This window comes from Guptibacillus spartinae, from assembly GCF_028610625.1.
Lineage (GTDB): Bacteria > Bacillota > Bacilli > Bacillales > Guptibacillaceae > Guptibacillus > Guptibacillus spartinae.
On the sequence record NZ_JAQQWU010000004.1, the window covers coordinates 113276 to 168997 of the forward strand.

General features: G+C 42.8%; 67 protein-coding genes (1 of these 67 running past the window's edge). 57 read left to right on the forward strand and 10 right to left on the reverse strand.

Going from position 1 to position 55722, the window contains the following annotated elements:
- Positions 1-415, forward strand: partial view of a CTP synthase gene (pyrG, locus tag PQ511_RS09560; RefSeq protein WP_273851672.1) — the 3' end only. Its footprint begins 1196 nt before the window's first position; only the last 415 of its 1611 coding nucleotides appear in the window; its start codon lies off the left edge, out of view; the stop codon is at positions 413-415.
- A 49-nt stretch (positions 416-464) separates the two neighbouring features.
- Here the strand turns inward: pyrG and PQ511_RS09565 are convergent, their stop codons facing one another.
- Complete coding sequence (locus PQ511_RS09565) at positions 465-995, reverse strand: DUF2529 family protein (RefSeq protein ID WP_273851673.1); 531 nt, start codon at positions 993-995, stop codon at positions 465-467.
- A 237-nt stretch (positions 996-1232) separates the two neighbouring features.
- Between PQ511_RS09565 and PQ511_RS09570 the strand changes: the two genes are divergently transcribed.
- The 9 genes from PQ511_RS09570 to PQ511_RS09610 all read left to right on the forward strand — a co-directional run bounded on the left by PQ511_RS09570 (position 1233) and on the right by PQ511_RS09610 (position 9530).
- Entirely contained in the window at positions 1233-1601 is a 369-nt protein-coding gene (locus tag PQ511_RS09570; protein ID WP_224590888.1) for a response regulator, read from the forward strand.
- Between the two features lie 291 nt (positions 1602-1892).
- Entirely contained in the window at positions 1893-2756 is an 864-nt protein-coding gene (gene fba, locus PQ511_RS09575; RefSeq protein ID WP_224590886.1) for a class II fructose-1,6-bisphosphate aldolase, read from the forward strand.
- A gap of 184 nt (positions 2757-2940) precedes the next feature.
- The gene (gene fsa / locus PQ511_RS09580) at positions 2941-3594 is read left to right on the forward strand and encodes a fructose-6-phosphate aldolase (RefSeq protein WP_273851674.1); all 654 of its coding nucleotides are present in this window, start codon (positions 2941-2943) and stop codon (positions 3592-3594) included.
- A gap of 108 nt (positions 3595-3702) precedes the next feature.
- A complete protein-coding gene (murA, locus tag PQ511_RS09585; RefSeq protein WP_273851675.1) occupies positions 3703-4992 on the forward strand; it encodes a UDP-N-acetylglucosamine 1-carboxyvinyltransferase in 1290 nt (429 codons plus the stop codon).
- 94 nt (positions 4993-5086) lie between these two features.
- Complete coding sequence (gene glpX, locus PQ511_RS09590) at positions 5087-6052, forward strand: class II fructose-bisphosphatase (RefSeq protein ID WP_273851676.1); 966 nt, start codon at positions 5087-5089, stop codon at positions 6050-6052.
- A gap of 463 nt (positions 6053-6515) precedes the next feature.
- Positions 6516-7781: a transcription termination factor Rho gene (gene rho / locus PQ511_RS09595; RefSeq protein ID WP_159786363.1), complete on the forward strand. Its 1266-nt coding sequence runs from the start codon at positions 6516-6518 to the stop codon at positions 7779-7781.
- Positions 7782-7933: 152 nt separating this feature from the next.
- Positions 7934-8140, forward strand: a complete 207-nt coding sequence (rpmE, locus tag PQ511_RS09600; RefSeq protein ID WP_098445408.1) for a 50S ribosomal protein L31 — start codon at positions 7934-7936, stop codon at positions 8138-8140.
- A 271-nt stretch (positions 8141-8411) separates the two neighbouring features.
- A complete protein-coding gene (locus PQ511_RS09605; RefSeq protein ID WP_273851677.1) occupies positions 8412-9029 on the forward strand; it encodes a thymidine kinase in 618 nt (205 codons plus the stop codon).
- A 126-nt stretch (positions 9030-9155) separates the two neighbouring features.
- Positions 9156-9530 carry a hypothetical protein gene (locus PQ511_RS09610; protein ID WP_273851678.1) on the forward strand — a complete coding sequence of 125 codons (375 nt, stop codon included), beginning with the start codon at positions 9156-9158 and terminating at the stop codon, positions 9528-9530.
- Between the two features lie 31 nt (positions 9531-9561).
- Here PQ511_RS09610 and PQ511_RS09615 read toward each other — a convergent pair whose 3' ends face one another.
- Entirely contained in the window at positions 9562-10896 is a 1335-nt protein-coding gene (locus PQ511_RS09615) for a CoA-disulfide reductase (protein ID WP_273851679.1), read from the reverse strand.
- Positions 10897-11035: 139 nt separating this feature from the next.
- Between PQ511_RS09615 and prfA the strand changes: the two genes are divergently transcribed.
- From prfA to PQ511_RS09640, 5 genes are all read left to right on the forward strand, one after another.
- Positions 11036-12106: a peptide chain release factor 1 gene (gene prfA, locus PQ511_RS09620; RefSeq protein WP_224881496.1), complete on the forward strand. Its 1071-nt coding sequence runs from the start codon at positions 11036-11038 to the stop codon at positions 12104-12106.
- Between the two features lie 7 nt (positions 12107-12113).
- The gene (gene prmC / locus PQ511_RS09625) at positions 12114-12959 is read left to right on the forward strand and encodes a peptide chain release factor N(5)-glutamine methyltransferase (protein ID WP_273851819.1); all 846 of its coding nucleotides are present in this window, start codon (positions 12114-12116) and stop codon (positions 12957-12959) included.
- A 93-nt stretch (positions 12960-13052) separates the two neighbouring features.
- Positions 13053-13661 (forward strand): stage II sporulation protein R, encoded by a 609-nt coding sequence (gene spoIIR / locus PQ511_RS09630; RefSeq protein WP_420541679.1) that lies wholly within the window; start codon positions 13053-13055, stop codon positions 13659-13661.
- Positions 13662-13737: 76 nt separating this feature from the next.
- Positions 13738-14169 (forward strand): GNAT family N-acetyltransferase, encoded by a 432-nt coding sequence (locus PQ511_RS09635; protein WP_273851680.1) that lies wholly within the window; start codon positions 13738-13740, stop codon positions 14167-14169.
- 188 nt (positions 14170-14357) lie between these two features.
- Positions 14358-15398, forward strand: a complete 1041-nt coding sequence (locus PQ511_RS09640) for an L-threonylcarbamoyladenylate synthase (RefSeq protein ID WP_273851820.1) — start codon at positions 14358-14360, stop codon at positions 15396-15398.
- A 33-nt stretch (positions 15399-15431) separates the two neighbouring features.
- Here PQ511_RS09640 and PQ511_RS09645 read toward each other — a convergent pair whose 3' ends face one another.
- The gene (locus PQ511_RS09645) at positions 15432-15692 is read right to left on the reverse strand and encodes a DUF2533 family protein (protein ID WP_273851681.1); all 261 of its coding nucleotides are present in this window, start codon (positions 15690-15692) and stop codon (positions 15432-15434) included.
- Between the two features lie 143 nt (positions 15693-15835).
- On the opposite strand from PQ511_RS09645, the gene PQ511_RS09650 reads away from it, so the two are divergent.
- A complete protein-coding gene (locus PQ511_RS09650) occupies positions 15836-16393 on the forward strand; it encodes a manganese efflux pump MntP (protein WP_273851682.1) in 558 nt (185 codons plus the stop codon).
- Between the two features lie 159 nt (positions 16394-16552).
- On the opposite strand, the gene hflC is transcribed toward PQ511_RS09650, so the two are convergent.
- Both hflC and hflK read right to left on the reverse strand, forming a co-directional pair.
- The gene (gene hflC / locus PQ511_RS09655) at positions 16553-17482 is read right to left on the reverse strand and encodes a protease modulator HflC (RefSeq protein ID WP_420541680.1); all 930 of its coding nucleotides are present in this window, start codon (positions 17480-17482) and stop codon (positions 16553-16555) included.
- A complete protein-coding gene (hflK, locus tag PQ511_RS09660; protein ID WP_273851683.1) occupies positions 17475-18440 on the reverse strand; it encodes an FtsH protease activity modulator HflK in 966 nt (321 codons plus the stop codon). Before hflK ends, hflC begins: the two co-directional genes overlap by 8 nt.
- 150 nt (positions 18441-18590) lie before the next feature.
- On the opposite strand from hflK, the gene PQ511_RS09665 reads away from it, so the two are divergent.
- The 15 genes from PQ511_RS09665 (at position 18591) to PQ511_RS09735 (ending at position 30087) form a co-directional block, all read left to right on the forward strand.
- On the forward strand, positions 18591-19226 hold the full coding sequence (locus PQ511_RS09665; RefSeq protein WP_273851684.1) for a low molecular weight protein arginine phosphatase: 636 nt from the start codon (positions 18591-18593) through the stop codon (positions 19224-19226).
- Between the two features lie 2 nt (positions 19227-19228).
- A complete protein-coding gene (rpiB, locus tag PQ511_RS09670; protein WP_273851685.1) occupies positions 19229-19672 on the forward strand; it encodes a ribose 5-phosphate isomerase B in 444 nt (147 codons plus the stop codon).
- Positions 19673-19685: 13 nt separating this feature from the next.
- A complete protein-coding gene (locus PQ511_RS09675) occupies positions 19686-20258 on the forward strand; it encodes a TIGR01440 family protein (protein ID WP_420541681.1) in 573 nt (190 codons plus the stop codon).
- 137 nt (positions 20259-20395) lie between these two features.
- Positions 20396-21643, forward strand: coding sequence for a serine hydroxymethyltransferase (gene glyA, locus PQ511_RS09680; RefSeq protein ID WP_273851686.1), 1248 nt, complete (start codon positions 20396-20398; stop codon positions 21641-21643).
- A 184-nt stretch (positions 21644-21827) separates the two neighbouring features.
- The gene (gene upp, locus PQ511_RS09685; protein WP_159786319.1) at positions 21828-22457 is read left to right on the forward strand and encodes a uracil phosphoribosyltransferase; all 630 of its coding nucleotides are present in this window, start codon (positions 21828-21830) and stop codon (positions 22455-22457) included.
- Positions 22458-22756: 299 nt separating this feature from the next.
- The gene (locus tag PQ511_RS09690) at positions 22757-22987 is read left to right on the forward strand and encodes an AtpZ/AtpI family protein (RefSeq protein ID WP_224590850.1); all 231 of its coding nucleotides are present in this window, start codon (positions 22757-22759) and stop codon (positions 22985-22987) included.
- Positions 22988-23356, forward strand: coding sequence for an ATP synthase subunit I (locus PQ511_RS09695; RefSeq protein ID WP_226654539.1), 369 nt, complete (start codon positions 22988-22990; stop codon positions 23354-23356).
- 19 nt (positions 23357-23375) lie between these two features.
- Positions 23376-24086 carry a F0F1 ATP synthase subunit A gene (atpB, locus tag PQ511_RS09700; protein WP_273851687.1) on the forward strand — a complete coding sequence of 237 codons (711 nt, stop codon included), beginning with the start codon at positions 23376-23378 and terminating at the stop codon, positions 24084-24086.
- A gap of 65 nt (positions 24087-24151) precedes the next feature.
- The gene (gene atpE / locus PQ511_RS09705; RefSeq protein ID WP_121681967.1) at positions 24152-24364 is read left to right on the forward strand and encodes a F0F1 ATP synthase subunit C; all 213 of its coding nucleotides are present in this window, start codon (positions 24152-24154) and stop codon (positions 24362-24364) included.
- Positions 24365-24470: 106 nt separating this feature from the next.
- Positions 24471-24980, forward strand: coding sequence for a F0F1 ATP synthase subunit B (gene atpF, locus PQ511_RS09710; RefSeq protein ID WP_273851688.1), 510 nt, complete (start codon positions 24471-24473; stop codon positions 24978-24980).
- A complete protein-coding gene (locus PQ511_RS09715) occupies positions 24977-25531 on the forward strand; it encodes a F0F1 ATP synthase subunit delta (RefSeq protein ID WP_273851689.1) in 555 nt (184 codons plus the stop codon). The genes atpF and PQ511_RS09715 overlap by 4 nt, the downstream gene beginning before the upstream one ends.
- Positions 25532-25550: 19 nt before the next feature.
- Positions 25551-27059 carry a F0F1 ATP synthase subunit alpha gene (atpA, locus tag PQ511_RS09720; protein WP_273851690.1) on the forward strand — a complete coding sequence of 503 codons (1509 nt, stop codon included), beginning with the start codon at positions 25551-25553 and terminating at the stop codon, positions 27057-27059.
- Positions 27060-27108: 49 nt separating this feature from the next.
- A complete protein-coding gene (locus PQ511_RS09725) occupies positions 27109-27972 on the forward strand; it encodes a F0F1 ATP synthase subunit gamma (RefSeq protein ID WP_226654541.1) in 864 nt (287 codons plus the stop codon).
- Positions 27973-28056: 84 nt separating this feature from the next.
- The gene (gene atpD, locus PQ511_RS09730) at positions 28057-29466 is read left to right on the forward strand and encodes a F0F1 ATP synthase subunit beta (RefSeq protein ID WP_159786297.1); all 1410 of its coding nucleotides are present in this window, start codon (positions 28057-28059) and stop codon (positions 29464-29466) included.
- A 219-nt stretch (positions 29467-29685) separates the two neighbouring features.
- Positions 29686-30087: a F0F1 ATP synthase subunit epsilon gene (locus PQ511_RS09735; RefSeq protein ID WP_224590835.1), complete on the forward strand. Its 402-nt coding sequence runs from the start codon at positions 29686-29688 to the stop codon at positions 30085-30087.
- 38 nt (positions 30088-30125) lie between these two features.
- Here the strand turns inward: PQ511_RS09735 and PQ511_RS09740 are convergent, their stop codons facing one another.
- Complete coding sequence (locus PQ511_RS09740) at positions 30126-30692, reverse strand: DUF1697 domain-containing protein (protein ID WP_273851691.1); 567 nt, start codon at positions 30690-30692, stop codon at positions 30126-30128.
- 24 nt (positions 30693-30716) lie between these two features.
- Complete coding sequence (locus tag PQ511_RS09745) at positions 30717-31220, reverse strand: YbgA family protein (protein ID WP_273851692.1); 504 nt, start codon at positions 31218-31220, stop codon at positions 30717-30719.
- A gap of 120 nt (positions 31221-31340) precedes the next feature.
- Here PQ511_RS09745 and PQ511_RS09750 point away from each other — a divergent pair, with 120 nt between their 5' ends.
- The 15 genes from PQ511_RS09750 to spoIID all read left to right on the forward strand — a co-directional run bounded on the left by PQ511_RS09750 (position 31341) and on the right by spoIID (position 45685).
- On the forward strand, positions 31341-31718 hold the full coding sequence (locus PQ511_RS09750; protein WP_273851693.1) for an NADH-quinone oxidoreductase subunit A: 378 nt from the start codon (positions 31341-31343) through the stop codon (positions 31716-31718).
- The gene (locus tag PQ511_RS09755) at positions 31709-32227 is read left to right on the forward strand and encodes a NuoB/complex I 20 kDa subunit family protein (protein WP_273851694.1); all 519 of its coding nucleotides are present in this window, start codon (positions 31709-31711) and stop codon (positions 32225-32227) included. Before PQ511_RS09750 ends, PQ511_RS09755 begins: the two co-directional genes overlap by 10 nt.
- On the forward strand, positions 32224-33342 hold the full coding sequence (locus PQ511_RS09760; RefSeq protein ID WP_273851695.1) for an NADH-quinone oxidoreductase subunit C: 1119 nt from the start codon (positions 32224-32226) through the stop codon (positions 33340-33342). Before PQ511_RS09755 ends, PQ511_RS09760 begins: the two co-directional genes overlap by 4 nt.
- 2 nt (positions 33343-33344) lie before the next feature.
- Entirely contained in the window at positions 33345-34442 is a 1098-nt protein-coding gene (locus PQ511_RS09765) for an NADH-quinone oxidoreductase subunit D (RefSeq protein ID WP_273851697.1), read from the forward strand.
- On the forward strand, positions 34442-35449 hold the full coding sequence (gene nuoH / locus PQ511_RS09770; RefSeq protein ID WP_273851698.1) for an NADH-quinone oxidoreductase subunit NuoH: 1008 nt from the start codon (positions 34442-34444) through the stop codon (positions 35447-35449). Before PQ511_RS09765 ends, nuoH begins: the two co-directional genes overlap by 1 nt.
- 22 nt (positions 35450-35471) lie before the next feature.
- The gene (gene nuoI / locus PQ511_RS09775; protein ID WP_224590818.1) at positions 35472-35891 is read left to right on the forward strand and encodes an NADH-quinone oxidoreductase subunit NuoI; all 420 of its coding nucleotides are present in this window, start codon (positions 35472-35474) and stop codon (positions 35889-35891) included.
- Entirely contained in the window at positions 35888-36394 is a 507-nt protein-coding gene (locus PQ511_RS09780) for an NADH-quinone oxidoreductase subunit J (protein ID WP_273851699.1), read from the forward strand. Before nuoI ends, PQ511_RS09780 begins: the two co-directional genes overlap by 4 nt.
- Positions 36391-36705 (forward strand): NADH-quinone oxidoreductase subunit NuoK, encoded by a 315-nt coding sequence (gene nuoK, locus PQ511_RS09785; RefSeq protein ID WP_273851701.1) that lies wholly within the window; start codon positions 36391-36393, stop codon positions 36703-36705. The genes PQ511_RS09780 and nuoK overlap by 4 nt, the downstream gene beginning before the upstream one ends.
- Before the next feature lie 16 nt (positions 36706-36721).
- Positions 36722-38560, forward strand: coding sequence for an NADH-quinone oxidoreductase subunit L (gene nuoL, locus PQ511_RS09790; RefSeq protein ID WP_273851702.1), 1839 nt, complete (start codon positions 36722-36724; stop codon positions 38558-38560).
- Positions 38560-40053, forward strand: a complete 1494-nt coding sequence (locus PQ511_RS09795) for a complex I subunit 4 family protein (protein WP_273851703.1) — start codon at positions 38560-38562, stop codon at positions 40051-40053. Before nuoL ends, PQ511_RS09795 begins: the two co-directional genes overlap by 1 nt.
- A gap of 3 nt (positions 40054-40056) precedes the next feature.
- Positions 40057-41583 carry an NADH-quinone oxidoreductase subunit NuoN gene (gene nuoN / locus PQ511_RS09800; protein WP_273851704.1) on the forward strand — a complete coding sequence of 509 codons (1527 nt, stop codon included), beginning with the start codon at positions 40057-40059 and terminating at the stop codon, positions 41581-41583.
- 204 nt (positions 41584-41787) lie between these two features.
- On the forward strand, positions 41788-42021 hold the full coding sequence (locus PQ511_RS09805) for a DUF1146 family protein (RefSeq protein ID WP_098445370.1): 234 nt from the start codon (positions 41788-41790) through the stop codon (positions 42019-42021).
- A gap of 374 nt (positions 42022-42395) precedes the next feature.
- The gene (locus PQ511_RS09810; protein WP_273851705.1) at positions 42396-43142 is read left to right on the forward strand and encodes a YwmB family TATA-box binding protein; all 747 of its coding nucleotides are present in this window, start codon (positions 42396-42398) and stop codon (positions 43140-43142) included.
- 29 nt (positions 43143-43171) lie between these two features.
- A complete protein-coding gene (gene murA, locus PQ511_RS09815; RefSeq protein ID WP_273851706.1) occupies positions 43172-44500 on the forward strand; it encodes a UDP-N-acetylglucosamine 1-carboxyvinyltransferase in 1329 nt (442 codons plus the stop codon).
- 177 nt (positions 44501-44677) lie between these two features.
- Positions 44678-45685: a stage II sporulation protein D gene (gene spoIID / locus PQ511_RS09820; protein WP_273851707.1), complete on the forward strand. Its 1008-nt coding sequence runs from the start codon at positions 44678-44680 to the stop codon at positions 45683-45685.
- Between the two features lie 106 nt (positions 45686-45791).
- Here the strand turns inward: spoIID and PQ511_RS09825 are convergent, their stop codons facing one another.
- Positions 45792-47282, reverse strand: a complete 1491-nt coding sequence (locus tag PQ511_RS09825; protein WP_273851708.1) for a glycosyltransferase — start codon at positions 47280-47282, stop codon at positions 45792-45794.
- Between the two features lie 326 nt (positions 47283-47608).
- Between PQ511_RS09825 and spoIIQ the strand changes: the two genes are divergently transcribed.
- The 8 genes from spoIIQ to PQ511_RS09865 all read left to right on the forward strand — a co-directional run bounded on the left by spoIIQ (position 47609) and on the right by PQ511_RS09865 (position 53859).
- Entirely contained in the window at positions 47609-48520 is a 912-nt protein-coding gene (gene spoIIQ / locus PQ511_RS09830; protein WP_273851709.1) for a stage II sporulation protein SpoIIQ, read from the forward strand.
- Between the two features lie 447 nt (positions 48521-48967).
- A complete protein-coding gene (locus PQ511_RS09835; protein ID WP_273851710.1) occupies positions 48968-49267 on the forward strand; it encodes a DUF4212 domain-containing protein in 300 nt (99 codons plus the stop codon).
- Between the two features lie 12 nt (positions 49268-49279).
- Positions 49280-50941, forward strand: a complete 1662-nt coding sequence (locus PQ511_RS09840; RefSeq protein ID WP_273851711.1) for a sodium:solute symporter family protein — start codon at positions 49280-49282, stop codon at positions 50939-50941.
- Between the two features lie 334 nt (positions 50942-51275).
- Positions 51276-51548, forward strand: coding sequence for a sporulation transcriptional regulator SpoIIID (spoIIID, locus tag PQ511_RS09845; RefSeq protein ID WP_048311390.1), 273 nt, complete (start codon positions 51276-51278; stop codon positions 51546-51548).
- Between the two features lie 139 nt (positions 51549-51687).
- Positions 51688-52689, forward strand: a complete 1002-nt coding sequence (locus tag PQ511_RS09850; protein ID WP_098445362.1) for a rod shape-determining protein — start codon at positions 51688-51690, stop codon at positions 52687-52689.
- Between the two features lie 36 nt (positions 52690-52725).
- Positions 52726-53010: a DNA-directed RNA polymerase subunit beta gene (locus PQ511_RS09855; protein ID WP_273851712.1), complete on the forward strand. Its 285-nt coding sequence runs from the start codon at positions 52726-52728 to the stop codon at positions 53008-53010.
- 18 nt (positions 53011-53028) lie between these two features.
- Positions 53029-53451: a 3-hydroxyacyl-ACP dehydratase FabZ gene (gene fabZ, locus PQ511_RS09860; protein WP_273851713.1), complete on the forward strand. Its 423-nt coding sequence runs from the start codon at positions 53029-53031 to the stop codon at positions 53449-53451.
- A gap of 231 nt (positions 53452-53682) precedes the next feature.
- The gene (locus PQ511_RS09865) at positions 53683-53859 is read left to right on the forward strand and encodes a hypothetical protein (RefSeq protein WP_273851714.1); all 177 of its coding nucleotides are present in this window, start codon (positions 53683-53685) and stop codon (positions 53857-53859) included.
- 38 nt (positions 53860-53897) lie between these two features.
- Here the strand turns inward: PQ511_RS09865 and PQ511_RS09870 are convergent, their stop codons facing one another.
- Entirely contained in the window at positions 53898-54233 is a 336-nt protein-coding gene (locus PQ511_RS09870; protein WP_273851715.1) for a helix-turn-helix domain-containing protein, read from the reverse strand.
- A gap of 306 nt (positions 54234-54539) precedes the next feature.
- Between PQ511_RS09870 and PQ511_RS09875 the strand changes: the two genes are divergently transcribed.
- The 3 genes from PQ511_RS09875 to PQ511_RS09885 are packed head-to-tail and all read left to right on the forward strand — an operon-like array spanning position 54540 to position 55254.
- The gene (locus PQ511_RS09875) at positions 54540-54662 is read left to right on the forward strand and encodes an anti-repressor SinI family protein (protein ID WP_224590779.1); all 123 of its coding nucleotides are present in this window, start codon (positions 54540-54542) and stop codon (positions 54660-54662) included.
- 12 nt (positions 54663-54674) lie between these two features.
- Positions 54675-54938 carry a hypothetical protein gene (locus PQ511_RS09880; protein WP_273851716.1) on the forward strand — a complete coding sequence of 88 codons (264 nt, stop codon included), beginning with the start codon at positions 54675-54677 and terminating at the stop codon, positions 54936-54938.
- Positions 54939-54948: 10 nt separating this feature from the next.
- On the forward strand, positions 54949-55254 hold the full coding sequence (locus PQ511_RS09885; RefSeq protein ID WP_273851717.1) for a DUF5658 family protein: 306 nt from the start codon (positions 54949-54951) through the stop codon (positions 55252-55254).
- A 38-nt stretch (positions 55255-55292) separates the two neighbouring features.
- Here the strand turns inward: PQ511_RS09885 and PQ511_RS09890 are convergent, their stop codons facing one another.
- On the reverse strand, positions 55293-55628 hold the full coding sequence (locus PQ511_RS09890) for a helix-turn-helix domain-containing protein (RefSeq protein ID WP_273851718.1): 336 nt from the start codon (positions 55626-55628) through the stop codon (positions 55293-55295).
- Positions 55629-55722 lie beyond the last annotated feature (94 nt).

Sequence of the window (55722 nt, forward strand, 5' to 3'; positions counted from 1 at the left end):
GCTTAACCTTGAAGGTGCGCATTCAGCTGAAATTAAGCCAACAACGAAATACCCTGTCATTGACCTACTTCCTGAACAGAAGGACGTGGAAGATCTTGGTGGCACGCTTCGTCTTGGTCTTTACCCTTGTAAACTGACAGAAGGAACAAAAGCTTATGCGGCTTATAACGATGAAGTTGTCTATGAGCGTCATCGTCACCGTTATGAATTCAGTAACCAGTACCGTGCGGAAATGGAAGAAGCAGGCTTTATCTTCTCTGGTACAAGCCCTGATGGTCGACTTGTTGAAGTCGTTGAAGTAAAGGATCATCCATGGTTTGTGGCATCACAATTCCATCCTGAATTCACTTCTCGCCCAACGCGTCCACAGCCGTTATTTAAAGAATTTATCGGCGCTTCTATGGCTAATAGCTAATTTAAAAAGACATCCTTTTCTGTGGAAAAGGATGTCTTTTTGTCTGGGTTTAAAATTCGTATCCATGCTCTTCTAATATTTCGCGAGTTGTTAAATAGAGAGCGTGATAGACGTATAACGAAGTGAGAAGAGAAGGGTAGCCAATGCGTTCTCCATCATCGTTTGGAACGAGCCCCGTCGTTAGCCCGGTATTAATATGAAAATCTGATGTTTGTTCAAGGAGAGGGTCTGCTTCTTTTCGCGTAGCAGAAATACCAACCACTTTCGCCCCAGCTGCTTTAAACGTTTTTGCATGTTCGGCTGCTGCTCTGTCTTCGCTTAGCCTTGAAAATAACAGTACACAATCATTTTCTGTTAAATCGGCAGGATCATGGAGGATTGCGCTTGAAGGTAGCTTTTCAGAGCCATAGACAGCTTCAAGAGCCGCTCCTTGAAGTTCGTTCTCTCCATAAAAATAAACAGTCCCTCCCCCTGTAATAACTTGAGCGAACAAACGTGAACTATCTTCAATCACCATCTCATGATGATCTTGAATTCCCTTGAACTTGCCCATCAGCTGCGTGGTAAAAATTTTAAGCATTTGATCACGTCCTTTCATTTATTTTAAATCTTTAAGGTTGAAATGTTGTCTAAAGTTGGGTATAGATAGATGAATCTTCAAGATCGACATTATCATCACATGTGCACAATGGCGTTCCTATTATAACGAAACTGGCTAACACTTGCGAATATCAGTCCTCAATGTATAATCAGGAAGGGATTCGCGATCTTTAAGCGAACTTAAACATAAGACTAACGGAAAAGTAGGTGCTCACATATGAATGAAAAAATCTTAATCGTAGACGATCAATACGGCATTCGTATCCTTCTAAATGAAATCTTCCAAAAAGAAGGGTATCAAACGTTCCAAGCAGCAAACGGCGTTCAAGCACTTTCTATCGTAAAAAGTGAGGATCCCGACTTAGTTATTCTCGATATGAAAATTCCCGGAATGGATGGCCTTGAAATCCTAAAGCGAATTAAAAAAATGGAAGCAAGAGCACTTGTCATTATTATGACGGCTTACGGTGAATTGGACATGATTCATGAAGCAATGGACCTTGGAGCTGTGACTCATTTTGCGAAGCCTTTTGACATTGATGAGATTCGAGCAGCGGTCAAAAAAGAATTAGCATCGCTTACATAAACAAAGGTAACGCTTACATGAATAAATCCTATTAAATCAAGCTTTTTCCCCTTCTTTTATAGAAGTGATATGCTATAATAGAACCGTGTTTTTGGAGAAATTGTAGAGGAATTCAATTCAGATCAGCAGAAAATTCTTAGGCAGTGGCATACATAAAAACTTCGTGTTTGTGCCATCTTGAAGAAGACAGTTTTTTCTGGATGCATCTGCATGCTTCAATAACAGGTATTCGTTATTAAGATGTTCCAGGTCAGACCTGGCAATTTTAAATTAGATTGAGGAGGATTTATCATGCCTTTAGTTTCTATGAAAGAAATGCTCGAAAAAGGTAAAGCAGAAGGCTACGCAGTTGGCCAATTTAACCTTAACAACCTTGAGTTTACTCAAGCAATCCTACAAGCTGCACAAGAAGAACAATCACCAGTAATCCTTGGTGTTTCTGAAGGTGCTGCTCGTTACATGGGCGGATTCAAAACAATCGTTAAGCTTGTTGAAGCTCTTATGGAAGAGTACAAGGTTACAGTACCAGTTGCGATTCACCTTGACCACGGCTCTAGCTTCGAGAAGTGTATGCAAGCAATCAACGCTGGATTCACTTCAGTTATGATTGATGGTTCTCACTACCCACTAGACGAAAACATCGCTCTTACTACAAAAGTAGTAGAAGCTGCACACGCAGTTGGTGTTTCTGTTGAAGCTGAGCTTGGACGCATTGGCGGACAAGAAGACGATCTAATCGTTGACGATGCTGAAGCGGCATACGCGATTCCTGAAGAGTGTGAGCGCCTGATCAACGAAACTGGTGTAGATTGCTTCGCTCCTGCACTTGGTTCTGTACACGGCCCTTACAAAGGCGAGCCTAACCTAGGATTCGACCGAATGGAAACAATCAGCAAAATGACTGGTGTTCCTCTAGTACTTCACGGTGGTACTGGTATTCCAACTGCTGACGTTAAAAAAGCGATCAAATTTGGACATGCTAAAATCAACGTGAACACTGAGAGCCAACTTTCTTCTGCTAAAGCAGTTCGTTCTGTACTTGAAGAAAAGCCAGATCTATACGATCCTCGTAAATACATGGGACCTGCACGCGATGCAATTAAAGAAACAGTAATTGGCAAAATGCGTGAATTTGGTTCTTCAAACAAAGCATAATCTTCTTAAAGATTGGATAATCAGAAACCGCTCAACCTGAGCGGTTTCTGATTTCCATTTTTACTATCCCCCAACCGCTACAACTATTTTTTTCATTTATTTACAATCAAATCAGCTAACGTAATCAAAATATGTTAAACTTTTTCTCGTAACCGCTTTCTAAATTCAAAGGAGGACGAACATAATGAAAATTTTCATAGATTCCGCTAACTTAAATGACATCAAAGAAGCACACGATATGGGCATCGTTTCTGGAGTAACGACAAATCCATCCCTTGTGATGAAAGAAAACGTTGATTTTCATGATCGTCTTCGTGAAATTACTAGCCTAGTATCCGGATCAGTTAGTGCTGAAGTAGTATCAACAACTGCTGAGGAAATGATTGAAGAAGGAAAACAGCTTGCTGAAATCGCTCCGAACATTACGGTAAAAGTTCCGATGAACCGTGAAGGCATGAAAGCTGTAAAAGCATTCTCTGAAGCTGGTATTAAAACAAACGTAACGCTTGTGTTCTCTGCAAATCAAGCATTGCTTGCAGCTCGTGCTGGCGCATCTTATGTATCACCATTCCTTGGGCGTCTTGATGATATCGGTCAGAACGGTCTTGATCTTATTTCTGAAATCTCTGAGCTATTCGCAGTCCATGGGATTGAAACTGAAATTATTGCAGCATCAATCCGTCACCCAATGCACGTAACGGAAGCGGCGCTTCGTGGTGCTGATATTGGCACAATGCCACTTAAGGTTGTTCTACAAATGCTCGAGCATCCTCTAACAGATAAAGGAATCGATCAATTCCTTGCAGACTGGGAAGAAGCGAAGAAAGCAAATAAATAGTCATACAAAATTGGCATGAACTTCCTGTTTTTGCCCATACTATTCTTATAATGTGTCAAGACAGAATGAGAAACATGAATACGATGCGGACGAAGAAGGGAGACCGTTATGGAAAAGTTGATGATCGCTGGAGGCCACCGCTTAAGTGGAACCGTTCAGGTGAGCGGTGCCAAGAATAGTGCGGTTGCATTAATCCCGGCGGCTATTCTAGCAGATTCCACTGTCACTATTGATCACTTGCCAAACATTTCTGACGTTGGAATTCTCCGTGATTTGCTTGAAGAAATCGGGGGACAAGCTGAGCTAAATGGAAATACATTAACTGTAAATCCACAGGATATGATTGCCATGCCGCTTCCGAATGGCAAAGTAAAGAAGCTTCGGGCTTCCTACTACTTAATGGGTGCAATGTTAGGTCGTTTTAACAAGGCGGTTATTGGACTACCAGGCGGGTGCAATCTTGGACCACGTCCGATTGATCAGCATATTAAAGGTTTTGAAGCGCTTGGCGCAAAAGTAACCAATGAACAGGGTGCGATTTACCTTCGGGCAGATGAACTGAAAGGCGCACGCATTTATCTTGATGTAGTGAGCGTTGGGGCGACGATTAACATTATGCTTGCAGCGGTTCGTGCGAAAGGCCGTACCGTTATTGAAAATGCAGCCAAAGAACCTGAGATTATTGATGTTGCCACACTTTTATCAAGTATGGGCGCCAAGATTAAAGGGGCTGGAACCGATGTTATTCGAATTGATGGGGTGGACGAGCTTACAGGGTGTTACCATTCCATCATTCCTGATCGCATTGAAGCAGGAACGTACATGATTATGGCAGCTGCAATGGGTGATGAAGTTGTGATTGATAACGTCATTTCTCAACACCTTGAATCGCTTATCGCGAAACTTCGTGAGATGGGTGTGCAAGTTGAGACGAATGAAGATCAAGTTTACATTCGTTCTCCGCGTGAAGGCTGGAAAGGCGTTGATCTTAAAACGCTCGTCTATCCAGGTTTTCCAACCGATCTTCAGCAGCCATTTACATCGCTTTTAACAAACGCTGAAGGAAGCAGTATTGTAACGGATACCATTTATGGTGCGAGATTCAAACATATTGATGAGCTTCGTCGAATGGGTGCAAACGTCAAGGTTGAAGGACGATCTGCGATTATTAACGGTGCCGTTAAGCTCCAGGGAGCAAAGGTGCGCGCTTCGGATCTAAGAGCCGGTGCAGCCCTTGTCGTCGCTGGTCTAATGGCTGAAGGGATAACAGAAGTCTCAGGCCTTGAACACATTGATCGCGGCTATGAGCGACTCGTAGAGAAGCTCAGTAACCTTGGAGCACGGGTTTGGCGTGAGAAATTGGATCAAGAAGAACTAAAGGAAGTTGAAAGTTCGTAATGTAAAAAGCAGAAGGCGGTGAAAACCGCCGTTCTGTTAGCTAACTTTTGAAAGCGTTTTACTTAAGTTGTGTACCCCGGGGGAGGAAAGCATAATGGAAAGAAGTTTAACGATGGAACTTGTGAGAGTAACGGAAGCTGCGGCTCTAGCTTCAGCACGTTGGATGGGCAGAGGCAAGAAAGAAGAAGCAGATGACGCAGCCACAACGGCGATGCGAGATGTGTTTGACACCGTACCGATGAAGGGAACGGTGGTTATTGGGGAAGGCGAGATGGATGAAGCGCCAATGCTTTATATTGGTGAAAAGCTGGGGACCGGATATGGTCCGCGCGTAGACGTTGCCGTCGATCCGTTGGAAGGAACGAATATTGTAGCAGCGGGAACTTGGAATGCACTTGCCGTATTAGCCGTTGCAGATCATGGGAATCTGCTTCATGCCCCTGATATGTATATGGACAAAATTGCTGTTGGGCCGAAAGCGGTTGGCAAAATCGATATTAACGCCTCTGTACTTGATAATCTGAAGGCCGTTGCTGAAGCGAAAGGCAAAGAAATTGAAGATTGCGTGGCGGTCATATTGGATCGGGAACGTCACGAAAAGATTATAGAAGAAGTGCGCTCTGCAGGTGCAAGAATTAAACTGATTACGGATGGGGATGTGGCAGCGGCAATTAACACAGCTTTCGATGACACTGGCGTTGATATTTTATTTGGATCCGGTGGTGCTCCTGAAGGTGTGCTTGCAGCCGTTGCGTTGAAATGTCTCGGTGGAGAAATCCAGGGAAAACTTCTTCCTCAAAACGAAGAAGAGTTAAAGCGATGTAACGAAATGGGTATTGAAGATGTTTCGCGCGTCCTTTATATGGAAGACCTCGTAAAAGGGGAAGATGCCATTTTTGCAGCAACCGGTGTCACTGATGGCGAACTGCTAAAGGGAGTCAGATTCCAGGGGACCTCTGGGACAACCCAATCGGTTGTTATGCGAGCAAAGTCTGGAACCGTTCGCTTTATCGACGGGAAACACAGCTTGAAAAAGAAACCTGACCTCGTGATCCGATAGAAAATGTTCACAAAAGGGACCTTATTCTTCCCCGCATCCTTCATTTCATGTTGAATATTTTTTAGGAATCTGGTAAAACTATAAGGTGCTGTATTATTTCCTATTACTATTCGCTCAACGTCGTTGAGTAGAAAAGTTGATTTTTGGCTCAAATGTCGTCATTCGCTTAGTGGACGCTCGTTCCGCTTGTTGATAATGACGAAAATGAGCCAAAAATCATGAAAGAAACGTATATAAGAGTAACGATTGTTAAGCAACACCTTCGTTGTGCACTTCCTCTACTCTCACTTAAGAGATGCCTGAATGGATCACATACTAGCCTCTCACAGGATCTCAACAAACTCTTTCTCTCTTTCTTTTTTCTAAAACGGGTGACCTACATCCTGTTTATATGAATCTTCTTGCACTTATTTCATATCCAGTCGGGGAAAACCCATAATCATTTAAAAAGTGTGGTGTCAACATGGCAGTAAATATATCAGAATTAGAACAAATGACATTAAAAGAGCTTTATGAACAGGCAAGGCTGTACAAAGTCTCTTATTATAGTAAGTTAAACAAACGAGAGCTTGTTTTTGCCATTCTAAAAGCACAGGCAGAGCAATCGGGGCTTCTTTTTATGGAAGGAATCCTTGAAATTATTTCATCGGAAGGATTTGGCTTCCTTCGACCGATTAACTACTCGCCAAGCGCAGAGGACATTTATATTTCGGCCTCTCAAATTCGCAGATTTGATTTACGTAACGGAGATCGCGTTTCAGGTAAAGTGCGTCCTCCAAAAGAAAATGAACGTTACTATGGTCTCTTACACGTAGCTGCAGTAAACGGTGAAGATCCTGATTCTTCAAAAGAACGTGTTCATTTCCCTGCATTAACACCGCTATATCCTGAGAAGCGAATGAATTTCGAGAACAAATCAGGCAACCTTTCTACTCGAATTATCGATATGATTTCACCGGTTGGGTTTGGTCAACGTGGACTGATCGTAGCACCGCCAAAAGCCGGGAAAACAATGCTTTTGAAGGAAATTGCCAATAGCATTACAACAAACCATCCTGAAACAGAATTAATCGTCCTTCTTATCGATGAGCGCCCTGAGGAAGTGACGGATATTGAGCGTTCGGTTGATGGTGATGTCGTTCACTCGACGTTTGATGAAACACCAGATAATCATATTAAAGTAGCTGAGCTCGTCCTCGAACGTGCCATGCGCTTAGTGGAGCATAAAAAAGATGTCGTGATTCTTCTTGATAGTATTACTCGTCTTGCTCGTGCTTATAACCTTGTGATTCCTCCAAGTGGACGAACCCTTTCTGGTGGTATTGATCCTGCAGCTTTCCACCGACCAAAGCGATTCTTTGGTGCGGCGAGAAACATTGAAGAAGGCGGTAGCTTGACGATCTTAGCGACGGCGCTCGTGGAAACAGGTTCGCGTATGGATGACGTCATTTATGAAGAATTTAAAGGAACAGGGAACATGGAACTTCATCTTGATCGTCGTCTTGCAGAACGCCGCGTCTTCCCTGCGATTGATATTCGCCGATCTGGTACGCGTAAAGAAGAATTGCTTCTTCCGAAAGAACAGCTTGAAATGCTATGGACAATACGTAAGAGCATGGATGATTCCTTTGAATTTGTCGATAACTTCTTGAAACGCCTTAAGAAAACAAAAGAAAATCGCGAGTTTTTTGATCTGTTTGAGAAGGAAAAAAGCGGTTCATCCAGGTAGGTTAGACAAGAGGTATGTCACAAGATGATCAATTGCATTGTCTTAGACAGCCTGCTATAATACGTCTATGTGTGCAGAAGTTAAAAGGCGCTGCCTTTTAGCTTCATTTAACTCTGGTTCCTCAGGAATCAGGGCGGAAGGAGATGAAATTCATGAAACAAGCGATTCATCCTGGTTATGAAACCATTAAGGTAAGATGTGCTTGCGGTAACGAATTCGAAACTGGTTCTACAAAACAGGACGGCGTGAGCGTAGAGGTTTGCTCTGAGTGCCATCCATTCTATACTGGACGTCAGAAGTTTAATGACGCTGGTGGACGCGTAGATAAGTTTAGAAAAAAATACAACCTAAAAGGTTAATGATAGAACAGGCAAGTTTTTACTTCTTGCCTGTTTTTTAACTCAGTTGAAAGCCGACTTGTAGGAAGAAACGGTTTAGCAAACGATTTGTTCATCCGTTTCTTCCTATAATGGATGACTTTGATTAAGTAAGTATATTGAATTAGAAAATTGGTGAGTGGGTAGTGTGACCACCCTTGCCATCAATAATAGGATGAAGGTATACGCAAAATAAGGACTGCGCTGATCAGTCATTTTTTTATGCTTATGCTAGGAAAGGAGAAGCGGTTGAATGCATGTTATGAAGTACAGCGGCTGGATTGAGGTTGTTTGCGGAAGTATGTTTTCTGGGAAGTCTGAAGAATTAATTCGACGTGTGAGACGAGCGACATACGCCAAGCAAAAAGTCCAGGTGTTTAAACCAAAAGTGGATAACAGATATAGCGAAGAATCTGTTGTATCTCATAATGGAATGTCCGTCATCGCTGTTCCTGTTGATCATTCACAGGCGATCTTGGACCGCGTTTCAGAAGACACGGATATGGTTGCGGTTGACGAAGTCCAATTTTTTGATGAGGGTATTGTGGATGTCGCTCAGCAGCTTGCGGATGAAGGGGTTCGAGTAATCGTAGCAGGACTGGATCAAGATTTTCGTGGCGAAGCATTTGGGCAGGTTCCAAAGCTTTTAACGGTTGCTGAATCGGTTACAAAGCTTCAAGCGATCTGTGTCGTGTGTGGTTCTCCTGCTAGTCGTACGCAGCGCCTTATTGATGGTAAGCCTGCTCATTATGAAGATCCAATCATTCTTGTTGGGGCATCAGAATCGTATGAGCCTCGCTGCCGTCATTGTCATAAAGTACCAGGTAAGCCAACGGCACGAGATAATCATGAACAAGAAATCTCCAAGTAAGTCCGGGAAACCGGGCTTTTTTTGTGCTTTAAAAACACTGACTTTATAGAAGAACCGTTAAGAAAATCCTATATTGAATCTTCCCTTCTTCATTTGGGCACCTTAGTCATAGGAGGTGACGATCTGATGAGAAGAATGATTTGGATGATGCTAGCCTTTGTGTTGCTTGTGTCAGCCTGTTCTCCACTTAAGCCACCAGAAGCAAATGGACAGGCGGGGGAAGGGCAAAAGTTAAATACGGATATTAACTTAAACCCACAGTCCTATCGAAATATGAGTGTGGATAAGCCCACGATCAGTGATGATCAGGATAAAATTCGAGAAGTTGTCGAATCAGAAGGTTATGTTGCTGGAATGGTTTCAATTACTGGAAATCACGCTTGGGTAAATGTGAAGTTCACAAATAAACAAGAAGCGGAATTAACGAATCAGAAAAAGGCGCTAGCGGCTAAAATTTATCAAGCCGTTCCAAGATACAAAATTCACGTCCGAGCAAGATAAAACCCTCTCAACAATGAGAGGGTTGTTTTCATTAATGCTGTGCTCGTCTTGCTGCTTGTTGTAACGGATCCCAGACGCTATTATAAGGGGGTGCGTACGCCAGATCGAGATCCTCGATGTCATGAAGCGTCATCTGGTGATAGAGGGCAGTAGCAAGGACATCGACGCGCTTATCTACACCATACTTTCCAATGAACTGTCCGCCAAGAATGCGTTCGTTGTCTTCTCTGAAAATGATTTTAACACAAAGTTCACGTGCTTCAGGATAGTAACCAGCGATGTCTGTCGCCTCTGTGGAGCAGCTAGCAAACGGTAAGTTCAGTTCTTCTGCTTCACTTGTTGAAAGGCCTGTCCGTCCAAGTGTTAGACCGAAGAATTTAATAACGGAAGTCCCAACAATTCCTTTAAATGTGTTTGGTTGGCCCACCATATTCAGTCCAGCAATTCGCCCCTGTTTATTAGCTGTCGTCCCGAGAGGAACAAAATCATCACGTTCTTTGACGCGATGATAATGTGTCGCGCAATCCCCAGCCGCGTAAACGTCTTTCTTGCTCGTTTCCATGTAGCGGTTTACTTGTATTGCCCCGTTGGAAGTGGTGTGAAGGCCACATTCCTTAAGGAAACCGGTATTAGGCTTTACCCCAACAGACACGAGGACGAGATCCGCCTCATACTCTCCCTGATCTGTTACAATCTTTTTCACGCGCTTGTCCCCTTTAAATGATTGCACACCTTCGTTTGTATGAACGGCCACCTCGTTTCGCTCGGCTTCATCATGAATCATCTTTGCCATGTCTTCATCAAAAATGCTGGCAAGGTGTGGCCCTAGTTCAATGATGCGTACATTTTTACCAAGTTCACGGAACGTCTCCGCCATTTCAAGTCCGATGTAGCCGCCTCCAATGACAGCTACATTTTGAACCGAGTCATCTAGATCACTGATCACCTTCTCCGCATCAGGAATCGTTTTTAATGTATGTATTCCTTCAAGGTCGATTCCTTCCCAGTCTGGTTTAACAGGACTAACCCCGGTCGCTATGAGTAGCTTGTCGTAAGTTTCTATGAAGTGTTCACCTGATTCTAAATGGATTCCTTTGACCCGTTTCTTTTCAGTATCCACGTTTGTTACTTCGTGGTACACGCGGGCATCAATTCCATACTTTTCTCGAAAAGTGTCCACGGATCTGGCAATAAGGTTATCAGTGGATTCAATTTTTCCACTTATGACATAAGGCAAGCCACATTGTCCATAAGAGTAAATATTCCCTTTCTCAAGTGTGACAACTTCCGCTTCCTCATCATTTCGAATAATTTGCATCGCTGCACTCATACCAGCCGCATCCCCACCAATGATCACAAACTTCATCTATAAGCAGCCCCTTTCCTAATTGTTCTACTCCCAGTTTACCCTGAATAAATGATGTTAAAGCTATTTTTGCTTTTGACCTGCGAAATGTCCTATACTATAATTAGAATGTTATGCAACGAAAACGAGGTGAAAGATCTTGTTAGACCGTTTAGAAATTGTAGAAGAACGTTATGATAAGTTAAATCAGTTGTTGAGTGATCCAGAAGTCATTAATGACACGACGAAACTCCGGGAATATTCCAAAGAGCAAGCAAGCCTTGAGGAAACCGTTCAGGTGTATCGTGAATATAAGGAAATTCTCGAAGGCATTCAAGATGCGAAAGCGATGCTTGAGGAAGAAAAAGATGCAGAAATGCGCGAAATGGTGAAAGCTGAACTTTCCGAGCTTACACCTAAAGAAGAAGAGTATGCAGAGCGCTTGCGAGTGCTTCTTCTTCCCAAAGACCCGAATGATGACAAAAACGTTATTATTGAGGTTCGTGGAGCAGCGGGTGGAGATGAAGCCGCTCTATTTGCCGGTGACTTGTACAAAATGTACAGCCGTTTTGCTGAAATGCAAGGATGGAAGTCTGAAGTGATTGAATCAAGCTCAACCGAGCTCGGTGGTTTTAAAGAGATTATCTTTATGATCAACGGTGCCGGCGCTTATTCAAAAATGAAGTACGAGAACGGTGCACACCGTGTTCAGCGCGTTCCATCCACAGAATCTGGCGGTCGTATTCATACGTCTACGGCAACCGTTGCGGTGCTTCCTGAAGCAGAAGAAGTAGAAGTTGACATTCATGATAAAGACATTCGTGTTGATACCTTTACTTCAAGTGGACCTGGTGGACAGAGTGTAAATACAACGATGTCAGCGGTTCGTTTAACGCATATGCCAACAGGCGTTGTCGTCTCGTGTCAGGATGAAAAGTCTCAGATTAAGAACAAAGAAAAAGCGATGAAGGTTCTTCGTGCTCGTGTGTATGATAAGTTCCAGCAGGAAGCACAGAAAGAGTACGACGATAACCGTAAATCAGCTGTAGGTACTGGCGATCGTTCTGAACGTATTCGCACGTACAACTTCCCACAAAACCGCGTAACGGATCACAGAATTAACCTGACGATCCAGAAGCTTGACCAGATCCTTCAAGGGAAGCTTGATGAGTTCATTGATGCGCTTATTACAGAAGAGCAAACGCGCTTAATGGCGGAAGCTGGAGAGTGACCCTATGATGACTGTATTCGAAGCCCTTAAATGGGCTTCTTCTTTTTTAGAGAAGCACGGACGTGAAGCATCGGCAGCAGAATGGCTAATCAAGCATGAGTTAAATGTTTCAAGAACGGAGCTTTTGCTTCAAATGCAAGATGATATGCCGAATTTCCCAAGTTTTGAAGCGAAAATAAAAGAGCATGCGCGTGGCATTCCCGTTCAGCATATCGTTGAGAAAGAAGAGTTCTACGGGAGAACATTTCGCGTGAATCATTATGTGCTTGTGCCAAGACCTGAAACAGAAGAGCTTGTGGAAGGTATTCTTACTCGAGCAAAAGCACTATTTTCAGATCCAGCAAAAGCAACGATCGCCGATATTGGTACGGGAAGCGGAGCCATTGCGATTAGTCTTGCCCTCGAACTTCACAACCAAGATGTGACTGCTGTGGACATTTCAGAGGATGCGCTTAAAGTAGCGAAGGAAAACGCGCAACGGTTAGAGGCGCCGATTTCATTTCTTCACGGTGATTTACTTCAGCCGCTAGAAGGACGAAAACTCGATATTGTCGTATCAAATCCTCCTTATATTTCAGAAGAAGACTATGCGACGCTTGATCCGTTAGTGCGTGATCATGAACCGATTCAAGCGCTCGTTGGGGGAGAAAATGGCTACGAACTTTATCGCCGTCTTGCGGAAGGACTACCGAAGCTGATCGCTTCTCCAGGGTTAATTGGATTTGAGGTAGGCGAAAAGCAGGCGCGAAAGGTTGCTGCGATGCTCGAAGCCTCTTTTGGGGAGAGCATTCAGGTCGAAGTTGTAAACGATATAAGTGGAAAAGAACGGATGGTATTTGGCATTGTGACGTAACCCTGTCGATTCTACTCGCATTCTGGTGAACAGTTCTACGTTTAATTCGTATGAATCTGGCCAGAATGAGAGCTAGAAGGGACGGGATACAAGATGAATCAAAAAGGACTTATTAATCTATTAATCTCATTTTTTATTCTTGCTACAAGTCTCCAAGGTTCGGGTATTGTGAAAGCAAATCAGCAGATCATTCCAGACGAAGCGATTCGTCTTCGCATTTTAGCCAATAGTAATAGTGAGGAAGACCAGACTGTAAAGCGTAGCATTCGCGATGAAGTGAACAAATCAATTAATACATGGGTTGCTGACTTAACTTCTATCGAAGCGTCGCGACGTGTGATTAAAAGTCATTTGAACGAAATTGAAGCGATTGTAGAAAAAGAGCTTAATCAAATCGGGAGCAAAGAATCATTTTCTGTTTCATTCGGAGAAGTCGCATTTCCAACGAAGCTGTATGGAGACTTTGTTTATCCTGCCGGTGATTACGAGGCCGTTTTAATTACAATTGGGGAAGGGCTTGGGGATAACTGGTGGTGCGTTTTATTCCCACCTCTTTGTTTCCTTGATTTCTCAAATGGGGACGCCGTTCAGGCGGCAGACGATGCGCCGGAAGAAGAGCCAGCAGAAGAAGTGGAAGTCGATTTCTTCTTGGTGAAAATCATTGATACGATTGTGGATTGGGTGAAAGGAATTTTCAGCTAACAGGTCTATTCTCCTCCTTCAGCGCATAAGACCATAACAGAACGGTTTTATGGATAACGTGAAGGAGGAGATCAATGTGTTTCTTGTTAGAAAAGCAACGTCGGAAGATGCCGCAGCTGTTCGGGATTTTGTCTTGCGCTCCGGATTGAACGTGGACGGGCTCCCTGAAATTGAGTCCTTTCTAATGGCAGAATCAGAAACGAAAGAGCTGCTTGGTGTAATTGGACTTGAAACAATCGGTACATCAGGTCTTTTGAGGGCACTCGTATTAAATCGTTCTGAATCGACCTCTGAACGGCTACTATGCTTTTTTGATCAGGTCGTTCTTTATGCGAAAAAAGCGAACTTGGACGAGTTGTTTTTGACTTCAAAAGAAGAGTCATTTTTCTTTCAAGTTTTCGGTTTCTCGACAATTTCCTTAGAAGAGGTTCCATCGTTAGTAAGAGAAAATGAGCTATTTTCAACGCACTCAGATCAACGAGTTATTATGAGAAAACGATTGGCCTAGGTATTCTCATCAACAAGGTTATGCACAATCCGAACATATGTTATCCACATTGTGTGGATATATAGACGATTAGCGGAAGGAAGCGTTTTTACGAATTGTGTAGAATTCTGCGGAAAGATCATAGATTATCCCGAAATAAGCGGGTTTATGAGCATTTTTAGAATAAGAAGGTGAAGAAAGTGGAAGGTATCCACACAAATGTTTGGTATGTGGATGAAAATGTGGATAGTGAAAATGATTATCCACAGATTTTGGAAGCTGCCGAATGTTTACAACGTAATGAAGTCGTCGCTTTCCCGACTGAAACCGTTTATGGATTAGGGGGAAATGCGCTATCAGAAGAAGCTGTAGCCAAAATATTTGGTGCAAAAGGTCGTCCTGCCGATAACCCACTGATCGTTCACGTAGCGAGTCGTCCACATGTGGAAAAGTTAGTGACGCATATTTCAAAAAAAGCAGATGAGTTAATGAATGCATTCTGGCCTGGGCCGCTGACGATTGTATTGCCTGGTGGGAAAAGTGTGGCATCAAATGTCACGGCCGGCCTTGATACGGTAGCGATTCGCATGCCAGATCATCCAGTTGCACTCGCGCTCTTAACGGCCGCGAATTTACCGCTTGCTGCACCAAGTGCAAATATATCCGGTAAACCTAGTCCCACGACAGCGCAACATGTGATTCATGATTTAAGTGGCAAAATTGCTGGTATTGTGGATGGCGGTTCAACAGGGGTTGGACTAGAATCAACGGTTGTGGACTGTTCCGGTGATCACGTAACCATTCTTCGTCCCGGAGGCGTTACGAAAGAACAGTTAGAGGAAGTCGTTGGGGAAGTGAAAGTTGATCCTGCATTAGGTGATGATGGCCAAAAACCTAAATCTCCAGGTGTTAAGTACAAGCATTATGCTCCAACGGCGCCAGTAACGCTTGTGGATGGCTCAAATTCATACTTGCAATCGATTGTGGACAAGCGGAGAGCAGAGGGCGCGAAGGTCGGTGTTCTTGCGACAGAGGAATCGAAAGCGACGTATCGAGCCGATGTCATTATCCCGTGCGGTTCGAGAGAAAATCTTACCTCCGTTGCAAACCGATTGTATGATGTTTTGCGTCAATTTGATGAAGCTGATGTAGATGAAATCTATAGCGAAGTGTTTTCACAAGATGGCGTCGGTGCAGCTGTGATGAACCGACTATCAAAAGCCGCTAGCAATCGTGTGATCAAAGAATAACAAGAAAACCCGCTCAAAGATGAGCGGGTTTTCTTATTTGCGCTTCTTTTGAACGAATTCTTCTACCATTTGCGTAGTTACGTACGTCCGTGTTGGAATGCTGCCTTGTTTGGCAAGTTCATTAATTTGCAGGGATAGCTCATTGATGCGGTCTGTCGTAAATGGTTTATTTGCTTTGCACAATTCAACAGCATGAGAAATGGCGGCTTCTCTCTCTTTATCTAACTGAATAAATAAGTTAATTTCACGATTTTTTTGACTAAGCTGGTTCGATATCCCTTTGTGAACGCTCATAATATTAGTTCCTCCAATTTGGCTCAATCATTACTAAAACACTACCCTTAAAGAGCCTTACGTAATCTATTATTCATTCTTTCCCTTCTATTTTCAAGAGGACGTGCATAAAAGTTGAATAGCACGTCCCGGGAGGAGATGGAATGATTTCCACTGCGTTAATAGGAGAGCTCGCAACTTTAAGCATAATGGCATTTGCTCTCGGTATGGATGCTTTTTCAGTTGGACTTGGCATGGGTATGATTCCGCTTCGTCTCCGTCAAATTGCTAAAATTGGCGTGGTGATTGGACTGTTTCATATGGGGATGCCACTTGCCGGGATGATCATTGGCCGAGTTCTTTCAGAACACTTTGGCACGGTTGCAACGATGGTCGGCGGCGCACTTTTGCTGTTACTTGGTATTCAAATGGGACTATCCTCGCTCTCATCGAGCGATAAACCGTTTGTAACCCCAGTTGGCTTTGGCTTGCTTGTTTTTTCGTTAAGCGTGAGCCTCGATAGCTTTTCCGTTGGTTTAAGTCTCGGAATCTACGGGGCGAGAGTTTTCGTCACGATTTTGTTGTTTGGCCTGATCAGCATGCTCTTAACCTGGTCCGGCTTAATGATGGGCCGGAAATTTCAGCGCTGGATCGGCTCATACAGCGAACTCCTTGGCGGCTGTATCTTATTTTGTTTTGGGTTGAAGCTATTGATTCTGTAGTGTTAGGGGCGGATGGTGAGTTTGGCCAATAAAAATGGATTTTGGACAATATATTGAGAAATTGGCCAATAAAATCTCAATTTAGCCAATATAACGAGATTATGGCCAATAAACCACTTTCAGGGAGGCCGCTCACATAAGTGGTCTCCCTGAAAAGATTTACTCTGTAATCCCCTGTAAAAGCTTCGCGTACGGAGAATCAGCCGGCAGCATGATCACCGTTTCGTCATTCAACGTTGTTTTATACGACTCAAGCGTGCGGTAAAGCTCATAAAATTCTGGATCCTTACTAAACGCTTTGTTGTAAATTTTCGCCGCTTCTGATTCGCCTTCTGCGCGAATTTCTTCCGCATCGGCGTCAGCTTTAGCTAGAATGGTATCCACTTCTTTATCTGTTTCAGCTTTGATCCGATCGGAATCAGCGTCACCTTGTGATAAGTATTCCTGTGCTTTGGATTCGCGTTCTGAAATCATACGCTGGAAAACGGATTGTTCGTTCGCATCCGGAAGATCAGTTCGCTTCATCCGGACATCGGTTACCTGGATGCCGTATGAGTCGCGTTCAAGTAATTCATTCACGCGCTCGCGCACATTGTCATTAAAACTGCCTCGATTGGATTTTTCCTCATTAATGATTTGATCGTACTCAAGCTGACCAAGTTCTGAGCGAATAACGGAGAAAATAAATTCGCCCATTTTGGCTTCAGCATTTTCAATCGTCCGTGCGTTTGAAATCATATCCTGTGGATCACTAACAGACCAGACCGCATAGTTATCAACTGTCATCCGCTTTTTATCTTTCGTTGTAATTTCTTCTGGATTCACATCATAAAGCATCTGGTATTTTGGTAGTGTCGTGACGGATTGGATGAAAGGCACTTTTACCTTTAATCCAGGCTCTGTTTCAATCTTCACAACGTCCCCAAATTGACGAATGACTTTGTACTCGCCTTCCTTCACGACAAAGAGGGTGCTGAAAATCCCGCCAATGATCACGAGAAGGAGAACGATGAGCAGGACGCTTTTTACGATTTTACCAGGGTTCATCTTTCGGCGGTGTTCATCCATATTAAAAACGTTCTTACTCATTCTTTTCACTCTCCTTTGGCTTCGGTGTCTCAGTCGTTTTCTCCTTCGCCGGCTGGATTGGTAAATATTTCACGGTGTCTCCACCTTCATCGGTAATATAAATCTTTGTATCTGGCAACACTTCTTCAAGCGTTTCTAACACCAGGCGCTGTCTCGTGATATCTGGGTTATTTTTGTATTCATTGTAGAGAGCATTAAATGTAGCAACATCTCCGCGCGCCTGCTCAATTCGCTGCGCTTTTTCACCTTCCGCTTTCGAAATACGCGCATCTTTTTGACCTTCCACAACATTTAGTTCCTGATTTTTATACTTCTTCGCTCCGTAAATCGTCGTTTCTTTTTGTTCACGAGCATCTACAACGTTCGTAAACGCTTTTCGCACTTCATCGTTTGGTAACTCCACGTCTTGAAGTTTCACATCAAGTATCGAAATACCAATTTCATAGCGATCAATTAGTTTAGTTAGAATGTCTCGCACATTTCCTTCAATTTCGGCTTTTCCTGAGGTTAATGCTTCGTCAATTTCGGAGCTACCGATCACCCCTCTTAAGGAAGAAGAAGTTGCGTTATAAAGAATTTCTTTCGGTTCATCTGAGTAATATAAGTATTGTTTTGGATTCGTAATGCGCCACTGAACGACGAGATCAGCGAGGACGATGTTTTCATCTCCCGTTACCATTTTCGTCTCCTCAGGATAATCCACGATCTTGCCATCTTCCTCATCGTATCCAAACGTTAAGCTGAACGTTTCTCTCGGTAGAATGTCTACCTGTTGTATCGGCCATGGCAGTTTAAAATGAAGTCCAGCATCGCTAATTTCTTCATCCACTTTACCGAATGTCATAATAACCGCTTGTTCAGACTCATCAACGGTATACCAGCTCGTAACGAGGATCACGCCAAGGATCAGAAATAGAACAATGGAGCCGGATAAAATGACGATTTTTCTTTGTGACATGTGACTTTCCCCCTTTGATTCACTTATAACAAGTATTACGTTCGGATGACAAAAAGGTTTCAGAACTTCCAGTCTTTTTATCCGAGATTGTTCCGTTTGCGAGGGGTGGATTTATCCCGTTTCATCTCTCATAATAGGAAGAGAAGGGAAGTGGACAAGGTGAGAGTTGTATTTGTGTGTACAGGTAACACATGCCGCAGTCCAATGGCGGAAGTGATTTTAAAAAATAAAAGCAATAACATCGAAGCGAAATCAGCAGGCGTTTTTGCGGCGAATGGCGCTCCGGCAAGCCGTCAGGTTGAAATTCTTTTAGAAGAAAAGAATGTCCCCTTTACGCATACGGCAAAAATGCTGGATCGAGAACTTGCGGAATGGAGCGATCTTCTGTTAACGATGACGAGTAGTCACAAAGCGCTCGTGTTACGGGATTTTCCAGAACTTGCTCATAAGGTGTACACATTGAAGGAGTATGCCGCAACTGAAAATGAAAAGAAATATGATGCTTATCAAGAAAAGGCGGCGGAAATTGAAATGAAGCGTGCGGCTTTTCTTCATGACATCACAAAGCTAGATACAGAAAAACAAGCGGAAAAGCGACAGCAGTTTGAAACCGAAATGAGAAGAGAGTTAAATGAATTGCAAGCGCTTGAACAAGCTTTGCCTTCAATGGATATATCAGATCCTTTTGGTGGTACCATTGAGCAATATCGATTAACATACCATGAAATTGAAGAAGCGATTGAGCGAATGATTGAGCGTCTCAATCAAGAAGAATTGGAGGGATAATGATGAAAGTAGCCATAGGTGCTGATCATGCGGGTGTAAAGATTAAGGAAGACATTCTTCATGTCATTAAAGAGTTAGGGATGGAGGCGATTGATCTAGGTTGTGATTGCTATGATTCAGTTGATTACCCGGACTATGCCATTCCTGTAGCTGAAAAAGTAGCGTCTGGCGAAGCGGATCGCGGCATTTTAATTTGTGGGACAGGAATTGGCATGTCGATTGCAGCAAATAAGGTGAACGGCATTCGCTGTGCCCTTGTTCATGACCTGTTTAGTGCAAAAGCAACGAGACAGCACAATGATTCAAACGTTCTAGCAATGGGAGAGCGGATTATTGGACCGGGCCTTGCAATTGAAATTGCGAAAGTATGGCTCGAGACAGAATATGAAGCAGGACGTCATGCGAAACGAGTCGGTAAAATTACGGAATACGAGGCAAAGGCATAAGGAGGCGTTATCTGTGAATGAACAAACAGCGCGTCAAATTACCCGCCATACGTTAGAAGCGCTTCAGGATCTTCAACTAGATGCGCGTCTTTCCCGTCGTCACCTGCTTGTGATTGGAATGAGCTCAAGCGAAGTCATCGGTCAGCGTATTGGAACAGCCGGTACAATTTCAGCGGCAGAGGCGATTTATGAAAGTGTAAAAGCCTTCCAACAAGAAACGGGTGTTCAGCTTGCTTTTCAATGCTGTGAGCATTTGAATCGAGCTCTAGTTATTGAGCGGGAAACGGCTGAAGCGAGAGGATACGACATCGTAGCCGCGATTCCCACAACTCGAGCAGGTGGGTCAATGGCAACGCATGCCTATGCCAATATGAGTGATCCTGTTTTAGTGGAGTTTATTTCTGCAGATGCTGGAATCGATATTGGTGATACGTTTATTGGTATGCATATACGTCATGTCGCAGTCCCTGTGAGGGGAAGACATACGTCGATCGGCGAGGCTCACCTCACGATGGCACGCTCTAGACCAAAACTTATTGGTGGAGAACGGGCCTCATATCCTGGGAAGAATGAGCACTGCTTTTAAGCTAAAAACCGAACAATAATTTAGTTCGTTTATCTAATATACGGATAAGAACTTCTATGGTACAATGCAATCGAGATGAAATACGAACTGTTCGTGTTTACGAATGGTAATTTGTGTGGGATGGAAAGGGGATATCAATGCAAAACCTAGCAAAGCAGGATCAAGAACTTTTACAGGCAATGAAAGACGAGCTTGGCAGACAGCGCAGCAAGATTGAACTTATCGCATCAGAGAACTTTGTATCAGAAGCCGTGATGGAGGCGCAAGGATCTGTTTTAACAAACAAATATGCGGAGGGCTATCCAGGCCGACGTTATTACGGTGGCTGTGAATATGTCGATGTCGCTGAAAATATTGCAAGAGACCGTGCGAAGCAGCTATTTGGTGCAGAGCATGTGAACGTTCAGCCTCACTCAGGCGCACAAGCCAACATGGCGGTTTACTTCACAATTCTTGAGCAGGGTGATACGGTTCTTGGCATGAACCTTTCTCACGGTGGTCACTTGACGCACGGAAGTCCTGTAAATTTCAGTGGCGTTCAGTATAACTTCGTAGAATATGGCGTTGACAAAGACTCACACCGTATTGACTACGAGGACGTTCTTGAGAAAGCAAAAACCCATCGTCCAAAGCTAATCGTTGCAGGGGCAAGTGCTTATCCACGTGAAATTGATTTCAAACGATTCCGTGAAATTGCGGATGAAGTAGATGCTTACTTGATGGTCGATATGGCCCATATTGCAGGTCTAGTTGCAACAGGACATCACCCAAATCCAGTGCCACACGCCCATTTCGTAACGACGACTACCCACAAAACGCTTCGTGGACCGCGTGGTGGCATGATTCTTTGCAAAGAAGAGTTTGCGAAGAAGATTGATAAGTCGATTTTCCCTGGTATTCAAGGGGGGCCATTGATGCACGTCATCGCTGCAAAAGCGGTAGCATTCGGTGAAGCTCTTTCTAACGATTTTAAAGCTTATTCTGAAAAGGTTGTAGCGAACGCTAGAAAACTTGCTTCAGCTCTTGAAAAAGAAGGCATTAACCTCGTTTCAAACGGCACGGATAATCACCTTGTGCTTCTCGATTTACAAAGTCTAGATTTAACAGGAAAAGTGGCTGAAAAAGCGCTTGATGATATTGGCATTACAACAAATAAAAATACGATTCCATTTGACCCACAAAGTCCATTCGTGACAAGCGGCCTTCGCATTGGTACAGCAGCCGTTACGTCACGCGGATTTGGAGAAGCAGAAATGGAACAGATCGCAAGTATCATTGGTGATGTGTTGAAGCAGCATGAAAATGCGGATGCGCTTCAAAAAGCAGCGAAGCGTGTGCAAGAGCTTACTGACAAATTCCCGATGTATGAAAACCTTTCTTATTAATAGACACTGACGCCGGGAGATAATCATTTCCCGGCGTTTTTCTAAAAGGATAAGCCTTCGTTATTTAATGGGAAGAGCGTGAATATTTCATCATCTTTGAAAGCCTTGAATCAATCCGCGTTTTTCTGTAAAATTGCGAAGAAGATTTAGGAACGAAACCAAAACGAAAAGGGGAGTGCATACGATGGGTAAAGTATACGTGTTCGATCATCCGTTGATTCAGCATAAGCTTACATACATTCGCGATGAGAAAACAGGAACAAAGGAGTTCCGTGAACTTGTGGATGAAGTAGCAGCGTTGATGGCTTATGAAATTACAAGAGAGCTTCCAACGGAAGAAGTGATGGTGAAAACCCCTGTAACTGAAGCGAAATCAAAAGTTCTTTCAGGTAAAAAGCTTGGACTAGTTCCCATTCTGAGAGCCGGGCTTGGTATGACAGACGGAATCCTTAAGTTGATTCCTGCTGCAAAAGTAGGTCACGTAGGTCTTTACCGTGATCCCGAAACGCTTCAACCGGTAGAATACTATGTGAAGCTTCCTGCTGACATTGAAGAACGTGAATTCATCGTGATTGATCCAATGCTTGCAACAGGTGGGTCTGCAGTTGAAGCGATCAACTCCCTTAAGAAACGTGGAGCAAAAAACATTAAAATGATGTGTCTGATCGCAGCACCTGAAGGCGTAGAGCTTCTGAACGAAGCGCACCCTGATGTAGACATTTATATCGCTGGTCTTGATGAGAAGCTAAACGAAAAAGGATACATTGTTCCAGGTCTTGGCGATGCCGGTGACCGTCTATACGGAACAAAATAAATACAAAACCTCTTCCTAAAATGGAAGAGGTTTTTTCGTTGTAACATCCTAAAATGTGATAAAAAAGTGACAAATTACGTCTTAAATAACAGGGAATGATTCCCTGTTTTCTCTGAATAACACAACTCTGCTCGTGTAAGCGTTACTATCCTTGATATTACAGGGTTTTTTAAGTGTTTTTCTATTTGTGAATTTGATCACACCATTTCCCCGAAACGCATTGACATCAAGTACACCCTATTGTAGACTTACAAAGGGTATAGTGATAAGGTTTTCATTTGCTCAAAACATCCTTTTCAATGACTCACCTTTATAGCAAAGGGGCGCTTTATTTGAAGGCGATGGCACTCTATACAACAATCCTTTCTTATCTTGTTGGATCGATCCTTGCGGGGGTATTTTTGGGAAGATGGATGGATCGTCTATTCGACACTTTTCCACTTTTTCTCATCATTGGTCTTTTGCTCGGTTTGGGCGGAGGAATTTATGGATTGGTTCGTCTTCTACATAAGTTTACAGGGGAAGATTAAATGACAGAATATACTCAAAGTTTTCGCCGCTACATGCAATTCACCCTGTATTTGCTCGCCATTTTCGTAATGGGTTGGGGAATTACCTCCTATAAAGCATTATTCCTCGGGTTAATTCTTGGCACCATTTTCAGTATTTACAACCTATTTAACATGTTCCGTAAGATCAATCGTCTTGGTGAAGCTGCTGCAGAAGGTAAAAAGGCAAAATCGCTCGGTTTTTTAACGAGACTGGCCGTTGCTGGACTAGCTGTAGCCATTGCAACAAGATACCCGGAACATTTCAGCTTGCTAGGTGTGGTAATTGGGTTAATGATCACCTACATTATCATTCTCATAGATTCAATATCCAAAATACGCTTTAAGTAGGAAGAGAGGTGAAAAGCTGTTGGAACATCATGCACCTACACATGACTTTCTAGGACTTACTTTCAACCTTTCCAATGTTCTTATGATTACAATTGCTTCTGCTATTGTTTTTATTCTTGCTGTTGTAGCAACTCGCTCGTTAGCAATGCGTCCTACGGGATTGCAAAACTTTATTGAGTGGGTAATGGACTTTGTTAAAGGGCTAATTGGAAGTACGATGGACTGGAAAACCGGTGGGCGCTTCCTGTTTCTTGGGATGACGCTACTCATGTATATTTTCGTATCAAATATGCTTGGTCTTCCATTTGCCATTTCGTTCAATGAAGAATTATGGTGGAAGTCTCCAACTGCAGACCCGACAATCACGCTAACTCTAGCAACGATGGTCGTGGTGCTTACACACTATTACGGTGTGAAAATGAAAGGACCTAAGGAATATGGAAAAGGGTTCATTAGCCCACTTAAATTCTTATTCCCGTTTAAGTTAATTGAGGAATTCTCTAATACCTTAACACTTGGTCTTCGACTTTATGGAAACATTTACGCTGGTGAAATCCTACTAGGACTTCTAGCTGGTCTTGGTGCTAGTGGATTTGGCGGAGCGCTTGGAGCCTTTCTTCCTATGCTCGCATGGCAAGGATTCAGTATCTTTGTCGGTACAATTCAAGCGTTTATCTTTACAATGCTAACAATGGTTTACATGGCACACAAAGTGGCAGATGACCACTAAACACTGGGTACAATGAGTTTTGATTATATAAAACTATTTTATGAATTATAAGGAGGAAGTTTAGCATGGGTTTAATTGCAGCTGCAATTGCAGTAGGTTTAGCGGCAGTAGGTGCCGGTATTGGTAACGGTCTTATCGTAGGACGTACAGTAGAGGGAATCGCTCGTCAACCAGAACTTCGCGGAACTCTTCAAACAACAATGTTCATCGGTATCGCACTAGTTGAGGCATTGCCGATCATCGGTGTTGTTATTGCCTTCATCGTACTAGGTCAATAATTTAAGAACTTTATAGTGATGTTGGATCGTTTCATGATGGCGAAGAAAGTTTCGAAATGAAACCTTCGCCATTCGTTTTGTATGACCTCTGAAGGGAGTGAACACGGTGTTCAATAGTTTAATTCTAGGAGCAGGATTTGCTGCAGGAGATATCATTTATCAGCTTGTCGCATTTATTATCCTTCTTGCATTACTCAAGAAGTTTGCATGGGGACCTCTGATGGGCATCATGAAAGAGCGTGAGCAGCACATTGCGAACGAAATTGATGCAGCTGAGAAGAATCGTAAAGAAGCAGAAGCATTCTTGAATGAGCAGCGCGATGAAATGAAGCGTGTTCGTCAGGAAGCAAAAGCAATGCTTGAGAACCAAAAGCAAATGGCTGACCAAAAAGGTCAGGAAATGATTGAAGCGGCTCGTCTTGAGTCGGAACGTTTGAAAGAAGCAGCTACTGCTGAAATTAAACGTGAGCGTGAAAGTGCAGTTGCCTCTCTACGCGAGCAGGTTGCGTCACTATCCGTTATGATCGCTTCAAAAGTTGTTGAGAAGGAACTGGATGAGCGCGCTCAAAAGCAGCTGATCGATGAGTACCTTGATCAGGCAGGCGATCAGAAATGAGTAGAGATCTTGAAGTAATCGCAAAGCGTTATGCCGGTGCTCTTTTTGACATCGCTCGTGAGAACGATAACGTCGAGCAGGTCAAGAATGAGCTTGTCATCGTAAAAGATGTTTTTCATCAAACGCCGGATCTGATGAACGTGTTTGAACATCCGAAATTTACGACAGCACAAAAGAAAGAAATCGTCCAAACAAGCTTTGGATCTTCGTTGTCACCAACGGTAATGAATACGCTTCTGACACTGATTGAAAGAAAGCGTGTGGCGATCGTTTTTGATCTTGTGAGTCAATTTGAAAGACTATCGTACGAACAACAGCAAACAGCAGCCGCAAAAGTTTATTCTGTGAAGCCTTTAACGGAAGAGGAGCAGATGAGAGTTTCGACTGTATTTGCAAAACGAGTAGGCAAAACAACGCTTCGCATTGAAAATGTGATCGACCCTACGTTAATCGGTGGGATTAAAGTACGCGTCGGCAATCGCATTTTTGACGGAAGCATTAGTGGAAAACTTAAACGCATGGAACGAGAATTAGTTTCAGCGAAGAGCTAGAAGATAGGGGTGAATATGCATGAGCATCAATGCTGAAGAAATCAGTGCGCTGATCAAGCAGCAAATCGCAAATTATCAAACTGATATTAAAGTTGATGATGTTGGTACCGTTATCCAGATTGGTGATGGTATTGCTCGTGCCCACGGTCTCGATAACGTGATGGCAGGAGAGCTTGTTGAATTTTCAAACGGTGTTATGGGTATGGCTCAGAACCTAGAGGAGAGCAACGTTGGTATCATCATCCTTGGACCATACACTGAAATTCGTGAAGGCGATGAAGTACGTCGTACTGGACGCATCATGGAAGTTCCAGTCGGTGAAGAGCTTCTTGGCCGTGTTGTAAACCCACTTGGACAACCTGTTGATGGACAGGGCCCACTTGGTACAACAAAAACTCGTCCGATCGAAAGCCCAGCTCCAGGGGTTATGGATCGTAAATCAGTACATGAGCCACTACAAACAGGAATCAAAGCAATTGACTCTCTTATTCCAATCGGACGCGGACAGCGTGAGCTTATCATCGGTGACCGTCAGACTGGTAAGACATCTATTGCGATCGATACAATTCTAAACCAAAAAGACGAAGATATGATTTGTATCTACGTTGCGATTGGTCAGAAAGAATCCACGGTACGTGGTGTTGTTGAAACGCTTCGTAAGCAGGGTGCCCTTGATTACACAATTGTTGTAACAGCTGGCGCATCTCAGCCATCTCCGCTTCTTTTCCTAGCACCATATGCTGGTGTCACAATGGGTGAAGAATTCATGTATAACGGCAAGCACGTTCTTGTTGTATACGATGACTTAACAAAGCAGGCTTCTGCATACCGTGAACTTTCCCTACTACTTCGTCGTCCTCCAGGTCGTGAAGCATATCCAGGGGATGTATTCTATCTTCACTCACGCCTTCTTGAGCGTGCAGCGAAGCTTAGTGATGCAAAAGGTGCAGGTTCACTAACTGCCCTTCCGTTTATCGAAACACAAGCTGGTGACGTATCAGCTTATATCCCAACTAACGTAATCTCCATCACAGATGGACAGATCTTCCTTCAATCTGACCTCTTCTTCTCGGGTGTACGTCCAGCGGTTAACGCCGGTCTTTCAGTATCCCGCGTAGGTGGTTCCGCTCAGATTAAAGCGATGAAGAAGGTTGCGGGTACACTACGTCTTGACCTTGCATCATACCGTGAGCTAGAAGCATTCGCTCAGTTCGGTTCCGACCTTGATAAAGCAACTCAAGCGAAGCTGAACCGCGGTGCTCGTACGGTTGAAGTTCTTAAGCAGGGACTAAACAAGCCACTTGCAGTTGAGAAGCAAGTTGCCATTCTTTACGCACTAACTCGTGGATTCCTTGATGATATCCCAGTTGGCGACATTCAGCGTTTTGAATCTGAAATGATGACATGGATCGAACACAATAAGAAAGAAATCTTTACTACAATTCGTGAAACAAAAGCTCTTCCTGATGAAAAAGAATTCAACGGTGCAATCGAAGAATTCAAAAAGAGCTTCGCAGTATCTGAATAAGAGGGATGCGGCGGAAACGCCGCGGCCAGCTTAAAAGGTGGTGAAATGAGTGGCATCTTTACGCGACATTAAGTCGAGAATTACGTCGACGAAGAAAACAAAGCAGATTACAAAAGCGATGCAGATGGTTTCCGCTGCGAAATTGAACCGTGCTGAAATGAATGCCAAGTCATTCGTTCCATATATGGAGAAAATTCAAGAGGTTGTTGGAAGCATTGCAAACGGATCGAGCGGCGTACGTCATCCGATGCTAGAAAGCCGTGAAGTCAAGAAAACGGGTTATGTGGTGATTACATCAGACCGTGGACTTGCTGGGGCATACAATAGCTCGGTACTACGTCATGTCTATAGAACGATTAATGAGCGTCATAACTCTACAGATGAGTATGCAATTATCGTAGCTGGTAAAGTAGGACTTTCCTTCTTTAAAAAGCGCGGAATGCCTGTCGTTGAAAGCATTGTTGGTCTTTCCGATCAGCCATCTTTCGCAGACATTAAAGACATTGCATCTCGAACAGTCGGTATGTTTGAAGATGGAGCTTTCGATGAGCTTTATCTTTACTACAACCACTATGTAAGTGCCATTCAGCAGGATTTAACGGAGAAGAAACTTCTTCCGTTAACCAATATTGAGACAGGCGGAGGCAAATCACTCGCAAGCTATGAGTACGAGCCGTCTGAAGAAGAAATTCTTGAAGTACTCCTTCCTCAATATGCTGAAAGCTTGATCTACGGAGCGCTTCTTGATGCGAAAGCAGCCGAGCACGCTTCTCGTATGACAGCGATGAGAAGTGCGACAGACAATGCGGACGATCTTATCGGCGACCTTACACTATCCTACAACCGTGCTCGTCAGGCTTCAATCACTCAGGAACTAACTGAAATTGTAAGTGGGGCGGCAGCACTAGAGTAGAAATGAAATAAAATAGATAGTCTTAAATGCCAAATAAAGACGATTCTTGTTTTGGCAGCTTAAAGCAAGTTAGGAGGGAACAGGATGAACAAGGGATACATTACCCAGGTTATGGGTCCGGTTGTAGACGTTAAGTTTGAGAGCGGAAAGCTTCCAGAAATCTACAACGCCCTTAAAGTTAACTATATCGCTCAAACCGGTGCCGAAGAGAGCATCGAATTGACGCTTGAAGTCGCGCTTCACCTTGGCGATAACTCTGTTCGTACCGTAGCAATGGGTTCAACAGACGGTCTTGTACGTGGAGTTGACGCTCTCGATACAGGTGCACCAATCTCCGTTCCAGTTGGAGATATCACACTAGGACGTGTATTCAACGTACTAGGTGAGAAAATTGACCTTAATGAAGAACTCGGCGAAGTACGCCGCGATCCGATTCATCGTCTAGCACCAGTATTCGAAAACCTTTCAACAACAACGGATATCCTTGAAACAGGAATTAAAGTAGTCGATCTTCTTGCACCATACGTTAAAGGTGGTAAGATTGGTCTCTTCGGTGGTGCCGGTGTAGGTAAAACGGTACTAATCCAGGAACTGATCAACAACATCGCACAAGAGCACGGCGGTATCTCTGTATTCGCAGGTGTTGGTGAACGTACGCGTGAAGGTAATGACCTTTACTACGAAATGACAGATTCTGGCGTTATTAAGAAAACGGCAATGGTCTTCGGTCAGATGAACGAACCACCAGGTGCACGTATGCGTGTGGCCCTTTCCGGTCTTACAATGGCAGAATACTTCCGTGATGAGCAAGGACAAGACGTTCTTCTCTTTATCGATAACATCTACCGCTTTACACAAGCTGGTTCAGAGGTATCGGCATTGCTTGGACGTATGCCATCAGCAGTAGGTTACCAACCTACACTTGCTACTGAGATGGGTCAACTTCAAGAACGTATCACTTCTACAAATAAAGGTTCTGTTACTTCAATTCAAGCAATCTACGTACCAGCCGATGACTACACTGACCCGGCTCCGGCAACGACGTTTGCTCACCTTGATGCAACAACAAACCTTGAGCGTAAACTATCTGAGCAAGGTATCTACCCTGCGGTGGATCCACTTGCTTCAACTTCTCGTGCGCTTTCTCCGGAAATCGTTGGGGATGAGCATTACAATACAGCGCGTGAAGTGCAACAAACACTTCAGCGTTACAAAGAGCTTCAAGATATCATCGCAATCCTAGGTATGGATGAGCTTTCTGATGAAGATAAGCTAACGGTTTCTCGCGCTCGTCGCATTCAGTTCTTCCTTTCTCAGAACTTCCACGTAGCTGAACAGTTCACTGGACAAAAAGGCTCTTACGTACCAGTTAAAGAAACAATCAAAGGATTCAAAGAAATCCTTGATGGTAAACACGATGATATTCCAGAGGACGCATTCCGTCTTGTTGGAACAATTGAAGAAGTGGTTGAAAAGGCTAAACAAATGGCGTAATGAAAAGCGGAGGCGACTGCTTTGGCCCGACAAGCGCTGGAAGCTTTTCGAATGAACACGTTCTTTGTGTTCAATCGAAAAGGTGAAGCGACTCGAGGGCCAAGGAGCCGCAGCTAGATCATTCTAGTGCAGAGAGTGTCCCTTATACTCTTATAGGTCTCTTTCTCGCTGTTTGAATTCTTTCTCTAATTACGATCACCACACCCAGGGAGGGGTACAATGAATACATTGGATGTCAGTGTAGTCACCCCTGACGGCCCGGTATACGAAGGGGAAGCTGAAATGGTCAGCGTAAAAGGAACGAGCGGTGAGCTCGGAATTTTACCTGGACACATTCCGCTTGTTGCCCCTCTTACAATCAATGCGGTTCGCTTCAAAAATGGAGCGGATACACACGTACTGGCCGTTAGCGGTGGGTTTGTTGAAGTAAGACCAAAGCAGGTAACGATCCTTGCTGAGTCTGCTGAATTACCTTCCGACATTGACGTGGAACGCGCACGTGCAGCGAAGGAACGAGCAGAACAACGCTTGAATCAAGCGAAGCAGGATAACGTTGATTTCAAACGCGCAGAGCTAGCGCTTAAGCGCGCAATCAATCGCCTGGATTTGGCAGGTAAATAAATGGAAAGCACCAGCGGGAAATTCCCTCTGGTGCTTTTTTACATTTTGGCTTGTACACTCGGTAGCATGCTATCTACTTTGTTTATCGTTTTCCAATTGCGTACGGTCGCATACTCATTAGACCGAGTGATGAAAGCCGCAAGTTTTGAATTTCGAATGCTCTCATGAAACAGTAAATAAATTTCCCTATCTCTCATCTCACATTCTTCGGTTTCAGATGCGTAGGTAAGCATTTTCTTTTCATCATCTTCTAAAAGAGGTTCTGCTAACATGGCCACATAAAGACTCTCCCCACTCGCCGTTTCCTGTGCTTTTGAAAGTTGTTCATCATGAAATGGGCAGTTTCTGACAATGTTCTTCCACTCAAACGCCGTTCTTAAAACGATTGGAACCCTTAATCCAAATTGTTCGCCAATGATCTCTTCCATCTTTTTTCTTATAAGGGTTGCGGCTTCTTCAGATTCAAACAAAACATTTCCACTTTGAATGTATGTTTTCACATTCTGAAACCCTTCATTTGAAAGGGCATCGCGCAATTCCGCCATTTTAATTTTATTTTTCCCACCAACGTTAATTCCTCTTAATAACCCAACATAGGTTGTCATTCCATCTCCACCTCCATTATTTAACTACGAGGGGGGAGGGAGAAAATCCTCTCTGGTCTCTAAATAATCGCTTCTTGAAACAAGGAGGACCTGTTTTTTGTCATATACTTCATTCCATTGCTTATAAGATTGGATGAAGCTACTCTGAGCTAAGTAATCTGAAGGATATTTTTTGAGTAACTGGACCAAATGCTTTTGAATGGCACCAATATCCTTTTTGGTTAAGGGCTCGGAATGTTCGAGATGCTCGTTTACGATCACAAAAAACAATTCCTTTTCCTCACTTGTTGCTCTTTTTTTGAAATAGCCCCACATATGTTGGAGTGTTGTCCGCATACCTTTTTTAGTATAGGGGAGAGTTAAGGTTTCCTTTAGTAAGTCGTAGACATGAAGGAGTTCTTCACGTGTATGAGCTGTTTTTAACGCTTCTCCTATTTCTTTATAGTGTTCATAACCCTTTGCCATCACCGTATATTTATTTCTTGCCCAAAGTTTCTCTGTTAGCGTTCGCGTTCGTTTGTCGTTCATTCAACCACCCCTGTTCGAAATTTTAAAAAAACTTACAAATAAAAGCAAGAATAAGAGTGGGGATGTTGAATTAGTATACAAGACTAGCAACTTTACAGCACGATGAGAGGAGAGACCTTCATGGGTGAATCGCTTAACGTGTACCAAAATAGTTACCTCTTCGTATTCATGTTCCTTTTTCTTGGCCTTCTCCTTCCAGCTGTTGCGCTAACGGCAGGAAGATTCCTTCGTCCCTCAAAACCAACATCTGAGAAACAAACAACCTATGAAAGCGGCATAGAGCCGTTTCACCAAAGCTGGATTCAGTATAACGTTCGTTATTATTTATTCGGACTGCTTTTTGTCATCTTTGATGTCGAAACCGTTTTCTTGTATCCATGGGCGGTTGCCTATCAAAAGCTTGGTTTCTTTGCGTTCATCGAAATGATGATCTTTATTGTCATGCTATTAATTGGCTTACTATACGCATGGAAAAAGAAGGTGTTGAAATGGATGTAAACTTAGAAAATATAACGCCGGAAGAATACGAAGAAATGAAGCACAACGTTTTCCTCGCAACGCTTGAAAATGTAAAGGCCTGGGCACGAAGCAATTCGCTCTGGCCGTTAACGTTTGGTCTCGCCTGCTGTGCCATTGAAATGATGGGTTCAGGAGCTTCTCACTACGACCTTGACCGCTTCGGAACGTTTTTTCGAACGTCACCGAGACAGTCAGATGTCATGATTGTATCTGGAACCGTAACGAAAAAAATGGCTCCGGTACTAAAGCGTCTTTATGATCAAATGCCTGAACCGAAATGGGTCATTGCCATGGGCTCTTGTGCGACAGCGGGCGGTCCATATATTAACTCCTATGCTGTGGTTAAAGGGGTCGATCAGATCGTCCCTGTTGATGTGTACATCCCTGGGTGTCCACCAAACCCGGCAGCCCTCATCTACGGCATTAATAAACTACAAGAAAAGATTCGCTATGAAGCGCGCACCGGAAAGCGGGTGACGAATCGATGAGCGATCAAACACCAGAAGAGCTGGAAGCAAAGCGAAAAGCCGTAGAAGAAGCAAAGCGGAAGGCAGCTGAGTTACGGAAAAAGAAAGCGGAAGCAGAGAATCCCGCTGATGACATTGAGTTTCAAAAGAAAAAAGCGGTCGCAGAAGCAAAAGCAAAAGCCGCCGCGCTGAAAAAGCAAAAAGAAATGGAAAAAAGTGAACAGCATAGCGTAGCGGAGGAAGAAGACGTTGCGCTTGCGAAAAAAAAGGCAGTTGCTGCTGCGAAGGCGAAAGCGGCTGCACTGAAAAAACAAAAAGAAATGAACCAAAACAAAGTGGATCAGGAAGCATCAGAAGACGATGTTGCACTAGCCAAAAAGAAGGCGGTTGCTGCCGCAAAGGCGAAGGCCGCTGCGCTTAAAAAGCAGAAAGAAATGGAGAATGGCGCAGACGACGAAGCTAGCCTTGCGAAAAAGAAAGCTGTAGCGGCTGCAAAAGCGAAAGCAGCAGCTCTAAGAAAGCAAAAAGAGGCACCTAGTTCCGATCCTACGGATGAGAAGGCAAAAGCGATCGCAGCTGCAAAGGCAAAAGCCGCTGCTGCTAAAGCAAAGAAGGCTGCTTCGGAAACGGAAGAGCCTATAAAAGAAGAAAGCCCTTCACCAAATCAGCCTGTGCTTGAGCGGTACCTTCATATTATTCAAGAAAATCTCGGAGACGACCTTCTTGAAGAGGCGTATATTAATCGTTTGGCAAAAGACGTTCCAACGCTTGTTGCAAAGAAAGAGACGTACCTTAAAGTGGCGCAGTTCCTTAAGTACAATGAGCTTCTTGCATTTGATTATCTTTCTGAAACGCACGGAACCGACTTTGAGACGCATATGGAAATTTACAACCACCTCTACTCGTTTCAAAATCACCAGAGCGTCGCCCTTAAGGTGAAAATAGAGCGGGACGCACCGGTTATTGATTCGCTGACATCGCTTTGGACTGGGGCGAACTGGCCTGAGCGAGAAACGTACGACCTGCTTGGGATTGTGTTTAAAGGTCATCCGAATTTAACGCGAATCATGATGCCGGATGATTGGGTAGGCCATCCGCTTCGAAAAGATTATGAGCCATATGATGTGGAGGTGTAGCGATGATTCGGACAGAGGAAATGCTTTTAAATGTTGGGCCGCAGCATCCGAGTACGCATGGCGTCTTTCGCATCGTACTTAAAATAGATGGAGAAGTCATCAAAGAAGCAAAACCGGTCATTGGCTATTTGCATCGAGGTACGGAGAAGATTGCTGAGAACTTGCAATACACGCAAATCATCCCCTACACGGATCGAATGGATTACCTTGCAGCCATGACGAATAATTATATCCTCTGTCATGCCGTTGAAACGATGATGGCGATGGATATTCCAGAACGCGCAGATTATCTTCGCGTTATTGTGATGGAGCTTGGAAGGGTGGCGAGTCATCTTGTTTGGTTCGGCACGTACCTCCTTGATATTGGCGCGATGAGTCCGTTTCTTTATGCGTTCAGAGAGCGTGAAGTGATCATTAATTTGTTAACGGAGATCTCAGGGGGACGCCTGACTTTTAATTATATGCGCGTTGGTGGGGTGAAATGGGATGCACCTGAAGGCTGGCTCGAGAAGGTGCGGGAGTTTGTGCCATATATGAGAGAACAGCTTGCTGGGTATCATGATCTCGTTACAGGGAATGAAATTTTCATGGCGAGAATGAAGGGAGTTGGCGCTTATTCTAAGCAAAAAGCGCTGGCTTACTCATTGAGCGGAGCCAATCTTCGCTGTACAGGCGTGCAGTGGGACCTGAGGAAAAACGAGCCTTATTCCCTTTATGATCGCTTTCAGTTTGAGGTTCCGTCTTTTCCAGAAGGTGATGCGTTAGCCCGCTACAACTGTCGCATGGCCGAGATCGAAGAGGCATTGAAAATCGTGGAACAGGCAGTGGCGCAAATTGCTGATGGGCCAATCATGGCAAAAGTACCGCGCATCATTAAGCCACCTGCTGGTGAGACTTATGTTCGCATTGAATCGCCACGCGGAGAGATTGGCTGCTATATTGCATCAAAGGGAAAAAAAGAGCCGTACCGTCTGAAATTTCGCCGACCATCCTTTTATAACCTTCAAATCCTACCTGAGTTATTGGAAGGAGAGAACATTTCGAATTTAATCGCGATTCTTGGCGGGATTGACATTGTGCTCGGGGAGGTTGATGGCTAATGATTAACGATATGCTTGCTTCCCAGCCAGGTTACTGGCAGACGCTCGGTTTCTTCCTTGTCGGTGCAGCCATGTTAATGGTTGTGCTCGGATTCGTTACGTACGCGATTTTGGCCGAGAGAAAAGTGCTTGGATTTATGCAGCTGCGTCATGGACCAAACAGAGTAGGGGGCCGATTCGGTTTGCTGCAAACGGTCGCTGACGTATTAAAGCTACTTCTAAAGGAAGATACGATTCCACGCGATGCGGATCGGCCGCTCTTTATCATTGCACCTGTTGTTGCCTTTGCCCCAGCGTTTATCGTGATTGCTGCCCTTCCGCTAACTGAAAAGGTTTCCTTTGCTAATATCGGCGTTGGCTTGCTTTATTATATTGCGATATCTGGGATATCAACCATTGGCATTCTCGCGGGGGGATGGGCATCAAACAATAAATACGCGTTGCTTGGTAGTATGCGATCAGCGGCTCAGATGATTTCCTATGAAATTCCACTTGTGATGAGTGTTGTAGGAATAGTGCTGTTAACAGGATCGTTAAATCTTAACACCATTATTGCGGAACAGGAATCCGTTGCGTTTCTTTTTAAACAGCCGCTTGCGTTTCTAATCTTTTTAATTGCTTCTGTTGCTGAACTGAATCGAACGCCATTTGACTTGCCTGAAGCAGAATCAGAGCTCGTCGCAGGGTATCATGTGGAATACTCGGGGTTTCGGTTTGCTTTCTTCATGCTAGCGGAATATGTTTACTTGTTTGCTATGGCATCGTTAACAACCATTCTGTTTCTCGGTGGATGGCAGGCAATTCCATTTTTAACTTTTATTCCAGGCGCGGTCTGGTTCGCACTGAAATTTATTTCGATTGTCTTTCTAATGATCTGGATTCGTGGGACATTTCCTCGTCTTCGAGCTGATCAACTGATGTCTTTCGGGTGGAAAATTCTTTTGCCGCTCGCGTTAGTAAATATTTTTCTCACGACCGTCGTGATCGAAATCATTCGCTCATTCTAAACAAACAAGGGAGGAAGCCAACATGCGTGGACTTGCGAAAGGTTTAGCTTACACCCTGAAAAATATGACGAAGGAAAAAGTAACCTATCAATATCCGGATCAGCCCCTTGCCTTACCGGATCGGTTTCGCGGGATCCAAAAATTTTATCCTGAAAAGTGTATTGTTTGTAATCAGTGCGTTGCGATCTGTCCGACCGACTGTATCTCTTTAACAGGAATCAAGCATCCTGATCCGAATAAAAAAGGAAAAATTATTGATACGTATGACATTAATTTCGAAATATGCATTCTGTGCGATCTTTGCACAGAGGTTTGTCCGACGGAAGCCATCATTATGACCAACAATTTTGAGCTTGCGACATATAGCCGAGACGACCTTTTTAAAAATTTAGAGTGGCTCGATGAAAATGATACGAACCTTCGAAAGGAAAACAAAGTATGAACGGGGAGCTGCTTGTTTTTCTTTTCTTATTCCTTGTAACAATCACCGGCGGCTTACTCATGATTAATCTATCAAAAGTCATTCATATGGTGATGGCCCTTGTTCTCACGTTTCTAGGTATTGCGGGGCTATATGTGATGCTTTCTGCTGAATTTGTAGCGGTCGTTCAAGTTTTAATTTACTCTGGAGCGATTACCATCATTATGCTATTTGGGATCATGCTGACAAAGCATACAGAAGAAGAGCCGAAAACAAGCTGGGCAAAAAAAGGCATTGTCTTAACTGTGATCACCGCATTCTTCTTCATTGTGTTTAAGGGCATCCGAACGATGTCACTCGGTCCGCAGGCGGATAAGTTGCATGAAAACAATACCGAACAGGTGGGATTAATGTTATTCACAGATTATGTGATACCGTTTGAACTTGTCTCAGTTGTACTTCTCGTTGCGCTTGTTGGGGCCATTATCCTTGCGAAAAAGGATGAAGAAGGTGAAGAGCAATGAGCTCCATTCCACTCTCAGCATTTTTATTAACCGCTTTGCTGCTGTTTTGTATTGGACTATACGGCGCTTTAACGAAACGAAATGCGGTCATCGTGTTAATTTCGATTGAATTAATGCTAAATGCCGTTAATTTAAATCTTGTCGCTTTTGCAAAATATGGCGTAGGTGCATCCATTCGCGGCCAGGTGTTTTCTCTTTTTACGATTACGGTTGCAGCAGCGGAAGCGGCTGTTGGGCTTGCTATTTTGATCGCGCTTTACCGAAACAGGGCTACCGTTAATGTAGATGAAATGAACACACTTAAAAAGTAGCGAAGGGGGTAGAAACGTGGACGTTGTCTGGCTCATCCCGATATTACCGCTTCTCTCATTTCTTATCATTCTGTTCACCCGGCCGAACCTCTATCGAAAAGCTGGGATTGTTGGAACCATATTTACTGGAGCCGCCTTTGGTTGTGCCCTTCTTGTGCTTTTCAGCAACTTCGCCGAAGGTAATCAGCTTGTAGAAGCCAATTGGTTCTCGATCGATTCGGTCGTTCTGACAGTGGGCGTTGAGGTAAATCCGCTCAATGCGCTAATGCTTGTGATCGTAACGCTTGTCAGTTTTCTCGTACATATGTATTCCATCGGGTATATGGCGAATGATGAGCGCATTGCGACGTTTTTTGGCTACCTTGGTCTCTTCACTTTTGCGATGACAGGGCTTGTTCTATCGCCAAATCTTCTGCAGCTTTATGTTTTCTGGGAGCTTGTAGGCGTTTGTTCCTTCTTACTTGTTGGCTTTTATTTCTACAAGCCTGAGGCAAAAGCGGCGGCTAAAAAGGCGTTTATCGTCACAAGGATAGGGGACATTGGTCTGCTTGTTGCGATTTTCTTACTGTTTTGGCAAACGGGTAGCTTTGAGCTTGATGTGATATTTGAGTCAGTGCTAGCCGGTGACATTACTCCATCAATGGTGACGCTGATTGCGATCCTAATTTTTATTGGAGCTGTCGGAAAGTCGGGCCAGTTCCCGCTGCATACGTGGCTTCCTGATGCGATGGAAGGACCAACGCCAGTATCCGCATTAATTCACGCGGCAACGATGGTGGCTGCTGGGGTCTATCTTGTTGCTGTCATGTATCCTCTCTTCTCAAGCTCTGAAACAGCGATGACGACCGTAGCCATCACAGGAGGGTTTACTGCGATATTTGCTGCCACCATCGCTCTCGTGCAACGAGACATTAAACGAATTCTCGCTTACTCGACGATTAGTCAGCTTGGTTATATGATGCTTGCCCTGGGGGCTGCAGGATACACAGCAGGCATTTTCCATTTAACAACTCACGCCTTTTTTAAAGCGCTTCTGTTTCTTGCGGCAGGTAGTGTGATTCATGCGGTTCATGAGCAAGACATTTTTAAAATGGGAGGTCTCAGGAAACAGCTTCCGATTACCGCAGCATTATGTTTGATTGGTTGTTTGTCAATTTCAGGCTTCCCACTTTTAGCAGGATTTTTTAGTAAAGATGAAATACTTGCTTCTACTTATGCCGACGGACGGTACGTGTTATTTACAATGGCGTTACTGACCGCTTTTCTCACAGCCTTTTATATGTTCCGCCTTTACTTTCTTGTATTTGCTGGCAATGAATCAAGTAAAGCGAAGGAGTCTTCACGTATCATGCTGATCCCAATGTTCATTCTTGGGGTGCTTTCCGTCGTAGGAGGTTATATTCAAACAGCCTGGTTTGGAACGTTTCTTGGCGACTGGTTAGAGACGAGTCCATATCCCATCACAGTCGATCATCCTACTGCACCAATATGGCTTCCAATTAGCGCGATCCTTTTATCGTTAGCGGGGATTGGGCTTGCCTGGATGTATGCGAAAAAGCTGAGGTACGGCGAGCGGTTGAATCCGGTGCATCGCCTTTTATTTCATAAATACTACATCGATGAGTTTTATCGAGTAACAATTGTCAAAGGAACGCGAGTCATTGGATACTTCTGGATGTACTTTGATCGTTTCATTATCGAGGGAGGCGCGCAGGCACTTATAGGACTTGTGAAACGAATGGCGAGAGCGGGATCAGACATTCAGTCCGGCCAGGTGCAAACGTACGGGACAGTGGCGTTCTCCGGTCTAGTCGTTGTGCTCCTGCTTATTGCGGTAATAGGGGGGTATTTCTAATGGGTGGCATATTAACTATATTAATACTTTCCCCACTACTTGGCGTTATCGTGCTAAGCCTTATGCCTGCCAACCACTCTTCGGTAAAGATGATTGGCGTCTTTGGTACAGTTCTACCGCTAATAGTAACCATTGGTGTGTTTAGCTTATATGATCGCACGCTTTCTGGTATTCAATTTATGGAGAGCTATCAATGGTTCGAACTCATGACGGCAATTAGTCCGAATGAGCCCTATCCAGTCACCTACGACCTTGGGATTACCGGTTTGTCGCTCTTGTTTTTAATGTTATCAGCGCTCATTACGTTTCTTGCTTCACTCGCTGCGTTGCGCATTCAAGAGGGAGTGAAAGGGTTTTATATGCTCTTTTTACTTCTTGAATTCGGTATCCTAGGCGTGTTCTCTAGTGAAAACTTATTTCTGTTTTTCTTATTTTTTGAAGTTACGCTTGTTGCGATGTTTTTACTTATTGGAAAATGGGGAGGATTTGAGCGGGAAAAGGCAGCTTTTTCATTCCTCGTCTATAACGGTATCGGCTCAATCTTGCTTTTAATTGTCATCATTGTGCTATTCGTTGAGTTTCGGACGATGAACATTAGTGAACTAACTTCTCTTTTGCAGGAATCCGCTTCTTATGAATTTCTATCAGGCAATACAAGAATGTGGCTCTTTCTTCTTCTTCTCCTTGGATTCGGGACGAAGCTCCCGATTGTGCCGCTGCACACGTGGATGGTTCGCGTTCATATTGAGGCTCCGATAGCAGTTGTGATGATTCATGCAGGTGTTTTATTGAAAATAGGAGCATATGGCCTTATTCGCTTCGGGGCTGGTTTCTTCCCAGAACAGTTGAAGGAAACGGCTGTGATTCTCGCGATTCTCGGCGTCATTAATTTACTCTATGGCGCGTTCATCGCTCTTGTCCAAACTGAGCTCAGGGCTGTATTGGCATACTCGTCAATTTCACACATGGGCATTGTGATCATTGGCGTCGCATCATTTAATACGGCAGGTCTTCAAGGGGCTGTCTTTCAAACCATTTCACACGGACTGATTGCAGCGCTACTTTTCCTACTTGTTGGGGTGATCGTTGATCGTTTCCAAACAACAAAATTGGCCGACTTAGGAGGAGTGGCGAGTCAAACACCGCTTTTTGCAGGTTTCTTTCTCGCAGCAGGACTCGCTTCACTCGGATTACCTGGAATGAGTGGATTTATTAGCGAATTTCTTGCGTTTCTTGGTTTGTTTGAAGCGATGCCTGTGATTGGAAGTGTGGGGGTTATTGGCTTGATTCTAACCGCAGTATATATGCTGCGCGCCGTGCTTGCAGTGACGTTTGGAGAAAGAAAACCTCAATTTGATAAGCAAAAAGATCTATCGGCCGTTGAACTTGTTTCGTCCGCTATTCTGCTCAGTCTCATTATCTGGATTGGTGTCTATCCTGCAGTGTTATCCAACACACTTCAAATGGCGCGTACACTCGGGATCGGAGGTTAAGATATGGAAATCAATCAATTACTAGACTACCAATGGAGCAGCATGATGCCAGAGTTTACGATTTTGCTGACGGCAGTAGCGCTTTCACTAGTTGATTTGTTTATGCCGAAGAAAAGAAATAGATCCGTTATCATCTGGTTTGCCCTGTCAGGCATCGCCGTGGCCATCGTCTTTCTCATTTTTCAATTTGACGATGGCGTGGTAACGATATTAAATCAAACGTATCGACTCGACTCTTTCGCAAAAGCATTTAAGCTGCTTATGCTCATTGGGACGGGACTCGTATTACTGCTAGGTATAAAAACAAATGACCTTGATGAGGTAAAAGGAGAATATCCCTATCTTCTCTTAACAGGTCTTCTTGGCGGAATGATGATGGCCTCGAGTGCAGATTTGATTACGCTTTTCGTTGGATTAGAGCTGCTTAGTCTTTCTTCTTATATTCTTGTCGGCATTCGAAAAAAGAATAAGTTAGCGAATGAAGCCGCCTTCAAATATATCGTAAATGGTGGAATTGCCACTGCGATTACATTGTTTGGGATGAGTTACTTATTTGGTCTCACTGGTGAAACAAATATTTATGAAATTCAAGCATTAATGGGAAGCGACATTGTGACAGAGAATCGGTACATCGCCGTGTTTGCCTTTCTCATGATTTTTGTTGGTCTTGCTTTTAAAATCACGGCTGCTCCTTTTCATATGTGGGCACCGGACGTTTACCAAGGAGCCGAAACACCGATCACAGCTTATCTTAGTGTAGTGTCTAAAATAGCTGGTTTTGCGATCATGCTAAGGCTCATCATGGTACCATTTGTGTTTGCCCCCGGTACTGGAAAAGTGATTACGCCTGATGGGGTAAGCTATGAAACGCTGCTTGTCTCGGTTCGCCCCTATCTGGTGTTACTCGCCGTTCTAACGATTCTAATTGGCAACCTTATTGCGTTAAAACAGGTAAATGCAAAAAGACTGTTCGCTTATTCAAGTATTGCGCACGCAGGCTATCTTCTCGTCCCATTAGCCGCGTTATCAGAGCTCGTTTTTGATGCCGTATGGTTTTATCTCGCTGCTTATTTGTTAATGAATCTAGGGGCTTTTGCGGTGATTGACGCATTAGGCGAAGAGAATAATGAAGTAACCGTCGCATCATTTGCAGGTTTATTTAAACGCTCACCTTACGTCACAATTGCCATGACGATCTATCTTTTGTCGCTCGCTGGCATTCCGCTCACAGCGGGATTTATCGGGAAATTTGAAATTTTCATGAGTGCACTCGGAACAGAGCCAAAACGGTTCATTTTGGCGCTCACGATGTTGGCAGGAACGGTTCTCTCATACATTTATTACTTTGGATTGTTCGTTCAAATGTATTTCCGAAAAGCGGAAGTCAAAACGCCGGTGTTAGCTTCAAATAGGCTCGTCGCTGTGCTAACCATAACCGCTGCCGGAACCGTTCTCCTTGGGATTTTTCCTTCTATAGCGCTAACCTTTATTCATGATCATTTTCAATTCTTGGAAATTTTCAATCCGTGAAACAGCAGAGTCGTCTGCTGTTTTTTTAGTGAAATGAAATGGATAAGGAAGAATATGACGAAACTGCCTTATTTTAAGCGGAAAAAACCGATGATTAGTGGTAAAGTAGGATATTCAATTGAGTTGAAATCTTTTATAATAGGCTATTAGATGGAAAAAAGTATGTTTGTTGAATGGTGCATTTGCAGATAGGGGGGAGATAAGATGACAGAAGCACTGGCGCAACAATCGATTTTAACGATTGTAATCAACCTGGTTTTCATTATGATAACCTGGTGGGCGTTACAAACCGTTCGGTTCGATGTTTTTTTCAAAAAACCGAACAGTCCACAGGCAAAAGTCCTCATGATCTTGCTAACCCTAAGCATCGGTTCCCTCGCAAGCAGTTTCTTCCTAGATTACTACAACTGGTCACTCCGTCTACAATATTTCTTTTAAAAACGAAAAGCGTATGCGCCCGTTAAGCCTCGACAAGCGCTGGAACCTTTTAGAATGAACATGGTCTTTGTGTTCAATCTAAAAGGTGAAGCGACTCGAGAGGCTGGGCGCAGCAGCTAGACAATGAAAAGCGTAAACCCCCGCTTAGTCCCGAAAAGCGCTGGAGCCTTTTAGAATGAACACGTTCTTTGTGTTCGGTCTAAAAGGTGAAGCGATCGAGGGACTGGGCGTTGGAGCTAGAAAAGCTTAAAAACAACTCACATATAGGAGCGTCGTACGGAATTTGTCGGGATCTGACTACAACTTCCATGTATGCCTTCTCCTCCCATGGTCACACTGAAAGATAAGAAGACCAGAACGGGGAGAGGGTAAAGATGAGGCTTCTAATCGGAGTACTATCCATTTTACTTCTAGCGAGCTTTTCGAATGGTACATCAGTCTCAATTGAAGATGAAACGGAAGTAAAGACTGCAGAGATGGCGAATGTTTTACTGTCCCACGATTATTCTATACAAAAATGGTCTCTTTACACTCGAGAAAAAGTGAGTTTCATTCCGAAGTCGTTAGGGTACAAAAGTATTATGTCAGAGCTTTCCAAAAGAGCACCTGGTTTTCAATGGGGTAATTTGGAAAGAAGCGACGGTAATGTAAAAGTAAGTGGGACAAGAATCGATTCAAAGTTGGGTACAAAAGAAACGCTGACACTCGTGTCTTATCCAGAAGCAAATCGTATGAGCTCTTATCTTATTTATAACATGGAAATTAAAGGGTTTTTTCAGGAGGAATGGCGAACAACGTACGAACAATTTAAGGCGCAAAAGTCACAATTAGTTACGCAAGAAGCTCCAGTTTTCTCTTGTTTTGTGGGTGAGAAAAATGATACAATGGACATTGTTTTGTACAATGAAGCAGACAAGCTGTTAGGAGCTTTTTCCGCTTCAAAAGTAGAAGAAATCAATGAAGAGACGTTTGTATCTCTTTCCGCATACCATGAAGAGTGGGAAGCAGATCTCGTAACGAACAACCAAAGAATGAACATACAAATAGCATTACGGAATACAGGAATAGGCGGCGGAATAACCGCTACAATTGGCACACCAATAATTACGACTGAATATTAATATACAAATAGGACGCGGAGGGGAATACGTTGGAAAAAATCATCGTCCGAGGTGGCAGGAGATTGTCTGGCTCTGTGAAAGTTGAAGGAGCTAAAAATGCAGTCTTGCCCGTCATCACAGCATCTATTTTAGCAGGTGAAGGCACGAGCACGTTAAATGATGTGCCTGCCCTTTCAGATGTACACACGATTAGTGAAGTATTAAGCTATCTTAATGTTGAGACGCAAATAGAAGGTAACACAATCAAAGTAGACGCAACAAAACCTTTGGAAACAGAAGCACCATTTGAAGCAGTACGTAAAATGCGAGCTTCGTTTCTTGTAATGGGACCACTTTTGGCCCGTGTGGGTCATGCTCGTATAGCATTACCTGGTGGTTGCGCAATTGGTTCAAGACCAATTGATCAGCACCTTAAAGGCTTTGAAGCAATGGGTGCAGAAGTCACTATTGGTAATGGTTTTATTGAAGCTGGTATTAAAGGAAGACTTCAAGGGGCAAAGATTTATCTTGATTTCCCAAGTGTAGGCGCCACGGAAAACATTATGATGGCAGCTGTACTTGCAGAAGGTACAACGGTAATGGAAAACGTTGCTCAAGAACCTGAAATCGTTTGTCTTGCGAACTACCTCAATGCAATGGGTGCGAAAGTACGCGGTGCAGGTACTGGTACGATTCGCATTGAAGGCGTGGAGAAGCTTGTTGGAGCAGAGCACGCTGTTATCCCAGACCGTATTGAAGCAGGAACATTCATGGTAGCTGCTGCAATTACAGGTGGTAACGTATTAATTGAAAATGCTGTTTCAGAACATCTTCGTCCATTGATTGCGAAGATGGAAGAAATGGGCGTAGAGATTACAGAAGAAGGTCAGGGACTTCGCATTATTGGACCTGAAACATTGAAGCCAGTTGACTTGAAAACAATGCCTCACCCTGGATTCCCGACGGATATGCAATCCCAGATGATGGCCTTGCTACTTCAAGCGAAGGGTACAAGTGTAATTACAGAAACAGTCTTTGAAAATCGCTTCATGCACGTGGAAGAATTCCGTCGCATGAACGGGAACATCAAGATTGAAGGACGCGCGGCTATTATTGAAGGACCTTCTACCCTTCAAGGTGCAGAAGTTTCGGCAACTGATTTGCGTGCTGGAGCTGCTTTAATCCTTGCAGGACTTGTAGCTGATGGTTACACCCGTGTTGATGAGTTGAAGCACTTGGATCGCGGTTACGTTAACTTCTCCGGTAAACTTGCAAGCCTTGGAGCTGACGTTGAACGTGTAACCGTTGATGAAACGGCAAAGCCTGCAACAGAAGCAACTGATGAGCAAGCTGTAAACATGAAACCAAAATTCGCATAATGCTAATAAAAAGGAGGCCATGGCCTCTTTTTTTTTATGCGCAAAAACTGGCTATTCAGCGATGTTTTTTACATATATATGGTAAAGATACTCCGTGCCTAATCTTCAATTTTGTTCTAAATGGTTGTCCAATTCCATACGATGATAGGGGTAAGCAATTGAGAAGGAGGCATGTGAATGAGGCGAATTGTTGGCTCATTGATTCTGTTTGCAATGATTCTAATCCTTCTTCCATCTATTCTAGTCATCCCTTACGGTGACTCTCAAACTGAGACGGTAACGGTTAATAAAGAGGAGAAGGTGGAGAAGAAGACGAAGCCGCAAGTAAAAAGTGTATCTGTTCCCGTTTTTCGCTCTCAACAATCGGAAACTATGGATATTCCTATTGAAGATTATGTTATTGGTGTGGTAGCTGCTGAAATGCCTTCTGAGTTTAATATTGAAGCATTAAAGGCACAAGCTTTAACAGCAAGGACATTTGTCATTGCAAAACTGACGAGTCCACCTGGAGACCTCCCGTCTGGAGCTGTAGTAACCGATACAGTTCAGGACCAAGTGTATAAAGATAAAAATCAGCTAAAAAAATTATGGGGCAAAGATTTTGATAAGAAATATGCCAGGATTGAAGAAGCTGTTAAAGATACTGCAGGGCAAATATTAACGTATGAGGGAAATCCAATCTATGCATCCTTTTTTTCAACGAGTAATGGGTATACTGAAAATTCTGAGGACTACTGGGAGAATGCCGCTCCTTATTTAAGAAGTGTTAAAAGTCCATGGGATGTAGATTCCCCTAAGTATCAAGATAGCACCTCATTTACTGTGGATGAATTCGAAAAAAAGCTAGGCGTTTCTCTTCCGGATGACGGTTCGATTGGATCTATTAAAACACTCACCGAAGGTAAAAGAGTGGCAGAAGTATCAATCAATGGCAAGACATATTCGGGACGCGAAATAAGAGATCTGTTAGGTTTGAGGTCTTCTGACTTTAGCTGGAAACGAGATGGTGACAACATTGATATTACGACAAAAGGGTTTGGACATGGAGTAGGAATGAGTCAATATGGGGCTAATGGAATGGCAGAAGAAGGGAAAAAGTACTCGGAAATAGTAAAATACTATTATAAAGATGTAGCAATCAGTGAATTAGATTCCTATATAAATAAATTGACCGCACAAAAGTAAATAAAGTTCTCAGAACGTAGAGTTTTAGTGCATGAATTGTTCCAAGAAAACAAGCGAAAAAAAGGACACCACCATTTTAATGGTGGTGTTAGTTGTGTTCTCAAAGCTATTGAAAAAATGGGATTTTAAATCGAGATTTTCCCTGAACTTTCAATAGTTTAGACCAATTTTTAATAAAGGCCTCTTCTCTATATTCTTTATCCAAATAAACAGATGAAGGTTTTAGATCAAGGACATGAACCATGGCAGTTGAAAGAGCGGAGATATTATCTTTTTCAACAATTAAGCCATTTTTTCCATGATTAATCATGTCATTGGGTCCATACCTAATATCGTAAGCGACAACAGGACAACCATTGTTTAAACTTTCCATAATAGCGAGTGGAAGTCCTTCGAATTGACTTGGTAAAAATGATGCTTTTGCGCTTGCAAATATTTTCTCTGGAGCATCCGTTAATCCTTTAAGAAAAATATCTTCTTCTAAATGATAGTCTTCTATCATTTTTTGAAGCCTATCCTTATCTGGTCCCACTCCATAGATCTCAAAGCTGATACTAGCTAATTCCGATTTTCTTAAATGGTAAGCTTCGATAAGATGGTCAATTTGTTTACTCTCTGCTAAACGTCCAATATAAACAAATTTGTTTTCTTTTTCGGTAGTATTATTTAGGTTGGAAGCTTCAATGGAGTGAGGAATAACGATAACTTTTTCCTCATGCGAACTTAATTGGAGAAGATCTTTTTTCTGGTCATGAGTCAATGTGACAAGATAATCGATATCTTCTATGTGATCAATTAAGTATTTGTATGAAGATTTCACATCATGTAGATCATTACTATTTAAATGAGAACTGTGCAGAATAGATATTTTCGTAAGATTCGAACCTTCCATTTCAATCATTGGTTTGTCCAATAGTCTTGCATCATTAATAATTGTAGAGTTATCCTCAATTATTAATTCAAAAGCATAACGGAAGAAATCTTTCTCAGTTTTAAATTCTAGAATTCCGTTCTCTGTAAAAAGATGAAGTCGAATCAGCTTATTTTCCTTAGACCCATCATAAGTCTTATTCATGTAGGCATTTTCAAATTCATCATAAAAAATTTCCTCAAGTTTATTTGTTGTTCCTTGTTTGTAATTCGTTTTCCGATGACATTGGCCCAACGCGTTGAATTCTTTTCTACATAAGCGAATACGGTTGTATGAATCTATATGATCAACAATCTTTAAAGATCCATCCTTCGTATCAAAGTTTTTATAAAGCACATATTCACCATTTTCAAAATAACGATAAACTTTATTCTTTTTAACCTCATGTGAAATGAGGTCTGTTTCCTCTACAGTGTGGTTAATTTTAGATCCTTTGTAAGTACGTCCAGATATGAAATCGTAAATATTGATGAACTTAACAGTAGAAGGAACTTTTTCTTGTTCGTAATATTGGTCATAGATTTCACCATAATAGGGGTTATAGTTAGTGGTAATAAGGGTGTAGTCCATACCAGCTTTCTCGACTAGCTTATTTGTACGGTCTAATAATGATTTTGTTCGCCCACCATATTGTTCGGGCAGAGTGGATGTAATCACATAGTGCATATTGTTGGTTCTCCTTTACTAATCATAGTTATGAAAACAAAACAGATTAGCTTCAATTTTAATCTTATAGTCTATGTACCCTATGTTCAACAAAAAACTCTTACGTATATTTACATTTTTGTAAATCACAGAAAAACAAAGTTGATAAGTCTAAATTCATACTAATGCATCATTCTTTATCGAAGCCAACTACACGTAAATAAATGAGGTTTTATAAAAATCATGCATAAAAGAAACGCTTTTGTCGAAAAATAAATAGAACTTTTTTTCGGAATAGGTATATAAATCTCGCAACCTGACCACAATGTTGCTGAGGTGATGAACAAATGGGAGACGAAAAACAACGATCTCATCCTGTTGAAAAAAGCGCTTCTAAATGGCAGAAGCTAGCAAGAAAACGTTGGATTTATCCAGCAGTCTATCTTGGTTTTGCAGCAATTGTTCTTGCAGCCGTATTATGGATGCAAGGCGGACAAGACAATGCAAAAGATTTAACTGGTATTGATGAAGAAAGAAGTGCCTTTGACACAAATGACGAGTCTGTTCCAGTTCTAGGTGATTCAGAAGTCTTTAAAGTACCTGCATCCGAAGATAGTGGTGTATTTGTGCAGAAACAATTCTATGACACTTCAGCTAGCACGGAAGAACAACAAGCAGCCCTTGTTTTCTATAATAATACCTACTACCAAAATGCAGGAATCGACTATGCTAAAGAAGATGGCGCAAGTTTTGATGTGAAAGCTGCAATGAGTGGTAAAGTTGTGAAAGCTACAAACGATCAATTACTTGGAAATGTTGTTCACTTAGAGCATAACGATGGTGTTGTGACTGTTTACGAATCTCTTGAAGCTCTTAATGTAGAACAAGGCGATACTGTGAAGCAAGGTGAGAAGCTAGGTACAGCTGGTACAAACGCATTTGATACAGATGCTGGTGTTCACGTACATTTTGAAGTCCGCAAAGATGACATGCCGGTTAACCCACTTGATGTGTTTAATCAACCGTCTTCAGCTGTAGAAGCTCCTGAAAAGGCGCAGACAAGCGACGAAGTTTCAAACCCATCTGCCTCAGAAGGTACTGATGTCGAGAACCAGGATAACGGTACAGAATCCGAAATGGATGCTGAGAAAGACGCCGAAAAAGATGCGAATAGTGCAGACGAGGATCAATCCGACGAGCAAAAAAGCAACGAGCAGAAATCGGACGATCAAAAATCAGATACAAAGGATTCACAATAACAAAGCTCCCCTAGTGGGGGCTTTTTTGTGTGCAGTGAAAACAAACAAAATTCGATTTTTCCCGGGAAATAGCGCTATCATTCCTCAAGGAACGGAAAGATTCGCTTTTATCTGTCGGAGACACAGGTCTATTGTCATATCGCTATATACAATTACTGGTAGTAATGTCTCATTGACTTCTTTTTATAGTAGAAACATAATGAGAGATGTATTTCGTAAAATTCAGATAACTTAAATGGGAGGGAGAGGCTACTTATTTTATACGTGCTGTTAGCTGCTGCAATCGTCAGTTTAATCTTTACAATCAGAAAAAGAAAAGGCGTGTATTTACTATTGCCAATAGCGCTAATGGGAATCTACTTGATCATTGAAATTGCTAGAGTCCCACTTGGTTTTGTCGAAACGGTCGAACTTATTTTCAACTTAAAATAGACAGGAGGTTCCATCATGAAGAAGATTGATAAAAAAATCGCCGATGCCTACTTTCATGCGAGAGTAAGGTTAATTGCCATCTTACTTCTTTTCTGGTTTGTTGTGTCTTTTGGAATGGTTCTGTTCGCTGAAGCGTTGGCACAATATACGTTAAATGGATTTCCCCTTCATTACTTCATGGGTGCACAGGGTTCAATTGTTGTCTTCATCATTTTATTGTTTGTTAACGCTTACATATCGGACAGGATTGATCAAAAGTATGGGTTAGTTGAAAAACGAGTGAAAGCAACGAAAGGACAAACCTTACAATCATAAGGGGGATAAGGGATGGATACACAATTTCTAGTGTCACTTTTGCTTATTGTGGCATCATTTGGGCTATACATTGGGATTGCCGTCTTTAATCGCGCGCGTCAAACCTCCGAGTTCTTCGTAGCGGGTCGAGGGGTACCTGCGATTTACAACGGGATGGCGATTGGAGCGGACTGGATGAGCGCCGCTTCATTCATTGGTCTTGCTGGAACAGTTATGGTCCTTGGATATGATGGACTGGCATACATTATGGGGTGGACAGGCGGCTATTTGCTCTTAACTTTTCTGCTTGCTCCTCAACTTAGGAAATACGGTCGCTATACGGTTCCAGAATTCATTGGAGATCGCTTTCAGAGTAAAACGGCTTTAGTCATTGCGGCGATTGCGACCATTATCATTAGCTTTACCTATTCCATTGGTCAGTTAGCAGGATCGGGGGTAGTGATCGGAAGGCTGTTTGAAGTCGATGCCAAAATTGGTGTGATGATTGGGGTCGTCATTATTGCTATCTATGCCACATTTGGCGGGATGAAAGGGATTACGTGGACACAGGTGGCGCAATATATTATTTTAATTCTGGCTTATTTAATTCCGGTTATTTTCATGTCACTTCAAATTACGAATAACCCGATCCCGTGGCTAAGCTATGGCAATGTCGTATCAGAACTCGGTGAACTCGATCGTGAACTTGGAATTTCTGAGTATTTTGCGCCATTCGAATCCGCTTCAAAGTGGCAATTCATCGCTCTGATGTTTAGCTTAATGGCTGGAACTGCTGGACTCCCTCACGTCATTGTTCGCTTTTACACAGTATCAACGATGAAAGCAGCACGCTGGAGCGGCGCCTGGGCACTTCTATTTATTGGTCTCCTCTATTTATCTGCTCCTGCTTACGCGGCATTTTCACGTTTTATCTTGATGAAGCAAGTAGCAGGTAGTCCGATCGATTCTTTACCTGCCTGGACGGATAAATGGGTGAACACCGGACTTCTAACGATGGCGGATACGAGTGGAGATGGCATTCTCCAATGGAAAGAGATTGCGATTAGTAATGATATAGTCGTGATGGCCACACCTGAAATTGCTGATTTAGGAGTATTTGTTATAGGTCTCGTCGCAGCAGGAGCGATGGCAGCGGCGCTCTCCACGGCTGGTGGGCTACTGATTGCCATATCTTCTTCTTTTTCTCACGATATCTACTATCGCATTATTAATCCTAGAGCAACGGAGCGAAAGCGGATGTCTGTTGCGCGCTGGTCGATTCTGATTGCGACGATTGTTGCCGGAGTCGTTGCGCTAAATCCACCGGGTGTTATCACGCAAATTGTAGCATGGGCTTTTGCGCTTGCCTCAGGAACGTTCTTTCCAGCACTTATCCTTGGGGTATGGTGGAAGAGAGCGAACGCGCCAGGTGTCATTGCAGGGATGATCGTAGGATTATTGGTTACCTTAACGTATATTTTCCTAGCAAAATACGGTGGCTTTACGATTTTAGGCATCATTGATACGGGAGCAGGTATTTTCGGTGCTACTTCTGCCATTTTAACGAATGTGATCGTGTCATTGAGTACAAAACCACCTTCACAGAAGCTTCAGGATGAGGTAATGGATCTTAGATATCCTGAACAGCTTACTTTCAAAGATGGAGAAGTATGGAAAGATGACCGTGTGATTTGATTGAAGAACCTCCTATTCTCCATTAAAATAGGGGGTTCTTTTTTCATGTATGCTCACATACAAAAGGCGAATAAGATCAATTTGAAAGAATATTTAAATAAAATCCCTTGTCCCTCTTGACTTTTTGGAATATAACCACCTTTGCCTTAATAAAATGTTACAAAACTTAGTAAATGAGGGGCAGAGGTGAGAAGTTGTGGTAAGGCTTCGAAGTATTCTTGCATGCAATACTCCTGACATCATGTAGGTCACCTGATGACTAGAGCTTCGTAGCATGATCACTTTATCAGTCTCATTTCGCATCTCTCACATCCAATTTAGGGAGGCGAGTGGTGTGCACGATTACATCAAAGAGCGAACCATCAAGATTGGAAACTACATCGTGGAGACTAAGAAAACGGTGAGGGTGATCGCAAAGGAATTTGGCGTTTCTAAAAGTACCGTTCACAAGGATTTAACAGAACGACTTCCTGAAATTAATCCGGACCTCGCCAATGAGGTGAAGGGGATTCTCGAGTATCATAAATCGATACGCCATCTCCGCGGCGGCGAAGCGACGAGAATAAAATATAGAAAGGACACGGAAAAAGAAGAAGCTGTCAAATAATACGCCTAAAAACGACAATTTTTTCTAAATACTTTCTTCCTGTTTCTTAATTTATGGTACAATATACTAATGGATACGTAGTTTAAACATACTAGGACTGAAACTATAGATGAGTGTTAGAATACAGGGAGGATACGTCATGTTTTCACGTGATATTGGGATTGATTTAGGTACCGCGAACGTACTGATTTATGTGAAAGGGCGAGGCATCGTTTTGGATGAACCGTCTGTTGTAGCACTAGACACTGGAACTGGAAGAGCGCTTGCTGTTGGTGAAGAAGCAAGGCAAATGGTTGGCCGGACTCCTGGAAACATCGTTGCAACGCGTCCACTGAAGGACGGCGTGATCGCAGACTTCGATATTACAGAAGTGATGCTAAGACATTTTTTGAACAAAATTAATGTAAAAAGCTTTCTATCTAAGCCGCGTATTTTAATTTGTACGCCTACGAACATCACATCTGTTGAGAAGAAAGCGATTAAAGAAGCTGCTGAAAAAAGCGGTGGGAAACAAATTTTTCTTGAAGAAGAACCAAAAGTAGCTGCAATTGGCGCTGGCATGGATATTTTTCAGCCAAGCGGTAATATGGTGGTGGACATTGGCGGTGGAACGACAGATATCGCAGTGCTTTCAATGGGCGATATTGTCACCGCCTCTTCCATTAAAATGGCAGGGGACAAGTTCGATTACGAAATCCTGGATTACATCAAGAAAACGTATAAGCTTCTAATTGGGGAGCGGACAGCAGAACAAATTAAGATTAACGTAGCAACGGTATTTCCAGGCGGCCGGAATGAAGAACTTGATATTCGTGGACGAGACATGGTGTCTGGACTACCACGAACGATCACAGTGAAGTCCGATGAAATTCAGCAGGCGCTCCAAGAGCCGATCTCGCACATGGTGATGGCGGCAAAAAGCGTTCTTGAACGAACTCCTCCAGAACTTTCAGCAGACATCATTGACCGCGGTGTGATTATGACAGGTGGAGGCGCATTGCTTCACGGCATCGATCAGCTATTTGCTGAAGAACTTATGGTTCCAGTCCTTGTAGCGGAAGAACCGATGAGCTGCGTGGCAAAAGGAACAGGTCTGATGCTTGAACATATTGACAAGATAGCAAAGAAAAAATTAATCTAAATTAGAACGGAAACTATTCGTAAGGGTGTAATCATAATGGCGAACAACCATGAAAAGGTGAACCAGGCCTCCGAAGAAAAAGTCATTCTTAAGAAAGAGGTCGAACAAACGAATAAAAATCACGACGAGAAAGAGCGTAAGCCAAAGGTTCGGTTAATTCCGGTTTGGCTACGCCTTGTTCTCGTTGCCCTGTTGCTCATGGCTTCACTACTCGCAGGTGCCATGATCGGTTATGGGGTAATTGGTGACGGAAGCCCTGGAGACGTGTTTAAGAAGAGCACATGGGTGAAGATAAGTGATATTGTAAAAAAAGAAGAGTAACCGTTAGGAGAATGAGATATGTTAGATAGTCAAGAAATTAAGAAGATTATCCCGCATCGCTACCCTTTCCTTCTTGTTGATCGTATTCTTGAAGTCGAAGAAGAAGTACGAGCGGTCGGTATTAAGAACGTAACGGCGAATGAAGAATTTTTTAATGGACATTTCCCGGACTATCCGGTTATGCCAGGCGTTCTCATTGTCGAAGCACTTGCTCAAGTAGGTGCTGTGGCGATGTTAAAGAAAGAAGAAAATCAAGGTAAGCTGGCTTTCTTTACTGGAATCGATAAATGTCGTTTCAAAAGACAAGTAAAGCCAGGAGATCAGCTTCGTCTTGAAGTGGAGATTATTCGCATTAAAGGACCGATCGGCAAAGGAAAAGCTACAGCTACTGTTGAAGGTGAAGTTGCTGCTGAAGCTGAAATTATGTTTGCGTTGAAATAGGACGAGTTCATCCCCATTCCTGAACCTAGGAATGGGGATTTTGCCTGTTACATATAGAGTATGACATCGTGCACTTATAAAAATATTAATTTAATGTTAACCAATCAGTAGCAATGTAAAACCAACATAGAGACTATGTAAATTTCAACAATTTGCCTTTTCGCCCTGATATGATGAACTCAACCGTTCATTAGCGGTAAAACTTATCGAGTTCAGGGAGGAATTTTGGAAATGAATAACAAGAAATTCATGCTCAAAATTGCAACTTCGTTAGTAGCTGTTATGTTAATTACAGCGTGTAACAACGGCGGTGATAATGATTCAGAGAACGGCAATAATTCGATGAACAATGGAAATAACACCGAAGAACCTGCATCTAACGAAAACTCCGAAAACTCTGCTGAATAAGAACGTACTCTCCTGTCCTACCTGGACAGGAGTTTCTATTATTCTCCACTTTTTCCGTTGTGCATCTGCCACTTTTTAAATTCTAGATAATCCGCAAAGTCTTCCTTCGTAATGCCGGATCGCATAGCTTCTTCAATTAATTCTTTCCATTCTGTATCAAGAACAGGTTCTTCATAATCTTCTTCCAGTATAAATACCTCAATGGGGACTTTAAGTTCCGCTGCAATTTTTTCGAGAAATTGAATAGAAGGATTCGCTTGTTGATTTCGTTCGATGGAACTTAAATATGATTTCGCAACGCCTGCTCGCTTTGCTAACTCTGTTAAAGATAACCCCATGCGATTCCGATAAAGTTTAATTTTTTCACCGATCATCCCTTTACCTCGACTTTATCATTATTTTTTATTAACTTAATTTTATCAAGAACATATTGTTCTGTAAACAGAACAATAGTCGTGGATTATAGGAACTAGATGTTAGAGCAAATTTATGAAAAGTTAAGATTGAAAGAGAAAATATTAGTAAATACAAGATTTAATAGGAATTTTCAGTTAAAACAAAGAATTTTCACTCTTTTTAAACTTCCAAAATAAGACTATATTAGATGTACATTCTAAATAAAGAACAAAACGTTCTTTATACGTGTCGGTTATTGCTGAATTTGATAAGGGGGATGGGGAATGAGAACGTATACTGACGAAAAATTGGATCAAGAATGGGTGACCCTTATGTCAATCGCAAAAAATATCGGTTTATCTAAGGAGGAAGTGAAGCGATTTTTAATCAATTCCTCAAAAAAGTAAGGAGGAATGATGGTGATCAAGTTAGGTGAGGGAACTTTTGTATCCTATATTTTAGGGAAAAGAATAAAAGTGATGGCGATCGATGATCAAATTGCTAAGCTTTATATTAATGATGAATACAAAGGTAAATGTGAGCTTTCTTTTATTATCGAGAAAATTCATAGCCTTGAATATAAAGAACAGGATATAAAAGGCCTGATGGCAGATGAACAAAAGATGTATGAGGAACTGAGTCACATCATAAAAAATCAAACCATCTCTCAACCTTATGAGTAAAGGGAAAAAAATGATAAAGTATTTTATCATTTATCTCGCAATCGTTAACCTACTTGATGGTTATATAACGTATTGGGGGATCAAGAATAGCTGGATTGGAGAAGTGAATCCAATCATGGAGGCTTTTATTCAAGCAAGTCCACTCGTATTCTTGATGTATAAAATTGGATTATCTCTCTTATTATGTGGATTGCTGCTTAAGCTGAAACAGTTAAAATCCGTTTTCATACGGTGGTTATTAATTGTGGCTTCTGTCGTTTATTCATTAATTTTGTGTTTGCACGGGTATTGGGTAATGCACTTGTTAACAAACTAAATATGAGCCTAACAAATAGTGGGCCCCTGCTTGAAGTTTTATTGATTTGATCCTTGCTTTGCTCGCCATTTATTAAATTCAAGAAATTCCTTGAATTGATCTTTACTTACGCCAGATTCCATGGCTTCCTTCACTAACTTTTTCCATTCAGAATCTAATTCACTTTGATGAATTGGGTCATCCCCTTGTAACAGTACTTCGACTGAAACATCCAAAACATTCGATATTTTATCTAAGAATTGAATAGAGGGATTTGATTGTATATTGCGCTCGATAGAACTTAAATATGACTTTGCGACATTGGCACGTTCTGCTAACTCTGAAAGTGATAACCCTTTACGTAAACGATATTTTTTTACTTCTTCTCCGATCACGTTTATCCCTCCGATGCTTCGACAAAATTCATTGTTATTATTAATTATACCAGTATGTTTTTGTTCCGTAAATAGAACAAAAGCGGCATATCAT

Excerpts from the sequence above, each read along its gene's own strand:
- PQ511_RS09565 (WP_273851673.1), bottom strand. The coding sequence starts at position 995 with ATGCTTAAAATTTTTACCACGCAGCTGATGGGCAAGTTCAAGGGAATT.
- PQ511_RS09570 (WP_224590888.1), top strand. The coding sequence starts at position 1,233 with ATGAATGAAAAAATCTTAATCGTAGACGATCAATACGGCATTCGTATC.
- fba (WP_224590886.1), top strand. The coding sequence starts at position 1,893 with ATGCCTTTAGTTTCTATGAAAGAAATGCTCGAAAAAGGTAAAGCAGAA.
- fsa (WP_273851674.1), top strand. The coding sequence starts at position 2,941 with ATGAAAATTTTCATAGATTCCGCTAACTTAAATGACATCAAAGAAGCA.
- murA (WP_273851675.1), top strand. The coding sequence starts at position 3,703 with ATGGAAAAGTTGATGATCGCTGGAGGCCACCGCTTAAGTGGAACCGTT.
- glpX (WP_273851676.1), top strand. The coding sequence starts at position 5,087 with ATGGAAAGAAGTTTAACGATGGAACTTGTGAGAGTAACGGAAGCTGCG.
- rho (WP_159786363.1), top strand. The coding sequence starts at position 6,516 with ATGGCAGTAAATATATCAGAATTAGAACAAATGACATTAAAAGAGCTT.
- rpmE (WP_098445408.1), top strand. The coding sequence starts at position 7,934 with ATGAAACAAGCGATTCATCCTGGTTATGAAACCATTAAGGTAAGATGT.
- PQ511_RS09605 (WP_273851677.1), top strand. The coding sequence starts at position 8,412 with ATGCATGTTATGAAGTACAGCGGCTGGATTGAGGTTGTTTGCGGAAGT.
- PQ511_RS09610 (WP_273851678.1), top strand. The coding sequence starts at position 9,156 with ATGAGAAGAATGATTTGGATGATGCTAGCCTTTGTGTTGCTTGTGTCA.
- PQ511_RS09615 (WP_273851679.1), bottom strand. The coding sequence starts at position 10,896 with ATGAAGTTTGTGATCATTGGTGGGGATGCGGCTGGTATGAGTGCAGCG.
- prmC (WP_273851819.1), top strand. The coding sequence starts at position 12,114 with ATGACTGTATTCGAAGCCCTTAAATGGGCTTCTTCTTTTTTAGAGAAG.
- spoIIR (WP_420541679.1), top strand. The coding sequence starts at position 13,053 with ATGAATCAAAAAGGACTTATTAATCTATTAATCTCATTTTTTATTCTT.
- PQ511_RS09645 (WP_273851681.1), bottom strand. The coding sequence starts at position 15,692 with ATGAGCGTTCACAAAGGGATATCGAACCAGCTTAGTCAAAAAAATCGT.
- PQ511_RS09650 (WP_273851682.1), top strand. The coding sequence starts at position 15,836 with ATGATTTCCACTGCGTTAATAGGAGAGCTCGCAACTTTAAGCATAATG.
- hflC (WP_420541680.1), bottom strand. The coding sequence starts at position 17,482 with ATGAGTAAGAACGTTTTTAATATGGATGAACACCGCCGAAAGATGAAC.
- hflK (WP_273851683.1), bottom strand. The coding sequence starts at position 18,440 with ATGTCACAAAGAAAAATCGTCATTTTATCCGGCTCCATTGTTCTATTT.
- rpiB (WP_273851685.1), top strand. The coding sequence starts at position 19,229 with ATGAAAGTAGCCATAGGTGCTGATCATGCGGGTGTAAAGATTAAGGAA.
- glyA (WP_273851686.1), top strand. The coding sequence starts at position 20,396 with ATGCAAAACCTAGCAAAGCAGGATCAAGAACTTTTACAGGCAATGAAA.
- upp (WP_159786319.1), top strand. The coding sequence starts at position 21,828 with ATGGGTAAAGTATACGTGTTCGATCATCCGTTGATTCAGCATAAGCTT.
- PQ511_RS09690 (WP_224590850.1), top strand. The coding sequence starts at position 22,757 with ATGACTCACCTTTATAGCAAAGGGGCGCTTTATTTGAAGGCGATGGCA.
- PQ511_RS09695 (WP_226654539.1), top strand. The coding sequence starts at position 22,988 with ATGACAGAATATACTCAAAGTTTTCGCCGCTACATGCAATTCACCCTG.
- atpE (WP_121681967.1), top strand. The coding sequence starts at position 24,152 with ATGGGTTTAATTGCAGCTGCAATTGCAGTAGGTTTAGCGGCAGTAGGT.
- PQ511_RS09715 (WP_273851689.1), top strand. The coding sequence starts at position 24,977 with ATGAGTAGAGATCTTGAAGTAATCGCAAAGCGTTATGCCGGTGCTCTT.
- atpA (WP_273851690.1), top strand. The coding sequence starts at position 25,551 with ATGAGCATCAATGCTGAAGAAATCAGTGCGCTGATCAAGCAGCAAATC.
- atpD (WP_159786297.1), top strand. The coding sequence starts at position 28,057 with ATGAACAAGGGATACATTACCCAGGTTATGGGTCCGGTTGTAGACGTT.
- PQ511_RS09735 (WP_224590835.1), top strand. The coding sequence starts at position 29,686 with ATGAATACATTGGATGTCAGTGTAGTCACCCCTGACGGCCCGGTATAC.
- PQ511_RS09740 (WP_273851691.1), bottom strand. The coding sequence starts at position 30,692 with ATGACAACCTATGTTGGGTTATTAAGAGGAATTAACGTTGGTGGGAAA.
- PQ511_RS09745 (WP_273851692.1), bottom strand. The coding sequence starts at position 31,220 with ATGAACGACAAACGAACGCGAACGCTAACAGAGAAACTTTGGGCAAGA.
- PQ511_RS09750 (WP_273851693.1), top strand. The coding sequence starts at position 31,341 with ATGGGTGAATCGCTTAACGTGTACCAAAATAGTTACCTCTTCGTATTC.
- PQ511_RS09755 (WP_273851694.1), top strand. The coding sequence starts at position 31,709 with ATGGATGTAAACTTAGAAAATATAACGCCGGAAGAATACGAAGAAATG.
- PQ511_RS09760 (WP_273851695.1), top strand. The coding sequence starts at position 32,224 with ATGAGCGATCAAACACCAGAAGAGCTGGAAGCAAAGCGAAAAGCCGTA.
- PQ511_RS09765 (WP_273851697.1), top strand. The coding sequence starts at position 33,345 with ATGATTCGGACAGAGGAAATGCTTTTAAATGTTGGGCCGCAGCATCCG.
- nuoH (WP_273851698.1), top strand. The coding sequence starts at position 34,442 with ATGATTAACGATATGCTTGCTTCCCAGCCAGGTTACTGGCAGACGCTC.
- nuoI (WP_224590818.1), top strand. The coding sequence starts at position 35,472 with ATGCGTGGACTTGCGAAAGGTTTAGCTTACACCCTGAAAAATATGACG.
- PQ511_RS09780 (WP_273851699.1), top strand. The coding sequence starts at position 35,888 with ATGAACGGGGAGCTGCTTGTTTTTCTTTTCTTATTCCTTGTAACAATC.
- nuoK (WP_273851701.1), top strand. The coding sequence starts at position 36,391 with ATGAGCTCCATTCCACTCTCAGCATTTTTATTAACCGCTTTGCTGCTG.
- PQ511_RS09795 (WP_273851703.1), top strand. The coding sequence starts at position 38,560 with ATGGGTGGCATATTAACTATATTAATACTTTCCCCACTACTTGGCGTT.
- nuoN (WP_273851704.1), top strand. The coding sequence starts at position 40,057 with ATGGAAATCAATCAATTACTAGACTACCAATGGAGCAGCATGATGCCA.
- PQ511_RS09805 (WP_098445370.1), top strand. The coding sequence starts at position 41,788 with ATGACAGAAGCACTGGCGCAACAATCGATTTTAACGATTGTAATCAAC.
- PQ511_RS09810 (WP_273851705.1), top strand. The coding sequence starts at position 42,396 with ATGAGGCTTCTAATCGGAGTACTATCCATTTTACTTCTAGCGAGCTTT.
- spoIID (WP_273851707.1), top strand. The coding sequence starts at position 44,678 with ATGAGGCGAATTGTTGGCTCATTGATTCTGTTTGCAATGATTCTAATC.
- PQ511_RS09825 (WP_273851708.1), bottom strand. The coding sequence starts at position 47,282 with ATGCACTATGTGATTACATCCACTCTGCCCGAACAATATGGTGGGCGA.
- spoIIQ (WP_273851709.1), top strand. The coding sequence starts at position 47,609 with ATGGGAGACGAAAAACAACGATCTCATCCTGTTGAAAAAAGCGCTTCT.
- PQ511_RS09835 (WP_273851710.1), top strand. The coding sequence starts at position 48,968 with ATGAAGAAGATTGATAAAAAAATCGCCGATGCCTACTTTCATGCGAGA.
- PQ511_RS09840 (WP_273851711.1), top strand. The coding sequence starts at position 49,280 with ATGGATACACAATTTCTAGTGTCACTTTTGCTTATTGTGGCATCATTT.
- PQ511_RS09850 (WP_098445362.1), top strand. The coding sequence starts at position 51,688 with ATGTTTTCACGTGATATTGGGATTGATTTAGGTACCGCGAACGTACTG.
- PQ511_RS09855 (WP_273851712.1), top strand. The coding sequence starts at position 52,726 with ATGGCGAACAACCATGAAAAGGTGAACCAGGCCTCCGAAGAAAAAGTC.
- fabZ (WP_273851713.1), top strand. The coding sequence starts at position 53,029 with ATGTTAGATAGTCAAGAAATTAAGAAGATTATCCCGCATCGCTACCCT.
- PQ511_RS09865 (WP_273851714.1), top strand. The coding sequence starts at position 53,683 with ATGAATAACAAGAAATTCATGCTCAAAATTGCAACTTCGTTAGTAGCT.
- PQ511_RS09870 (WP_273851715.1), bottom strand. The coding sequence starts at position 54,233 with ATGATCGGTGAAAAAATTAAACTTTATCGGAATCGCATGGGGTTATCT.
- PQ511_RS09875 (WP_224590779.1), top strand. The coding sequence starts at position 54,540 with ATGAGAACGTATACTGACGAAAAATTGGATCAAGAATGGGTGACCCTT.
- PQ511_RS09885 (WP_273851717.1), top strand. The coding sequence starts at position 54,949 with ATGATAAAGTATTTTATCATTTATCTCGCAATCGTTAACCTACTTGAT.